Below are 54,050 nucleotides of genomic sequence, written 5' to 3'. Positions count from 1 at the left end.
CCGTCGACGGCCGCGGCCGCGATGAGCCGGTGGGCATCGAACGTGTTCGCCGTCACGCGGTCGGACGAGTACGGCAGCCCTTCTGCACGGGCGAGCTCCGCCACGCGGCCATCCATCTGCGCCGCCTGCTCCGGCGAGGCGCCGAACTTGCGCGACAGCATGTCGATCACGCGCTCGGGGTGCGAATGCGACGGATCGAGCTCGAACGCGTGCACCACCAGCTCGACGGGAGTGGGCCCGGTCTCGGCGGCGGCCCGCAGGCGCGCCTCACCCACGTAGCACCACGGGCAGACGATGTCGGCCCAGGTGTCGATGCGGAGGGCGGCGGGCGCAGCGGTGTCAGTCATGGCGGGAGCAACGTGCGCGTCGGTCGGGAGATTCCGGGTCACTCGCTGTACGCCTCGTCGGCCTCGCGGACACCCACGGCGGCATCCATGATCCGGTACGCGTTGGCGATCACGGTCAGCACGGGATTCACTCCCCCGTTCGTCACATGCACGGAGGCATCGACGACGCGCAGGTTGTCGTGGCCCCACACTCGGCCGAGCGGGTCCACCACGGACGTGCCGGGATCGTCGCCCATGCGGCACGTGCCCGCCTGGTGCTGTCCCACACTCGGGCCTCCGCCGGGCCTGCGCAGGCCCATCGGCACCACGGTGGTTGCTCCCGAGGAGCGCAGCCACTCCTCGGCCCGCTCCGTGAGGAACCGCTGAGCCCGCAGGTCCTCGGGATGCACCTCTCCCGAGAGCCTCGCCACCGGCATGCCTGCGTGGTCGGTGACTCGCGCATCCAGCGTGACGCGCGCATCGGCCGTCGTGACCTCGTGAACGGGTCCCACGACCCGCTGCATGCGCGGCGCCAGATCGCGCAGACCGCTCACCATGCCGGGGCCCGCGTGGGGAATCAGGCCTGCATCCTGCAGGTATCCCAGGGCCGATGCGGGGGTGGGCACGAAGTCGTTCGCGAGCATGCCGCCGCCGACCACGTCCGGATTCCCATGGCGGAAGTCGTTGGTCGCGATCGCAGGTCCCGGTCCGGTGCCGTCCTCGACCCGGTCGGCGAAGATGCCCAGAGCCCCCGCGTAGATATGGGCCTGGAGGTGCCGCCCCACCTGGTCGTGAGCATTGCCCACGCCCGTCGGCTCGAGGGAATGGGCACTCGCCAGCAGGAGGCGAGCGCTCTCCACTGCACCTGCGGCGAGCACGATCTGCTCCGCCTCGACGCTGGCGTCCCACCGCGCGGATGGGTCGGCGCTGCGGAGCGCCACTCCCGTGACGCGGCCGGTGCGGTCCGTCGTCAGCCGCACGGCCTGCGCGCCCACCAGGATGGAGAGTCGGCCCGTCCGCGCGGCGCGCTGCAGGGTGGTGTTCTGCGCGCCTGCCTTCGCTCCCACGGGGCACGCGAATCCCACGCACTGCGCGCACCGTACGCACGCCGCGCGACCCCGGTAGGGCTCCGAGTTGACGAGCAGCGGCACGGGCAGGGTCTCCCAGCCGAGCGCATCGGCCCCCTCCTTGAGGCGGTGCGCGCCGGGTGTGCGCGGCATCGGCGGCAGCGGGTACGGGCTCGATCGCACCCCCTCCGTCGCTGGGTCGCCCGGTGCCCCCGACACTCCCCACTCGAACTCCGCGTGGGCGTAGTAGCGCTCCATGTCCTGGTACGACACCGGCCAGTCGGCCAAGGCGCTGCCCTCCGGCACCCCGTACGTGGAGGCCATCCGGAAGTCGTCCGGCGAGAACCGCCACGCCTGGCCGCCGTAGACGCGCGTGCCGCCGCCCAGCGTCATCGCGTTGTTGCCCCACCGTGGGTCGGCGGAGGTCACCACGGTGCCGTCCCCGAGCACGCGGGGGTTGCCATGGATGGAGGGGCCGGTCAGCACGTCGAGGCCCGCATCGGCACGCGGGTTGCGCAGGTGGTCTCGCGCGAGCGCGTGAGTCGGGGGCGCGTGGCCTCGCTCGATCACGAGCACGCGCAGGCCGGCTTCGGCGTACTCCTGGGCGGCGACGGAGCCCCCCGCGCCCGAGCCGATGACGACCGCGTCGTAGCGGGACCGCAGCTCTGCGCGGCCCACGAGCGAGGCGATCACCTCGTCGGCGATGTCCGACCCTTCCGGCACCGACATCGGCGACGGTCGCCAGCCGAGTCCGCGCCAGGTGCGCGAGTCCGCCAGGTGCACGCGCGCGGCGAGGCGCGCGAACCATCGCACGTCGACGTCATCCTGGCGCGTGGCCGCGTGGCCTGCAGGGATGCGGGCCGCCATCGCGGCGAAGCGAGCGGTGCCGCCCGGGTGGTCGTCGGTGAGGATCGCGGCGAGACGAGCTGCCACCGGCGGGGCGGATACGGTGACATCCGCCTCCGGCACCACGGCAGCCACCCATGCGGCCAGCACGTCATCGTCGACATGGGTCATGCGGCCAGCCTACGGCCGCTTGATGACGCTTCTGTTTCGCCTCCGGACCGTCGGCGACGGCCCCGCCGCGTTCCCAATGTCAATAACTCTTGACATGGTGTCAGCGAAGGCTTACATTCACCGTGTCAAGAACTCTTAACATCGGAGATGGGCATGACCTTCGAGGAACGCAACACCATCGTGGGGCTCGCGCTGAGCATCATCGTCGTCGCCGCGTACTGGGCGATCGTGATCGTCCGCGCCGTGACCGACGACCTGCCGTTCACCGAGGTCGCCTGGCAGGGCCCGCTGCTCTGGACCATGATCGTCGGGGGCGGCCTCTACGCCGTCATCTACGGCGCCACCCGGTGGCGCGTGCGTGGCCAGCGCGTGACGGACGTGCGCGACGTCGAGATCCTCCGGCACGGCGAGGCCGCTGGCGCAGGCCTGACGGGCCTCGCAGTGCTGGCGGCGATCATCATGCTCACCCAGGGGGCGAGCGACTTCTGGGTCGCCCACGTGCTGTTCGTCGGGCCCTTCCTCGGCTCGCTCGCTGGCGCGGGCGTCGCGATCGCCGAGTACCGCGAGGGAGTCCGCGCATGAACGCACACGAGCTCCGCCAGCCCGAGGACGACGAGCGGGCGCCGATGACCATGGAGGAGCGCGCGGTCTGGGTCTACTTGGTGGTGTTCGTCGCCACCTCCGTCGCGTACTTCGCCGTGGTGGTTCCCCGCGCACTCAGCCAGCCCATCGACGAGGTGTCGTGGGTGGTGCCGATGCTGTGGGCCATCGGCATCTCCATCGGCGGCACCATCATCGGCTCGATCCTCGCCGCCGTCGGCAGCGCGATCGGCCTCGCCGCGCGCGGCCGCAACCCCGAGCTCGAACTGGGCTCGGACGAGCGGGACAAGCAGATCGAGCGCCTGGGCAACCGGGCCACCGCCACCGTCGTGTCCTTCGGCATGCTGGCCGTGCTCGTGCTCGCCATGATCGACGCGGACACCTTCTGGATCGGCAACGCCGCCTTCCTGTCGGGTTTCGTGGGCGCACTCGTCGAGGCGTTCGTGAAGATCCGCGCGTACCGGAGAGGCTTCTGATGGGCCGCTCTCCGAAACCCCCGAACACCAGGGTCACCAACTCCATCCGCGCGCTGCGGTTCACGCACGGGGAGCTGACGCAGGCCGAGCTGGCGGAGCGCATCGGCGTCACCCGTCAGACGGTCATCGCCATCGAGCAGGGGCGGTATTCGCCGTCCCTCGAGATGGCCTTCCAGATCGCGCGGGCCTTCTCCGTGCCGCTCGATGACGTCTTCCAGTATCCCGACGACCCCGACTAGACCACCTCTCACCCATCACGGTTCGGCTGCCGCAGGCACCCGACCTCTACTCAGCACACCCAAAAACTGCACCACTACCACTGGTCGCATCGTCCGTGCCGGCGCCGATGCGGTCATCAACCCGCCACACCCTTCTAAAGGAGAAGAACATGAACACATCGATCGGACTCACCGGGCGCATCGCCCGGGCGTCCGCGCGCCGGCCCTGGCTCACCATCGGCGCGTGGCTTGCCATCCTCATCACGGCCGCGATTCTCGCCGGCAGCGTCGGGAACTACGTCAGCCCCATCCAGGAGAACCTGGTCACCACCGAGGCCAACGAGGCGGAGGCGCTCGACGCCGAGCTTCGCCAGACGGTCGATGGCCAGGAGGTCTATTCCGAGACCGTCATCATCACGTCTGACTCGCACCGCTTCGGAGACCCCGCCTTCGACGCGGCGATCGCCGACGCTGCGGCAGCCGTGCAAGGCGTCGAGGGGGTGACGGCGGTCGCCTCGCCCACCGACGGCGCTCCCGTCGCACAGAACGGCGCCTCGGCGATGGTCACCTTCCACACCACGGCCGATGCCGAGGTGGTCACTGCGGCGGTCGATGCCGTCGCGGCGCTTGAGCACGAGGGCGTCGAGACCTTCGTCTATGGGCGCGAGTCGTCGAACCTGGCGTTCTCGGAGCTCGCCGCCGAGGAGCTCGCACGCAGCGAGGTGTTCGGCCTCATCGCCGCGCTCGTGATCCTGGTGGTGGTGTTCGGGGCGCTGGTGGCGGCCGGCCTGCCACTGCTGGTCGCGATCGTGTCGATCATCACCGCAACCGGGATGGGCGCCCTCGTAGCGCGCGTGCTCGACGCCAATGGCGTGCCGATGTCTGACTCGATGACCATCTTCATCGCGATGCTAGGCCTCGCGTTGGGCATCGACTATTCGCTGCTCACGGTTCAGCGCTTCCGAGAAGAGCTCGCGGGCGGCGCCACCGTGATGGACGCCATCACCACCACCGGCGCCACCGCCAACCGCGCGGTGCTGTTCTCGGGCGCCACCGTGGTGGTCTCCCTGGGCGGCCTGCTCGTCGTGCCGCTCAACACGTTCCTCGGCATCGGCGTGGGCGTCATGGCGGTGGCCTTCGCCTCGGTCGCGGCCACGCTGTTCCTGATGCCCGCAGTGCTGCGCCTGGTGGGTCACCGCGTGAACAAGGGGCGTGTGCCCACTGCCCACCCCGGGATGGCATCGGATCGTTGGCGGCGCCTCGCCACGCGCGTCGTGAAGCGTCCCGCATGGGCCGCCGCGGCGGGCGCAGGACTCCTGCTCGTGATCGCCTCGCCGGTGCTGGGCGTGAACTTCGCCAACCCTGGTCCGGACTCGCTCCCCGAGGATTTCGTCGCGCACCGCGCCAACGACGTGTACGTCGAGGACTTCGGTTGGACCGACACTCAGACCCTCGTGTCGATCGCCGGCGCGGGTGCCGCTCCGGCGCAGGTGGAGGCGCTCGCCAGCGCGATCGAGGAGGACCCGGCGTTCGAGGGCACCACCGTCGACTGGCGAGGCGACGTCGCATTCGTCGACACGCACGACCTGTTCGACGCGAGCGACGTGCAGGCGGAACAGGCCATCGAGCGCTTGCGCGAGACGCTGATTCCCGCCGCGCTCGCAGGCACGGGAGCCGAGGCGAGCGTGGGCGGCACGCGCGCCTATGCCATGGATGAGGGCGCTCTGCTCGCCTCCGCGGCGCCCTGGGCGGTCGCGATCATCCTGGGAGTCAGCTTCGTCCTGCTGCTGCTGATGTTCCGCTCCGTGGTGCTGCCCCTGAAGGCGATCGTGATGAACCTGCTCGGCACGCTCGCGACGTTCGGCGCCCTGGTCGCGGTCTACCAGTGGGGGTGGGGGAGCGTGCTCGGACTCCCGGACCTGGACGGGATCTCGCCCTACATGCCGGTGATGATCTTCGCGCTGGTGTTCGGGCTCTCCATGGACTACCACGTCTTCCTGCTGAGCCGTGTGAAGGAGCACTATGACGCGCACGGCGACACCAAGGCCGCCGTCATCGAAGGGGTGACGCGCACCGGTCCGCTCATCACCGGCGCGGCGCTCATCATGGTCGCGGTGTTCAGCGGCTTCGCGGCGGCCGGCATCCCTGAGCTGTCTCAATGGGGCTTCGGCCTCGCGCTCGGCGTGCTGATCGACGCGACCATCATCCGTGTGCTCCTGGTGCCCGCCGCCATGGTCTGGCTCGACAAGGCCAACTGGTACCTGCCCTCGTGGCTCGAGTGGCTCCCCAGGATCACCCACAAGCCGACCGAGGCGCCGTCCGCGACGCCGCCGGTCTCAGAGGACGACCGCGAGCCGGCACTCGTGTGAGTCCCCCGGGCGGGGGTCGCGTGTCCGCTCAGCGGCCCCCGCCCACCTCAACTTCTCACCTCGACCCCAGGACACCATCATGAAGATCTCGACCTCCACCAGGAGCGCCGTGCCTCGCACACCCGCCCTTCCCGCGGCCATGACCGCGATCGCCCACGATCGGTACGGCGAGGCCGACACGCTCGCCCCGGTCACGATCCCGATGCCGTCCCCCGGGCCCCGCGACGTGCTCATCCGCGTCGAGGCGGCGGCGCTCAATCCTGCAGACGTGTACCTGATGCGCGGGCGCCCGCGGGTGCTTCGGCTCGGGGTGGGCCTGCGCCGTCCCAAGGTCCCGGTGCGAGGGTCAGATGTGGCCGGCACTGTGGTCGCGGTCGGTGCCGAAGTCTCGCACTGGCGGGGCGGCGACCGAGTGTTCGGGGAGGCCCGCTCTGGCTCTCTCGCCGAGTACGCGCTTGCCCGCGCCGACCGCATCGCCCGCCTTCCCGGCGGTGTGGCAGCGACCGATGCCGCCGCGTCGGTGATGGCGGCGCTCGCGGCGCGAGATGGCCTCGCTGCGGCAGGGCTGGCGCCCGGGGCCGATGCGACAGGCAAGCGCGTGCTCATCATCGGGGCGTCAGGGGGGATCGGCTCGTTCGCGATCCAGCTCGCCAAGCACGCGGGCGCCCACGTCACCGCCGTGTGCTCGGGACGCAACGCCGATGCCGTCCGTGCCCTCGGCGCCGACGCGGTGGTCGACTACACCCGCGAGTCCGTCACCGACCTGCCCGCGTGGTTCGACGTGATCGTCGACAACGTCGGCGCGGTCCGCATGGACGACCTCCATGCGCTCACGTCACCCACGGGCGTGGTCCTCCCGAACAGCGGACTCCCGGGTCCTGACGGCGGCCCACTCATGCGCGTCGCGAGGGCGAACGTGCGCCGGCGGCTGCTGCGACGCCGCTTCCGCACGTTCCTCTCGCTGCCGTCGACGCCGGCGCTCGAGGAGATCGGCGCGGCGCTGCAGGACGGCACGCTGTCACCACTGATCGACGGCGTGCTCCCGCTCGAACGGGGATCCGAGGCCATGGCGCGCGTCGCGTCCGGCCACGCGCGCGGGAAGGTCGTGGTGACGATCACCTAGGTCCCCAGCCGACGTAAGTTGGTGACATGCCCCAGCCCGCCGCGCACGGCCGCACACCATGAGCCGCACCTTCGCGTCGCTGAAGTACGTCAACTACCGGCTGTGGTTCGCTGGCGCGCTCGTCTCCAATGTGGGCACGTGGATGCAGCGGGTCGCCCAGGACTGGCTCGTGCTGACCGTGCTCACCAACGATTCCGGCGTCGCCGTCGGAGTCGTGACGGCCCTCCAGTTCCTGCCCTTCCTGATCCTCGGCCCATGGGCCGGGGTGCTCGCCGACCGCATGAACCAGCGCGCGCTGCTCATCGCCACCCAGGGCGCCGCAGCGATGCTGGGTCTCGGCCTCGGCGCCCTGGTGCTGCTCGGACAGGCGGAGCTGTGGCACGTGTACGCCTTCGCCTTCGGACTCGGCATCGTCAGCGCGCTCGACGTCCCGGTGCGCCAGACCTTCGTCGCGTCGCTCGTGCCGCCCGACGGGCTCACCAACGCCGTGGGGCTCAACAGCGCATCCTTCAACGCGGCCCGCCTGATCGGGCCGGGCGTCGCGGGACTGACCGTCGCGTGGATCGGGATCGGCTGGGTGTTCGTGGTCAACGGGCTCACCTTCATCGCAACGATCGTGGCGCTGCTGCTCATGCGATCGTCCGAGCTCGTTCCGCTCGAGCGCGCCCCCCGCAGCCCGGGGCAGATCAGGGAGGGGATCCGCTACGTGCGGGGGCGGTCCGACGTGGTCGTGGTGATGATCGTCGTCTCGGTGGTCGCGGCGCTCGGCTTGAACTTCCAGATGACCAGCGCGCTGATGGCACGCATCGAATTCGATCGCGGCCCCGAGGATTACGGACTGATGGGCTCGGTGGTGGCGATCGGCTCGCTCGCCGGCGCCCTGCTCGCCGCGAGGCGGAGTCAGGTGAGGCTGCGGCTGATCTTCGGCTCGGCCTTCATGTTCGGCGTCGCCAGCGCTCTGATGGCACTCATGCCCTCGTACGAGCTCTACCTCGTGGCATCGGTCGCCGTCGGCTTCTTCGCCCTCACCATGCTGACCTCGGCGAATGCGGCCATTCAGACCAGCACGTCGACGCACATGCGGGGGCGGGTGATGGCGCTGTACTCGATGATCCTGCTGGGGTCCACACCGTTCGGCTCGCCCCTCGTGGGGTGGATCGGAGACGCGAACCCCCGGTGGGCGATCGGGGTGGGCGCGATCGCGGCGATCACGGTGGCGCTCGCTGCGACGGTGTGGTCGGTGCGCCACTGGAACCTCGAAGTCACCTACCACCGGCATCGGCCGTTGCTGGAGTTCACCTACCCCACCCAGACGAACCCCCGCGAGGATGCCGTGCTGCGACTGCGGGCTCAGCAGATCGAGGACGCCAGCGGACAGCCCTGACGCACCTCGGCAGACGCGCCTCGGGCCGCGACCGGTGAGGTCGCGGCCCGAGGGGTGTCAGGTCGAGAGGCGGTCAGCCGTCGATGTTGCGACGGTGCTCGTCGACGTGCTCTTCCTTGACCTCGCGGTGCGTGGTGTTGGCACGCTGGCGGTTCAACACGAGAGAAATGATGACGCCGATCACACCGGCGCCCATGAGGATGTACCCCACGAGCTCCAGGTCGACCGCGTCAACGCTCTCATTGAGCGCGAAAGCCATGATCGCGCCGAGCGCGATCAAGAAAATGCCGGATCCGATGGCCATTAGTACTGCACCTCCCGAGTGGGCGATGCCGCGCGCCGCATGGTGCGACGGGGACTCTCCCCGGGCGACATCTGCACCAGTGCCAACCTCTCCGGAACGAGGGCTATTCCCACGCCGCGTGAAGTTCGCTGATCTACCAGGGGTGATTCATTCCTGGTCGAAGGGCCAGAACTCGCGCAGCTCGATGGCGCCGGCGTACGCCATGGGGTGTTCCGAGGCGACCGTGATCGCCTCGTCCCACGAGCCGCATTCGAGCACGTCGAAGCCGCCGATCGCCTCATGGGTCTCGGCGAACGGCCCGTCCGTCACCACCAGTCCGCCGCGGCGCTGGCGCACCGTGCGGGCCTGGGTGGCCGGGCGCAGGCGCGACCCCATGAGGTTCACCCCCGCGCTCACATAACGGTCACCCCATTCATCGATGGGCGTGCCTTCGCCCTCAGGGGCATCCGCCCCGACTTCCTCCACCAGCACCAGCATCAGGAACTGCATGATTCCTCCTTGTGTGGCGCGCCCTCGTGGCATGCGCCCTCGTCTGAGACGACGAACCCGGGCCCCTCGATGCGACAACGTGACCTGCGCGGGTCATCGCTGCCCGCCGATTCCATCCGACTCGCTCTCGGCGGCGCACTGATCGACCAGTGCTTGGAGCGCTTCCTGGGTCGCACCCTCGGCTCGGTACTCGACGGTGATGGCCTCGCCGTCCACGTCATAGGAGGCGGTGAACACGAACGTCTTCTTGGACTCCGCCATCGCGTGAGCGTCGCAGCGGGAGGCGCGGATGGTGACCGGCACCGCGGTCCGCTCCTCCCTACTCTCGAGCGTCACCGGGAGCGAACCAGCGGCCGGCTCCAGGGTGAAGATCACGTTGCCCGACAGCGCCGTGAGCGTCGCCGCCGCGGCTGAGGCGCCCCGCTGGAGCACCACAGAGGTCTGCACCGCGTCGCCGCTGACGACGGGCTCCGTGGCGAAGGAGGGTGCGGCGGCGTCGGTGGCGATGCGCTGTCGGCACTCGGTCGCATTGATGTCCCGGAGCGCGCCTTCCTCGAGCGTGACCTCTCGCTCCGCGACGTCCGCGCCTTCGTACGCGCGCACCTCGACAGTCGCGATGGACGATCCGGAGCCGGCGGGGCACAGTGCTGGACCGAGCGGCACCCGGAGCCGGGCGAGCCACCCTGGCTCGAGCAGCACGTTGGTCGGGACGGTGCCCGACGGCCCGAAGTACGGCGAGTCCAGCGCCACTGACACCACGATGCCGCGCTCGTCGCCGGGAGTCTCGATCTGCACCTCGACCATGCGGTCGGCCTGCAGCGTGCGCGGGAAAGCCGTCCCGCCCACGGCAGCGACGGGGGGCGGCGACACTCCTGCACTGGGCGACGGTGAGGGAAGGGAAGGCTGGCCGGCGCAGGCCGCGAGCGCGACCGCGCACACGATCGCTGAGGTCGCCCACCGCACCCCCGACATGAGGACATTGTGCCCCGCACGGTGCCCCTCGCATCGGTCACGATCACGGGATCGCCGGATTGGTCGGCGCGTCGCGCAAGACCAGGGCCGATGCGCCACAATGGGCACCATGTCTGACACCTCCTCGCTTCCCAGGCCCGTGATCGAGAACGACCGCTGGCGCATCGGCTTCGCCCCCGAGATCGGCGGCTCGATCGCGTTCGGCGAGGCGCGCATCGGCAACGCCTGGCACGACGTGCTGCGGCCCACGCCCGAGGGGGCGGCAGGCCCGAATCACACCGCCTCGTACCCCCTGGTGCCGTGGTCCAACCGGATCCGCGACGGCGTGCTGCGGTGGGGCGACCGCTCCTTCCAGCTGCGCGTCAACTGGCCCGATGGCACCGCGATCCACGGCGCAGGCTGGGACTACCCGTGGACCGTGGCCGAGCACTCCTCCGACCGCGTGGTGCTCGAGTTCGCCTCCCGTGACGTCTACGGAGTGAACTGGCCGTGGACATTCACTGCGCGCTTCACGTATGCGCTCGAGGGCGACCGGTTCGTGTGGACCTACTCGGTCACCAACACCGACCACGAGACCTTTCCCGCCGGGTTCGGCCACCATCCGTACTTCCTGCGCTCGGTCGCGGGCTCGGCCGATGCTCGGCTTCAGGTCGAGGCGGACCGCGGCTACGACCTCGTGGCGTGCATGCCCGATGCGGGCGCGGGCGACATTCGCGCGGCGGCGGACTTCCGCGAGGCGCGCGAGCTCGGCTACCAGTTCGTCGACGACTGCCTGACCGGTCGCCGCGGGGAGCGCCTGGCGACCATCGAGTGGCCGGGCGCCGTGACCCTCGACGTCGAGGCCGACGCCCTGCTCGAGCACGCGGTGCTGTACATCCCCGAGCACGAGCCGTACTGGGCCTTCGAGCCCGTGTCGAATGCGAACGACGCCTTCACCCTGGACGCGAAGGGCATCGAGGGCACCGGGCTGTTCCTGGTCCAGCCTGGCGAGACGCGCAGCGCATCGTTCTCGCTCATCGCTCGGGACGCCTGACCCGCCCGCCCGCTCCACCGCATTTCCCGGCGGTGGAGTGCGCGGCTACTATGGGTGTCCTGCACCGCCGACGGCGGTGCGCGCGGGTGTAGTTCAATGGTAGAACTTCAGCTTCCCAAGCTGATAGCGCGGGTTCGATTCCCGTCACCCGCTCCATCTCTCTCCCTGTCCGGCACTCACGGACCCCTAGCGACCGCATCGGCCCCCTGTCCGGCACTCACGGACGTGCGGTGCCGGACAGGAAGCCGCGAGCGCCAATAGCCGACACTGAGTGCCGGACAGGGCCGTGCCCCCGTAGGCTCGTGTCCATGAGCGAAACAGGACTTGCCCAGGCCCAGGAGAAGATGCGCGCCGCTGGCGTGGACCAGGCGGCGATCGACGTCTTCAGCCACTACTACGGCGAACTCGAGGCGGGCGCGACCGGCCTGATTCGCGAGGACACCATAGAGCCGCTGCTCGAGCCCGACCGGCTCGACGCGGTCGACGTCGACGACGAGGCCGGTCGCGAGGCCTTGGCCAAGACGGCGATCATCAAGCTCAACGGCGGGCTCGGCACGTCGATGGGCATGGACCGCGCCAAGTCCCTCCTGCCGGTGCGCGACGGCAAGAGCTTCCTCGACCTCATCGCCAGCCAGGTGCGGCTCGCACGCGCGGCGACGGGAGCACGGCTGCCGCTGGTCCTGATGAACTCGTTCCGCACGCAGAGCGACTCGCTGCGCTCGCTCGGCGCGACCCCGGGGATCCAGGTCGACGGCCTGCCCTTGGACTTCCTGCAGAACCGCGAGCCCAAGCTGCGCGTCGACGACCTCACTCCCGTCGAGTGGCCAGCCGACCCCTCGCTCGAATGGTGCCCCCCGGGCCACGGCGACATCTACACCGCGCTGCTCTCGTCAGGAGTGCTCGAGCAGCTGCTAGACGAAGGCTTCCGCTACGCGAGCGCCTCGAACTCCGACAACCTCGGTGCCGTGCCGAGTGCACGGATCGCTGGCTGGTTCGCGCAGTCGGGCGCGCCGTACGCCGCGGAGCTGTGCCGCCGCACCGCCGCGGACCGCAAGGGCGGTCACCTCGCGATCCGCAAGGCCGACGGGCAGCTGATCCTGCGCGACACCGCCCAGACTGCGCCCGAGGAGATGGACTTCTTCACCGACGAGCACCGTCACCCGTACTTCCACACCAACAACCTGTGGTGGGACCTCGAGGCGCTGCACCGGGCGCTCACCGAGCGCGGAGCGGTGCTGGGGCTGCCGCTCATCCGCAACCGCAAGACCGTCGACCCCACGGACCCGACCTCACCCGAGGTGTATCAGGTCGAGTCCGCGATGGGGGCGGCGATCGAGGTGTTCGACGGGGCCACGGCGATCGTCGTGGGTCGGGACCGGTTCCTGCCGGTCAAGACCACCAACGACCTGTTGACGCTGCGCTCCGATGCCTACCGCCTCGCCGACGACGGCGCCCTGCGCCTCGACGTCGACGCGGCGCCGCTGGTCGACCTCGACCCGGCGTACTTCAAGACGATGGAGGCCTTCGACGCGCGCTTCCCGCACGGCGCGCCGTCCTTGAAGGACGCGACGTCGCTCACCGTGCGCGGTGACTGGACGTTCGGCGCCGATGTGGTGGTGCGGGGCGCCGCCACGCTCGCCGACGCCGGCGAGCCGTCGCGCGTTGCCGACGGGACCGTCCTCGAGGGCTGAGGCTCGCCCGCGCATCGGCCGGGCTGGGTATCGAGGGTCAGGCGGACGAGGGGCACGGGCCCGGCGCCATGCCTGCGGTCGCCGTGTAGGAGAAGGCGCTCACCTCGCCGCCCTCATAGGCGATCTCGAGGCACCACTCGGCCGGACCTGATCCGGCGATTCCCAGGTCGCGCGCCGTGGTGAGCTGGGCGGGGATCTCGTCACCGCCGACCACATACCCGTCGTCGGTCTGCGTGACCTCGGGCAGTTCGCCCGTCTGCACCGCAAGGGTGGCCGCGGCTGCCCCGACGGCGCTGACGTCCTGCTGTGCCTGGACGTCCACGTCCGCGGGATCGACCGGGGCCGCCACCAGGAACCACACACCGACCGCGGTGACGACGAGACCCACGTAGCCGAGGATCAGGCCGGCAATGGAGAAGCTGCGGTAGTTCGCCCTGCCGCGCTTGGCCGCCGTGAGGCCCAGGTGGCCGAGCACGATGGCCACCACGCTCAGCAGCAGCGCCCCGGTGATGAACGAGGTCACCCCCATCCAGGTGCGGTCGGTCGTCGGCGTGCGCTCTTCCGCCGGGTCTGGCCCGTCAGGCTCGTCGTCGTGGTCGCTCTCCCGCGAAGGCGGCGCGTCCGCGGTGACGGCGACGATATCGGGCTCAGGAGCGGGGACCTCGTGCATCACCTCCGTGGGCTGATCGTCCACGGGGTCGAGCAGCTGCGTCGCGTCCTCGTCGGGCTCGTCGGCCGATGCGCGGGTCGGGGGCGTCGCTACGGCGTCGGCTTCCTCGCCGGCCGATGCGCCGGTCGCGGGCGTCTCTGCTGAGGAGACCCCGGGCGTCTCGGAGTCGCCGTCCGGCGAGGCCGGAGTCGGCGCGCTCGTCACGGGACTCGCGGCCATGTACGGAGAGAGCCGTGTGGGCGGCTGGTCCGCAGGGGTGTTCTCCTGGGGCGGCTCGTCGCGGCCGTCGGACACCGGCATCGTGGGCTCCCTTGTGATGGACATCGCGTGTCCTCACAACGTACCCCGCAGGGACGCGCGTACCCGGGCAACGGCGCTGACGGCGCGTGATCGGGGTGTCGCGGGAGTGCGGCGCGGGACGGCGACGTTCACGTGACAGGGCGTGTCGCCGCTGTCCGCACGAGGTGCGCACCTACCGTGGACACCAGGACCGTTCGCGGCCCCGGCAAGGCGAAGGCCCCCCGAAGTAAGCGTTCGGGGGGCCTTGCCATGACCGGAGAGTTCTCGCGAGTTGGGGGTAACTCCCCAGCCGCGACGGCCGCGATTGACGATGCGGCAACACCTCCTCGAAAGGCGGTGACCTCTCGGTCGATGCGTCGGGCCGCCAGGCCCCTGTGCCGTCACCCACAGTTCTCGGAGACCACCCGAAGGCGATCCCGTCGACGTGAACCGACGTTGTCCGACGCATCCGTTACTTCAGCCCACCAAATGCCGATCTACCAGGGATAGCAGCCCGGTTGACCCGAACCGCACGCCCTGAATGCCGGCCCTCGAGGCGATCTTGCGACCTCCCGAGGCGGTGGAACCGAAGTTCCGATGGGACTAGTCGTACTCGCCTCGCCACCCCACTGCAACCGCTCGGAGGGACTTTTTTTCCTCCACCTTTTCCCCACAGCGTTATCCACCGGATCTAGGCGTCGTTCACTGGATGTTCACATGCCTGTGGACAAAATCTGTGGATAACTTCAGGTGTCGCGATCGCGCCTGGCGGTCTCCGCGAGCATGGCGTTGTAGGCACGCAGCTCGGCATCGTCATCACGATCGGCCTGACGGTCCTTGCGCCGCGCCTCGCGCGTGTCGGCCATGCGCCAGCCGAGGATCACGCCGATGGCGAGCAGCACGACGGGGAGCTCGCCGATGCCCCACGCGATCTGACCCCCGTATTGCTGATCAGTGATCGCATCGGGACCCCAGTCGCGACCCATCAGCCCGAACCATCGCGGTGCCAGCAGCACCGTGGAACTCATGAGCGCGACTCCGAAGAAGGCGTGGAATGCCATCGTCGCGAACAGCAGCACGATGCGCATCGGGTACGACGGGCGCTTGGGCACCGGGTCGATGCCCACCAGCGCATTGGCGAAGAGGTAGCCCGCGAGGGTGAAGTGGACGATCATCCACAGGTGCCCCACGTGGTTGCTCAACGCGAACTCGAACAGCGGCGTGTAGTAGAAGACCACGAGCGAGCCGGCGAAGTTCACCGCGGCGACGACGGGGTGCGACAAGACGCGCAGGAGCCGGGAGTCCACGACGCCGCGCAGCCACTCGCGGGGACCGCGCGAATGGTCGGTGCGCGCCGGCAGAGCCCGTAGGGCAAGGGTGACGGGGGCGCCCAGCGCGAGGGGGATCGGGGCCACCATCACGAGCAGCATGTGCTCGACCATGTGGCCCGAGAACGTCACCATGCCGTAGATGGTGGGCGCTCCCTGCGTGATCCAGGCGAGCACCGCGACGCCGGAGATGAAGGCGAACGTGCGGTACCAGGGCCAGCGGTCGCCACGGCGGCGCAATCGCGCGGCCCACCGCAGGTAGACGACTGCGGCCGTCCCCACCGCGAAGGCGGTCAGGATCTCGAGCCGCCACAGCAGCAGCCAGTTCAGAGCCGACGGCGCCGGCGGCAGCTCGTAGCCCGTGAGCGAGTACGCCGGCGTGGGATCCTCGAGGGCCTCGATCGGCACGGGAGGCGCACTGCCCGACAGCACCACCGCGACTCCCACCACTGCGACGAGCGCGCCCACGTCGACGGCCATCACCCGCCAGAACCGCTCGCGCACGTGGCGCTCGGTCAGGCGCGGCAGGCTCACCCTGCGGTGCCACGCCGCGAGCGCGACCGCGACCGACATCAGGAGCACCTTCAGGACGAGCAGCCGCCCATAGGTCGTCGTGACAAGGTCCGTCGGAGAACCCAGGCGAACCCAGGCGTTCGCGACGCCGGAGACGATGATCGCCACCGCCGCCCACAGCGCGATTCGCGACCCCCGCCCGACGGCGGCCTTCGCGCCGTCACCGAGCGGACGGCGCATGAGGAACAGCACGGCGATCACCCCGAGCCACACGGCCGATGCGGCGAGGTGAAGGAACATCGCGCTCACGGCGAGGTGGTGGTCCGCGGCGCCTGCGGCGTGGCCCGTCTGCGCCTGCCAGCCCAGCGCCCACACGATGGGCACCAGGGTCCACGCGGACGCCTGCGGACTGCGGACCACCGCGGCGAGCACGGACACGACGATAGCCGCGAGCGCCATCTGCAGGTAGGCCTGCCCCAGGTCGATGGTCGTGACGAACGACCACACCTCCTCGACGAACCGCTCCGGCGCGACGTCGTCGTTGCGGATCCGCGCATAGGCCGCGAAGACGTACGCGAGCGCCGATGCGGCCCACACCACGGACGACCAGCGCGCCACGGCGGCGGCGCGAGCAGTCGCAGGGTGGCTCGCGGGAAGCATGACGGCGAGGGCGATCAGCCCCCCGGCGGTCAGCGCCAGAGCGACGTCCCGCAGGCCACCGAGAATGGTGACGAGGGCATCGACGGGCATAACGGAATCGTACGCGCGAGCCCGGGGTCTCCTGCTCGGGCCCCGCGTCCTGGGCGGGCATACACTCCCACCATGACTCGCAAGAAGCGGCGCGACGCCGTCGAGAACCACGAGCGCCTCCTCGTCGCGGCCTTCGACATCCTCGCTGATCGGGGACCCGACCTCTCGGTCCGCGAGACGGCGCTGCGGTCGGGACTCGGCGTCGGCACCGCCTACCGTCATTTCGCGACCCACGAGGACCTCATCCGGGCGGTGTACGACCGTGCACTCACGCAGGTGGGCGCGGTCCTGATGCAGGAGACGGCCGCTGATTCGGCGTGGGGCGAGCTCTGCATGCGGCTCGAGTCCGTCACGCTCGCCATCGCGGACGTGCCAGCGGTGCGCACCGTCATGCGCCGCATGCACGAGATCGACCCCTCCTACTCACCGGCCAACGCCGCCGCCGTCGTGGTCGCGAGATTGATCAGGGCCGCCGAGGAGGAGGGCACGCTGCGCGCCGGCATCACCCCCGCGGACCTGGCCGTCACCGCCTTCGCGCTGGCCAGCCTCGTGGGACGTCCGACCGAGCTGGAGCGCGCAATGCTGCGTCGACACCTCGCGATCGTCCTCGACGGCCTCCGCGCCGACGGCCCTTCAGGTGAGCTCCCGCCGAGCCCCATGAGCATCGAGGAGTTCCACACCTTCGTGCACCGCGCCAACAGCCCCTCCCTGGACTATCGCCACGAGGGCGCGGGCGCCTAGACCCGCGACTTGCCCTGTGGGACAGTGGTCGCCATGAGAACCCTCCCCCGCGGGCTTGCGCTCGCTGTCGTGTCCGCGCTCGTCCTCACCGGATGCGTCCGAGTCGAGATGAACGTCACTCTCGACGAAGACGACACCGCCAGCGGCGACTTCATCTTCGCCATGTCCCAGGAGCTGCTGGAGATCGCTGGGGAGGAGAGCCTCGACGACATGCTGGGCGGCGAGGAGACGATCCCCGGCGGCGTCACCGAGCGCTACGAGTCAGAGGACGAGAACGGCGACGGCAGCCCCGACTTCGTGGGCACCCAGACTACGTTCTCGGGCCTCCCGCTGGAGGAGTTCGACGCGGCGGGCGACGGCCTGCGCATCTTCCGTGACGGCGACGACTACGTGGTCTCGGGCGCCGCTGACGACCTGACCGAGCAGGCCGGTGGCGAGGAGCTGCCCGAGACCGCCTCTGCCACGATGTCCGTCACATTCCCCGGCGCGGTATCAGAGCACAACGGCGAGCTCGACGGCACCACGGTGACGTGGGACCTGCTCGAGCACGGCGGAGAGCTCCAGGCCCGCGGCTCCGCGAGCGCCGACAGCGGCTTCCCCCTCTGGCTGATCCTGGCGATCGCCGCCCTCGTGGGCATCGGCGCCGGCATCGCCGGCGTGCTGATCGTGTCGAGCCGGCGCAAGCCGGTCGACGAGTCTCACGTCTCCTCCGAGGCATCGTTCGAGCCCGGAGCCGATGCTCCCGCCGGCGACCCCATCGACGCACCTCCGGTGGTCGCGCCCACGCCAGCGATGCCCGCCGCCGATCCTGCGGACCCCGAAGCGCCCGCCGAGCCCACCACCGCATCGGCCGTCCCGGAGACGACGGACGCTCCGGGTGCCTCCGCGGACGCCTCGCCCACCGACACTCCGCCTGCTGACGCACCCGCAGCGGACGGCGATGAAACCGACGGGGAGGCGCAGCGGCCGTGACCACGGTCCTGCGTTGGTCGGGCGCCGCGGCGATCGCGGCGCTCGCCCTCACGGGGTGCGTGCGCACCACCGTCGACACCACGATCGGGGCCGACGGCACGTTCTCGCAGCACTCCGTCGTGGCCTTCTCTGACGACGTGGCCGCGCAGATCGGCGACCAGGCCGGCATGGACGTCGGCGCCCTGTTCGATGACCTCGATGGCTCTCCCGAGCTCGCCGCGCTCGAGGAGCAGTACCCGGGCCAGGTGCTCGTCGAGCCCTACGACGACGGCGAGCTGGCGGGCGTGGAGCTCACGCTGACCGACCTCCCGCTCGACGAGTTCAACGCCGCCGCAGAGCAGACCGCCTCAGGCATCGGCGGGGCCGCCACCCTCACTGAGGCCGACGGCCAGTTCATCGTCGAGATGATGTCGCCCGACGATCTGGACCTGGACTCGCTCGGCGTCTCCGAGTCGCAGCTGGGACTGCTCGAGTCGAGCGTCGAGGTCGCGATCACCTACACGTTCCCCGGCATCGTCGAGGAGGCCACCGCCGGTGAGATCGAGGGGAACACGGTCACGTTGGGTCTCACGGATCTCGCGAGCGGCCAGGACATCCGCATCGTCGCGGGCGCGGACGATCAGTTCGACTGGGGCCCCGTGCTGCGGTGGGGCGGCATCGTGCTCGCCTTCATCCTCGTCGTGGGCGGCGCCGCCGCGCTGATCATCCAGGACCGCCGCAAGCACCGCCAGAGCGCGCTGCCGCCGCCTGCGACCACCGAGGACCCGCACGGGCCCGGCATGCTCGTCGACGGGCCCGTCGACGACACCCCCGCGGGCGACGACGGAGAGAACCGCCCGTCCACCTGACGTCGCGTGCGGTGAGAGCATATGGGGGTGCTCGCCCCGTATCGCACCATTCTCCAGCATCCCGGCGCGAAGGCGTTCGCCTTCGCCGGCCTGCTGTCGCGCCTGCCCATCTCGATGTTCAACATCTCGTTCATCCTGATGGTGCAGATCCAATACGACAGCTACGAGATGGCCGGCCGCGTCGCCGCGATCGGCATCGTCGTGTGGGCCCTGCAGACCGTGCCCACGTCCAGGCTCGTCGACCGCCTCGGCCAGCGCACCGTGATGCTGCCGCTGCTCGGGCTGCACGTCGTCGGCGTCACGCTGGGCATCTGGACCGCGATGAACAACGGCGCGGAATGGATCCTGTGGATCGCCGTCATCGTGGCGTCCCTGTCGGGCCCGCTCGGGTCATTGACGCGCGCCCGGTGGTCCAACATCCTCGAGACCGACGAGGACATCCACACGGCGTTCGCGCTCGAGGGCGTGCTCGACGAGGTGCTGTTCATCACCGGTCCGGCCCTCGCGACGATCTTGGCCACCACCGTGTGGGCACCCGCCGGCCTCGTCGTGTCGGCGGTCGGCACGGTCGTCGGCCTCACCATCCTGCTCTCGCAGCGCGCCACCGAGCCGCCGGCGCGTGGCAGAACCGGCGGTCGAGGTCTGGGGATGAAGCTCCCCGGCGCCGTCATCGGAGCCGCCTTCATCGCGCTCGGACTCGGGACCATGTTCGGCGCCTTCGACATCTCCACCGTTGGCTTCGCAGAGGAGCAGGGTCACAAGACCCTCTCGGGAGTCCTGCTGGGCATCGTGTCCGCCGGGTCGTTCGTGGGCGGCATCCTGTACGGGTCGCGCCACTGGAAGATGGCCCTTTGGAAGCGCACCGTGTGGGGGACCGTCGCTCTCGCCATCGGCTTCGGGCTGCTGACGCTGTCCACCGGCATGGTGATGTTCGCGCTGATCGGGTTCGTCGCGGGCGCGGCGATCGCACCCACCCTCACGAACGCGGACACCATCGTGCAGCGCGTCGTCAAGCGCGACCAGATCACCGAGGGCATGTCGTGGCTGCGCATCGGCATGGGAGTGGGCGTCGCCTTCGGCGCCTGGATCGCGGGCTACCTCGTCGACAACGTGGGAGCGCATGCCGGGCTGTACCTGGCGGCTGGCTCCGCCACGGCGATGGTGGGCATCGCGCTGCTCGCCTCACCGGTGATCAAGCGAGGCACCGACCGGCCGGACGCCCCTGACGCGCACTCGCCCGCTCTCAAGGACGAGGGCGAGTGGGTCGAGCAGCCGCCGATCCCGCCGAACCTCTGAGCCACTCGACGCCCGATGCGGCGGTCGGGGCAGTTGGTCAGGGCAGCGGTGGCGCTGGCATGAGGTCCGTCCAGTCGTCGGCGTTCGGCGGCTGGGTGCCCTGAGTCTTCACGTCCTCGGTGTAGCTGCCAAGGTCGTGGTTCGGAGTCTGCTCCGGATCCACGGGAACCTCCACGGCGTCGCTCGAGTCCAGGTCGACGGCCCATCCCGTGTCGGGAACGGACGTGTCGACGTTCCAGCACCTCACGACGACCTCGTCGCCGTCGGGCCCGTGCACCTGGCAACCCGTCGCCGAGTCGGGCGGCGTGAACCCCGTGCGGATGTAGGTGTCATCTCCCAAGTCGTGGTCGAAGATGACGTAGGTCGGTGCGGCCGCGCCCTGGCCACCGGCGTCGGCCACCATGGAGATGGCTCGTTCCGACTCGATGGACACCCAGCCAGAGCCCCCGATGGGCCCAGGCGAATGCTCGCTGTCGTCGCCGCGGGCGTGACGCGCCTGTGCGATGTCGAACAATGCGTCGTTCACCGAACTCGGCTTCCACTCGCCGGCGACCGGCTCGTACCAGACCGTGCCACCCATGTCCCCGAAGGGAGACACCGCTATCCACAAGCGCGTGCCGTCGGCGGCCACATCGCGAGGCAGCAGATCCGCGGATAGGCCTCCGCTCTCCACCGTGTCGCGCGGTCCTGCTCCGTCGGTGAAGTCCTCGGTGTCCACGTCGCCCGTCTCCAGGGCCACTTCGGCAACATCCCAGGACTCTCCCCAGCCCTGGAGATGCAGCCACGCCTGCCGGTGGTCAGCGTCCCAGTCGACGATCGTCGCGAAGGCATCGTGGCCGAGGTCAGCGATGCGGAATGCCGTCCCGTCTGGCGCGAGCAGGTAGAGCCACTGCACCCCTTCCAGGGCAGGACCCCCATCAGCACTCTCCGCCACCTCGACCGTCGAGTAGATCGCCGTCGACCATGAGTCATCGACCCAATCCCACAGCCACTCCGGTGCCTCGTAGGCGGTCGGCTCGCCCTCGTCCACCGGATCGGCCGGGGTCAGCGCGTCGAGCTCCGCAGGCGGCCATGTCTCCGTCGACACGGACGGTGACGGCGACGGTGTCGACGCCTGGGTGGCGCTTGGCGACGCCGTCGGCGTTGGCGTGGGCTCGGGTTGGCACGCTCCGAGCGCCAGCACTGCAGCGGTCGCGAGCGCGACGGCCGATACGGCGCGGAGGCGCAGCCCGGGTCTACCAGTCATGCACAGTCCCATCCGCGAGGCGATTCACGGGCAGGTAGGCAGGGTCGTAGGCGTGCTCGCGCGCGGCGTCGCGGTCGATCTCGACGCCCAGGCCCATTCTCTCGCCAGGGTGCAGGCGACCGTCCTCGAAGCGGAACGAGGTGCGGAACACCTCGAGCGTCGCCTCAGAGTGGCGCATGTGCTCCTGGATCCCGAAGTTGTGAAGCGCGAGGTCCAGGTGCAGGTGTGCGGCCTGGCCCACGGGCGAGACGTCAGTCGGGCCGTGGAATCCCGTCTTGATGCCGTAGATCGCGGCGAAGTCCGCCAACTTCTTGAGGTGGGTGATGCCCCCCGTGTGGGTGACGGCTGAGCGCACGTAGTCCACCAGGCGCTCGGTGATGAGCGTCTGGTAGTCGTGGATCGAGTTGAAGACCTCGCCGATGGCCAGCGGCACGGTGGTGTGGTCACGGACGTAGCGCAGCGCGGTGGGGTCCTCGGCGGGAGTGCAGTCCTCGAGCCAGAACAGGTCGTACGGCTCGAGCGAGCGCCCCAGTTGCGCCGCCTCACGAGGAGTGAGCCGGTGGTGCGCGTCGTGCAGCAGCGGCAGCTCGGCACCGAACTCGGAGCGCACGGCCTCGAACACGCTGGGCACGTGGCGCAGGTAGGCGCGAGTGTCCCACGTCTCCTCGACGGGCCTCGCACGACCCCCGGCGCCACGGCGTGCGGGCTCGTAGTCGTAGCGGTCGCCTTCCTCAGCACCGTCGCCGGCCGATGCGGCCACGCCGTAGACGCTGTCGAGGCCCGGTACGCCGGTCTGGACCCGGATCGCGCGGTACCCGAGGTCGAGGTGCTCGCGGATCGAGTCGAAGAGCTCTTCCGTGTCGCGGCCGGATGCGTGCGCGTAGGCGAGGGCGCCCGTCCGCGAGCGCCCGCCGAGCAGCTGGTACAGCGGCAGTTCCGCGACCTTGGCCTTGATGTCCCACAGCGCCATGTCGACGGCGGCGATGGCGGCCATCGTCACCGGACCGCGTCGCCAGTACGCGCCGCGATAGAGGTACTGCCAGGTGTCCTCGATGTCCATCGCGTCGCGGCCCTTGAGCAGCGGGATGACATGGTCAGCGAGGTACACCGCAACGGCGAGCTCGCGCCCGTTCAGGGTCGCGTCTCCCAGGCCCACCACGCCGTCGTCCGTGGTGATCTGCAGCGTGACGAAGTTGCGTCCAGGCGAGGTGACGATGACCTCGGCTGAGGCGATGGCAGTGGTGGGCATGGGCCGACTCTAGGACAGCCGGGTCACGGCGGACCAGCGTGGCTGCGGCCGATGCGAGGAACCCCACACGCCGGCCGTGCACCGCCCGCGGCTCAGCACCCGCAGTCCTCTCTCGCGACGCTTCTCGGCGAGCTCTCCCCGAACCCAATACGTCGCCGCTCTGTGTCGCCCGAACCGCCTTCATCGTCATACTCGATGCGTTCAATGGAACCCTCGCCCGCGAGGCTCACGCGAACACCATGGGAGTTGTTGTGACTAGCGGAGCTGTCAGGGTCCACGGGGTAGTGGAGCAGGGCGTAGACGCTATCGGATCCATCGAAGAACGCGTGCATGAGCTCTGCCTTGCGCGGAAGTCGATCGAACCTGTAGCTCGTCACCTCGTCCGCAGCAAGGTCGTAAGCAAAGAGAGTCATGGTGGTCGTGTCTTGGGAGAGTTCCTCCGATGGCCGCAGGAGCACACGATCACCGTCCGCCGTGGTGATTGGCCTCTCGGAACCAATGTAGAAGGAGGCTGCGTCCGCAGAGGGGAACTCGTCGACGACCGCGGAGGCCACCCAGCCGTCCTCGTCGGCACCGTCGCTCCAGCGGTTGTACTTGAACCCCGCCTCGGACTCGGCGCGCCACAGTTCGTCTCCTGAAGCGTTTGCCATGACGAACCGGTGGTCCCAGGCAGTTTCGCCGTACACCGCCATCGACAGATCATCGACCTCGCCCGATCTCAGGTCGACGGCGCCACCGAATCCTGCACGACCATGCTCGGCATCGTCCGCTGCCCACCAGATCATCGCGGTGTCGTGTCCTTCGCGCCAACTCACGACGCGCGCGTCGTCCCACGTGCGCTCTGGAAGCTCGGTCAACTCGAAGTACCGCTCCTCGGGGCTCACGAGGTACAACACCGCAGGGGGCTGCGTCCAGTCATCCGTGTAGAAGTTCATTTGGACCGAAGCGATCTCGAGGCTCCAACCCGACCCCGCTCGGTCCCACACCCACTCCTCCATCACGAGCGCCTCGGGATACGTGACATGCGCCTCTGCAGTGACCGCGGAGTTGCGGTCCGGCGCGAGCGGCGGGTAGCCGTCCTCCGGGATTCCATCGGCGCTGTCATCGAGCGGTGGACCGGCCAGCGGCGCCGATGCGGAGGCATCCGGCGTGGGCTCTGCCGTGGGCGAGCTCGACATGGTCGGGCTCGGCTCCGCCGACGGCGAGTGGCTCACCATCGGCTCGAGCCCGTCGGCTCCGTTGTCGCCCACCAAACCCCAGGCTCCTACGCCGACAGCACCCACCGCGACCATCGCAGCGGCGCCCGTCGCGAGCGCCCGCGTTCGGCGTCGGCGACGCGCTCCCTGGCGTACGCGGTGAATGGCGTCTGGGTCGGTCTGCGGTAGCGAGGCGCTCACGGCCTCATGTTCGCCGCGCAACATGCTCTCAAGCTCGTCCATCACGCGCTCCTCGTCCCGACGTGCACCGACGATGACACCGGGGCGTCAGCGTCACTGTTCGTGCCTAGTGCTGCGTTCAGTTTTCCGATGCCGTCGTGCACGTAGCGCTTGACTGAGCCCGCTGCGATGCCCAGTTCGGCAGCCGTCTCCTCGACCGAGTAGTGCTCCAAGAAGCGCAGCACCACGCAGGCGCGCTCGCGCGGCGTCAGCAGGTCGAGTGCCCTCTCAACATCAGTGCGGTGCTCGACGAGGAGGTCAGGTCCCGCGGAGGGATCAGCCTCGTGCGAGCCCACCTTCTGCACGGCCCTGCGTTCGGCGGCACGGCGCCGCTTTCCGTCGATGAAGCGCGAGGCGATCACTCGACGGGTATACGTTTCGGCGGCGACCAGCGACGGAAAGGTCCTCATGCGGCCGAACGTCGTGATCAGCGCATCTTGAACCAAGTCCTCGGCATGCGCGGTATCACCGGTCAGCATTCGCGCGTATGCCACCAGATGGCGGTGGCGCTGTGCCATGAGCTCATCGAGCATCGGCTCCCAGCGCTGCATCGTGATTCCCCCAGTCGTCGTCGGTCATGCGTAGAACGAACTCGGTGTCCTCGCGGTTGGGAACGACTTTCGCGGAACCCATCTGAGGCGACTGGGACCTTGGTCCCCGGACGTCCCCTTGCACGCGCCATAGTCTCAGGGTTGTCGTCAGGTAGCTGAAGAAGCTACCGACATCGACGTGGCGCAGGCGGCCATCCGGGGACTAGGCCGCCTGCGCCGCTACACGTCCGGGGTTCGGCGCCCCTCCTCCCTCCCCTGGGGCGCCGGGCCCGGATCATCCTTCGCTGAGGCACCGGTACCGTCGCTCCCATGGACGACTCGACCGAGGTGCTCGCGGGCGGCAACATGAGCGGACCCGTCGTGCGCATCGGCGATCGCGTGCATCGCACGGCCGGACCTCAAGCTCCCACCATCCACCGCGTGCTCGCTCACGTGCGCGCGCAGGGCGTGACCTGGGTGCCGCGCGTCCACGGCTTCGACGCGACCGGTCGCGAGGTGCTCGACTTCATCCCCGGCGCCGTGGTCCACGACCTGCCCGAGTGGCTGTGGGACGAGGCCGTGCTGGCCGCCGCCGCATCGGCCCTCCGCGAGTGGCACGATGCGACCGTCACGTATCCACGCAAGTCCGAGGACGTCTGGTGGCAGCCGGCTCGCGAGCCGCACGAGGTGATCTGCCACGCCGACTTTGCGCCCTACAACCACGTGTTCCGCGATGGCCGCTGGGTGGGCGCGATCGATTACGACCTGTGCTTCCCCGGGCCGCGAGTGTGGGACCTGGCATATACGGCGTACCGATACGTGCCGCTCACTCCGCATACGGCCGATGCGGTCCCTGACGGGGACTCGTGGGGTCGTTCTGAGTTCTCTCACGACGAGCAGCAGCGTCGGCTCGCCCGATTCCTTGAGGCCTACGGACCCATCGATGGCGATCTCGTCACGTGCGCTGCGGTCCTTGCAGCTCTGCCCGAGCGGCTGGACGCGATGGCGGACTGGTGCGACGGTCAGGAGAGCGCAGATCTGCGCCGCAACGGCGTGATGTACCGCACCCACGCGAGATGGATCGAGTCGGGAGCGCTCGCCGATAGCCTCGAACCATGACCTCCCGCATCGCCATCGTGACCACCGTCGAGATGCCCGTGCCCGACGCCGACGAGGAGCTGCTGCTCCCCCTGCTGCCCGAGGCCGAGCTCGTCGCGTGGGACGACCCCAACGTGGACTGGTCCCGCTACGACCTGACGCTGCTGCGCTCGACCTGGAACTACACCGAGCACCTTGAAGAGTTCCTGGCGTGGGCCGAGCGGGTGAGCCAGGTGTCGCGGCTCATGAACCCGGTCGAGACCATCCGCTGGAACACCGACAAGCGCTATCTCGACGATCTCGCGGCGCAGGGCTTCGCCACGGTCCCCACGGTCTTCGTCGCTCCCGGGCAGGCGGCCGATGCGCGGGCGCTGGAGGGCCATGTCGTCGTCAAGCCTTCGGTGGGCGCCGGGTCGAGCGGCGCGAAGATGTTTCGTGACGACCCCGCGGGCGCATCGGCCCACCTGGCCTCGTTGCACGACGATGGGCGCACCGCGATGATCCAGCCGTACCTGAGCGCCGTCGACACCGCGGGCGAGACGGCGCTGATCTATGTGGGCGGCGAGTTCTCGCACGCCGCGCGCAAGGCGGCCATCCTGTCGCGGGGGATGTCATGGTCGACCGGTCTCTACGCGGACGAGAAGGTGGTCGCGACGGAGGCCACCGAGGCGGAGCGTGCGCTCGCCGACCGCATCGTCGCCACGCTGCCGGACCTTGCCTACGCGCGCGTGGATCTGCTGCCCACTGACACCGGTCCGGTGGTGCTCGAACTGGAGCTCACCGAGCCCAGCCTGTTCCTCGCCCTGGGCGAGGGCGCCGCGGAGCGGGCGGCGACGTCCTTCCGGGCGCTCGCCTCCCACCCGTCCCTGTAGGACGGTCCTGTACACGCTTCGCGGTCGCCGGGCGTCCTGGAGGAAGGATTGTCACACCTTCGCATTAGCCTGATGCTTGGCTCTCCACGCGACCCCGGAGGTTTCCCACCGTGAGTGCACCGATCATCGAAGCGCGCGGACTGCGCAAGACGTACAAGGTCCGCGGCCGCGGGAAGGAATCGCCACGCACGGTGGAAGCCGTGAAGGGCGTGGACATCACCATCGACGCGGGTGAGATCGTCGGTTTCCTGGGCCCCAACGGCGCCGGCAAGACCACGACGCTGCGCATGCTCACTACCCTGCTGGATCCGAGTGGCGGCACGGCCACGGTCAACGGCCACGATCTCGCGAAGGACCCCGTCAGCGTGCGCCGCTCCATCGGCTACGTGGCCCAGATGGGAACGACCGATCCCAGCGCAGTCGCGGGCGAGGAGCTCGTGGACCAGGCTCGGCTGTACGGCATCGACCGCAAGGTGGCTGCCGATCGCGGCAAGGCGCTGCTCAGCGGTCTCGATCTGGACGGCATCTGGGAGCGCAAGTGCGGCACGCTCTCGGGCGGGCAGCGCCGTCGGCTCGACATCGCGATGGGGCTCATCCACGAGCCCCGGATCGTCTTCCTCGACGAGCCGTCGACCGGACTGGACCCGCAGTCGCGCGCGAACCTCTGGGACCACATCCGTCGGGTGCGCGATGACTTCGCGACGACCGTGTTCATCACGACGCACTACATGGACGAGGCCGATGCGCTGAGTGACCGGCTTCTCGTGATCGACCACGGCGAGATCGTCGGCAAAGGCACGGCGGAGGAGCTCAAGCGGTCAGTGGGAGGCGACCAGGTGCTGCTCACCTCCACGAGCGCCGATGCGGCGCACGCCCTGGCGAGTGCGGCCGCCGCCATTCTGGGCGACCATCCAACCGAGGTCGACGGTGACGTCGTGCGCCTCACGGTCCCCGATGGCGCATCGGCGCTGCCCCGGCTGCTGCGGGGGCTCGGAGACTCGCACGACGTGGAGGGAGTCGCCGTGCGGCGGCCCACCCTGGACGACGTGTTCCTGACGATGACCGGCCGGTCGCTGCGCGACGAGGAGGAGTGACATGACGATTGCTCGCGACACCTGGATCATCTTCTCGCGCGCCATGCGACTGAGCCTCCGTCAGCCCGTGTGGGTCGTGTTCGGACTGCTGCAGCCGATTCTGTATCTCGCTCTGTTCGGCCCGCTGCTCGAGACCATTGCCGACACCCGCGCCTTCGGTGAGGATGCCGACGCCTGGCAGATCTTCGTGCCGGGGCTGCTCGTGCAGTTGGGACTGTTCGGCGCGAGCTTCGTGGGCTTCGGGCTCATCTCGGAGTGGCGCTCCGGGGTGATCGAGCGCATGCGCGTCACACCTGCGTCACGGGCGTCGCTGCTGCTGGGCCGCGTCATGCGCGACGTCGTGGTGCTGCTGGTGCAGGGAACGATCCTGGTGCTGGTGGCGCTGCTGTTCGGGTTGCGCGCGCCGTGGTGGGCCCTGGTCGCGGGCGTGGGTACCGTCGCGCTCCTCGGCGCGTGCTTCGCGTCGCTCAGCTACGCCGTGGCCCTCACGCTGAAGTCCGAGGACTCGTTCGCTCCGCTGCTCAACGGAGTGGCGCTGCCGTTGCTGCTGCTGTCCGGCATCCTGCTGCCGATGTCGCTGGCACCCCGCTGGCTGCAACTGCTCTCCGACGCCAACCCCCTCAAGCACGTGGTGGAAGGCGTTCGTGCCATGTTCCGAGGCGAGCTCGGCGATCCAGCCGCGCTATGGGGCGTCGCTATCACCGTGGGCCTGGTGCTGGGCGGCATCGCCATCGGCACTCGGGTGTTCCGGCGCCAGAGCGCGTAGCGCGGAGTCCGGCGCCCCTGCGGGGACCCCGCCCTGCGTCACGGTTCCACCAGGCCCGCCTCGTAGGCGACGATCACCGCTTGCACGCGGTCGCGCACGCCGAGCTTGGCGAGGATCCGGCCCACGTGGGTCTTCACCGTGGCCTCGGCAACGAACAGGTCCGCCGCGATCTCAGCATTCGAGTGCCCAGTAGCGACAGCCTTCAGCACCTCGGTCTCCCGTGGCGACAGCGCGGCCAGTCTCGGGTCGCCCGTGGTCGCCGGTGCATCGGCCCTGGGCAGGCGGTCTGCGAACATCTCGAGCATGCGCCGCGTGACCCGCGGCGACATCACCGCATCGCCAGCTGCCACGGTGCGGATCGCATCCACGAGCTCGGCGGGCCGCGCGTCCTTCAGGAGGAAGCCGCTCGCGCCCGCACGGAGCGCGCCGAAGGCGTACTCGTCGAGGTCGAACGTGGTGAGCACCACGACTCGGGTGTCAGGGTGCTCGGCCACGATGAGGCGCGTCGCCTCGATGCCGTTCATCCCGGGCATGCGCACATCCATCAGCACCACATCGGGGCGCAGTGCCCGCACCTGTGCCACCGCCGTCGCGCCGTCTCCCGCCTCGCCCACGACGTCGAGGTCGTCCTCGCCGCCCAGCACCAGGGAGAAGCCCATGCGCACCAGGGCCTGATCGTCGACGAGGAGAACGCGCAGACGGGGGGACGTCATGGTGCCTCCTCCACGGGCAGCTCGGCGGTCACGCGCCAGCCGTGGCCAGAAGGCCCTGCCTCGACGGTGCCGCCCAGCAGCGCCACGCGTTCGCGCATCCCGATGAGTCCCATGCCGGCACCCTCGGACTCGGTGACCGGCTCGCGTGCCCCCTGATCGACCACGTCCACGATCCACCGGGTCGGCTCCTGCCGGATCACCACACTCACGCCGGCCGTCCCCGGCGCATGTCGCAACACGTTGGTGAGCGACTCCTGGATCACGCGATAGATGGCCAGGCGCACACCGGTGTTGTCCGGCAGATCAAGCCCGAGGCCCTCGGCTCGCACCTGCAGCCCCGCAGCCCGGAACCCATCGACGACCTCGCGGAGGTCCCTGCCCTCGCCCGCGGGACCCAGGGGAACGTCCCCCTCCGTCACCGCGCCAAGGACACGGCGCATGTCGCTCAGGGCCGCGCGACCCGTGCGGGAGAGCTCGTCCAGCGCGACCCGGGCCTGGTCGGGCTGCCGGTCGAGGGCCACCGACGCTCCGTCGGCGAGCCTCACCATCACGGACACGCTGTGCGCGACCACGTCGTGCACCTCACGCGCGATGCGGGCACGCTCCTCCGCCCGCGCCACCTGGGCCTGTCGATCACGGTCGCGCTCGAGTGCGGCGGCGCGTTCCACCAGGTCCGCCATGCGCTCGCGGCGCAGACGCACGCTGATCCCGAGGGCCACACCCACGAGCGCGAGCGTCGCGATCCCGAACGTGTTCGTGATCCGTTCGTCCACCAGCGCGATCGAGGTGCCGTCGCCTGTCACCAACTCCTCGAGCGAGTCGTCCTGCCAGAGCCAGACCACCACCGTCGCGGCAGCGACCGCCGCCGCTGCCGTCCACCATGTCTGCGTGGGCGGCCGGGCCACGGCCAGGGCATACAGCGCGAGCGCGATGCCGAGCTCCGTGCCGCCGAGTTGCCCCACTGACACCAGGGACGCTCCGGCCATGACCACGAACGCCGCGACGACCCACGTGGGGCGCGAGCGGCGCAGCAGGAGCGCGCCCGCGCCGGCCGCCGCCAACGAGGCGGCGACCGGCGCACTGAGCGGGTGATACGGGTCGGGGGCGGCGAGGACGACGTTGAGAACGTAGAACGCGGCTACGGCGGCATCCACCAGCCGCGGGTGATCGCGGAGGTAGCGGCGCACGACGCCGAGCCGACGTCCATCCGGCTCGACGACGAGCGCACCCGCTGCGGTCACAGCGACCTCCAGTTCCGTCGATCAGCTACGCGTCGCGGCGTCGCAGCGACACCATCGCCAGTGCGAGCAGCGTCACGGCCCACGCGACCAGCACACCGAAACCTGCCCACGGGGTCAGGCTCGGCCCGGTGTTCATGCTGTCGATCGCTGCCAGCGTATCGCTGTCGAACAGCATCTTGCTGCCCGCGGTCATCGGGAGGAACGGGCTTACCAGGTCGAACAGCCGCAGGGGAACCAATGCGATCACGTTCTCGACCACCAGGAGCAGCGCGATCACGAGCGTCAGGCCGCCTGCGGTGTGCCGCATGAGCGCGCCGATCGCGAGAGACAGCAGCGCGATGGCGACGAGGTACAACGGCAGCCCCACCAGCATCCTCACCATCTCGGAATCACCGAAGTCGAGCTCGAGGCCCAGGGTGGCGTGGAACGGCATGGTCGCGACGAAGGACCCCACCATGGAGACCATCGTCACCACCGCAATCGTCCCACCGAGAACGATGGCCTTGGCGACCAGCACCATCCACCGTCGAGGCACAGTCGCGAGAGTGGTGCGGATCGCACCGGTCGAGTACTCGCCTCCCATGGCCAGGACGCCGAGGGCGGCGACCGCGAGCTGAGCCAGCTGATACCCGGCACTCAGGTACTGCGCCACGTTGCCCTGGCCCGGGCCCGCGTCGACCATCTCGATCGTCGTTCCCCACGCGGCGAGCACGCTCACCGTGACGAGCAGCGCGACCATGGCGACCAGCGTCCACAGAGTGGAGCGCAGTCCTCGGAACTTGATCCACTCCGCGACTACAGTGCGACGCAGCGTCACCGGCCTCGCGGAAGTGTCCGGACCCCTCACAGGGGAGACGTTCTGTGTCAGGACTGTCGTGCTCATCGTGATCCACCTTCGTTCTGCGACGCCATGGCGCCGGTCTCGTGTGTGTCCATTGGCGCGGAGCGGAACTCCACGTCCTCGGCGGTGAGTTGCAGGTAGGCGTCCTCGAGCGAACCGCCGATCGCCGTGAGTTCGTGCAGGGCCACCCGTGCCTCGGCGGCCGCGTCGCCGATCTGTGAGGCCGAGAGCCCGGTGACCTCGAGGGAGTCGTGGCCAGTCGCGACCACCGTGGCCTGCCGCGAACGCAGCACGGCCTCGAGGTGATCCGCGTGGGGGCTCGCCACCCGGACCCGCTCTCCGTGCGCGGCCGCGATCAGGTCGGAGACTGGGGCGTCAGCGAGCACGCGACCGCGGCCCACCACGATCACGTGGTCAGCGGCGAGGGCCATCTCGCTCATCAGGTGCGAGGACAGGAACACCGTCCGGCCCTGATCGGCGAGCGACCGAGTCAGCCGGCGCACCCACAGCACGCCCTCGGGGTCGAGTCCGTTGACCGGCTCGTCCAGGATCAGCGTCTGCGGGTCGCCCAGCAGCGCCGCCGCGATGCCCAGCCGCTGGCCCATGCCGAGCGAGAATCCGCCGACCCGCTTGTCGGCCACGCTGGCGAGGCCGGCGATGTCGATCACCTCGTCCACGCGAGTACGGCTGATGCCGTGAGTGGCCGCCATCGCCGTCAGGTGATTGCGTGCCGTGCGTCCTGGGTGCACCGCCTTGGCGTCCAGCAGCACGCCGATCTCGCGCAGTGGTGCGCCGTGCTCGACGTAGCGTCGGCCGTTGACGGTCACATTGCCCTTGGTGGGCGCGTCCAGTCCCACCGTCATGCGCATGGTGGTGGACTTGCCCGCTCCGTTGGGCCCCAGGAAGCCGGTGACTCGGCCAGGCTCCACGGTGAACGACATGTCGTCCACCGCTGTCGTGGAGCCGTAACGCTTGGTCAGGCCTTGTGCCTCGATCATGATCTCTCCTTGTGCTCGGTTACTTTCGAGCGTAGGAAGATCACAGGCGCGCCACGATGGCCCCTGGGTGGATTCTCGAGACAGCGTGACGTACGACTTTCGGCGTACTGCTCACCCTGGTGGTGCAGGGCGCGGGGCGGCGCTACCGCTCGACCGGCGCCGCGTTGCCGTAGGGATCGAGCAGGTACTCCGCATCGCCGCACAGAGCGACGATGCGGTCGCCCTCGAAGGTGCCGGAGCGTGGGCCATCGACGGGTGCGCAGTCGTCGCGAGGCACCGCGACCACCACGGTGTCGTCGAACTCCTCGGTCGCGAGGTCGTGCACCACCCACATCTCGTCCGCGAGTCGCTGAGTATCGGGGTCGATGAACACTCCGTGGTACACGGCGCGCTCCGAGGCGGGGTCGAACCACGCGTCGACGCCGCGCTCGCGGGAGAACCCCTGCTGCGCCATCCGTCGGATCTGGTCGGTGATGAGGCTCGGCTCCCATTCGGTCCCGTCGCGCCAGAACACTCCGGTCGCGTAGCCGCTGGGGTCATATGAGACCCAGAGCTCCCGACCTTCGCCCACGTCCCCGCGGTACTCGACGTTCGCCACCCCGCCCTCGACGACGTTCGCAGAGCTCACCACCGAACCGGACCAGTCCTCCGTGCTGTCGAGGGAGATCAGGTCGTACTCGATCACCTGCTCGAAGTCGGACTTGCCGCCCCGCTTGATCCACGACACCTGGAGCTCGGGGTCCCAGTGCACCAGGTCCATATCGAAGTCCGTACGCAGGTCGGAGATCTTGAAACGGTCATCGGTGGGGCTCACCAGGTACAGCGCCTGGAAGTCGGACAGCCACGTGTAGTTGTCGCCCTCGCCCTCACGCACCACGGTGAGCGACCAGTCCTCGTCGACGAGCTCCCACACCCATCCTTCGAGGATCCTGGCGGGCGGCTCGAGCTCGTTCTCCGGGCTGGTCATGGGTGGCAGCTCGTATGCGGTGCCCTGCAGCCACTCGGGCCTGCCGTCGTCCTCGATAGCACTTTCTGCCTCGGGTGACGCCGTCGCGTCGGCGCTTGGATCCCCGATGAATCCGTACTCCCCCAGCAGCCAGTAGGCCCCGAACCCTGCGAGTCCCACCACCGCGATCGCGATCACCACTCCGACCGGGAAGCGCCCAGCATCGTTGCTCCTGCCACCCTTGCTCATGGGCTGATTGTAGGAAGCCCCGCGCACCCCTGGCCGGGGGCGCGCGGCCAGAACTGACTTGCGCGCGCATCGGCCGTTCGCCACAGTGTGGGGATGGCCATTCCCGCCCACACGCCTCAGCGCACCAATCCGCTCACCGATCTCACCCTCGCCTCCCTGCGTACGCGCACCTCGGCGAAGTGGCGGAGGTACAGCGCCGACGTGCTGCCGCTGTGGGTCGCGGAGATGGACGTGGCGCCCGCACCGCCGGTCCGCGAGGCTCTCGAACGCGCCGTGACGAGCGGCGACCTCGGGTACCCGGCGGGCACGGCATACACCGAGGCGCTGGCGGGATTCGCGGAGGAGCGCTGGGGCTGGTCGGTCTCCCCCGGCCACATGGCCACCGTCGCGGACGTGATCACCGGCTACGTGGACGTGATCTCCATGCTGACCGAGCCCGGCAGCGACGTCGTCGTGAACCCCCCGGTCTACCCCCCGTTCTTCTCCTATCTCAAAGCGGCCGGCCGGAACGTCATCGACGCCCCGCTCGGCGAGGACCTGCGACTCGACTTCTCGGCACTCGAGGACGCGTTCCGCCGGGCCACCTCGGGCGGCCGTCCCGCCGCGTACCTGCTGTGCAGCCCTCACAACCCCACGGGCGTCGCGCACACGCGCGACGAGCTCGAGCAGGTCGCGACGCTCGCCGACCGCTACGGCGTGCGGGTGGTGGCGGACGAGATCCACGCGCCCCTGGTCTACGCCGAGCACGACTTCGTGCCGTACCTGTCCGTCGCGGGCGGCGAGAACGGCTTCTCGCTGATGGCCGCGTCGAAGGCGTGGAACCTCGCCGGGATCCCGGCGGCCATCGTGATCGGCGGCCGCGCGGCGCAGGCCGAACTTGCCACGTACGCATCGTCCCCGCACCACGGGCCGACGCACCTGGGCACCATCGCGCAGACCGCCGCGTACCAGCACGGTGCGGCGTGGCTCGACGATCTGATGGCGGGGCTCGACTCCAACCGCCGGCTGCTGGGGACGCTCATCCACGAGCACCTCGCCGGTGCCGACTACCGGCTGCCGGAGGCCACGTACCTCACCTGGATCGACTGCCGGCCGCTCGAGCTCGACGAGGACCCGTCCGCCCACTTCCTCGAGCACGCACGAGTCGCCCTGAACTCAGGGCCGACGTTCGGCGCGGGTGGCGAGGGCCACGTGCGGCTCAACATCGCCACCCACCCCGACATCATCACGGAGGCCGTACGCCGCATGGGAGCGTCCACCCACCTCGGCTAGGACGGCCGATTCGGGCAGGGCCGATGCGCGGGCGTCAGCTCTCGAGCGCTCCCGGCGCCGGCTTGGTCCACACGAGCGTGTAGCGCCACAGCAGCTTCTGGGAGAAGACGCTGCCGGGCATCAGGCGTGCGGACTCGCGCTTGACGTCGATGTACGTGTGCGATGCCGGCCACGCGCACGGCGAGCCGTGATGCCAGTACCCACGAAACAGCCGCTGGGCCTTGTCCACCACCGAGGCCGCCATCTCGCGCGGGATGTCGCGCCACGTCGCCTTCGCGAGGCCCACGACGAGCACCGTGCCGCCGGGTGCGGTGAGCTCCTTGAGGCGCTCGAGTCCCGCCTCGAGGTCCTTGTCGTGCAGCGACGCGATCGCCGACACCACATCGAACGACTCCCGGGGCAGGTCGGCCTCGAACACGTCGGCCTCGAGGTACGTGATGCCAGTGGTGTCCTGGGCACGGGCACGCCGGATGCTCTCGGCGTCCTCGTCGATCCCGGTGACGTCCAGGCCACGCGCGGCGAGCGTGCGGGCGAACAGCCCCTCGCCGCACCCCACGTCCAGAGCGGTGCGTGCCGTCTCCGGAATCTCCTCGACCACCACCCGCTGGTAGTGGATGTTGAGGTTCCAGCGCTTGCCGTCGGGCTTGGGCTCGTCGTCGTCCATGGCGCCCATTGTGGCAGGGCCGGGGCTCAGGCCCCTGCGCCGTCCAGTCTCGCCACCTGCTCGGCAGTGAGCTCGACGTCCAGCGCTTCGATGCACTCCAGGTACTGGCCCCACGTTCGCGGACCGATGAGCGGCAGCACTCGCGGCGACGCCTGCGCGAGCATCCATGCGAGGGCGACCTGATTGCCCGTCGCGCCCGTGGCCGCGGCCACCTCGTCGAGCGCGGCGTACCGCGCCTCGGTGTCCGGGCCCGCGTAGTTGCCCATCGCCCAGAAGTCGTCGGCTCGCCGCGAACGGTCAGAGTAGACGCCCTTCAGGACCGGCGAGTAGGCGACGAGCTGGAGGTCGGCATGCGCCTCGAGGTAGTCGAGCTGCTCGTCGCTCACGATCGACCCGTGCCGGAGCCCCGCGCGTGGGCGCAGGTACGAGTGCTGCTGCTGGAGCGCCACCGGCTGCGGCCACCCGTGGGCGTCGCACAGGGCACGGATGATCGCCATCCGCCATGTGCGCACGTTCGACCATCCGTACGCGCCGATGCGGCCATCGGCGACGAACCCCGCGAGAGTCGAGAGCGTCTCCTCGAGAGGTGTCGAGCGATCGTCCACGTGGATGTAGTAGAGGTCGATGCTCGCCGTTCCGAGCCGCTCGAGCGAGGCCTCCAGGCTCTGCTCGAGAACGGCGGCCGATGCGCCGACGAAGTGCGAGCTCGCATAGGCCCAGTCGACCTCGCCGTCCTTCCATGCGTCGGCGTAGCCCTCGACCCGAGCCGTTCCCTTGGTGGCGAGGTGGACGCGGTCCCGCACGCCCGCATCGGCCATCCATCGACCGAGGACGGACTCGGAGTGCCCGCCCTCGTCTCCGGGTGCCTCCCACCAGCAGTAGCAGTCGGCGGTGTCGATCATCGCGAGTACGGGGGAACCGTCGGGCGACGTGAAGCGCGGCTGCACCTCCCCGAGGTAGTGATCGAGGATGCGGCGTGACTCATCCTCGGGGGTGCGGGTGCCCATCAGCATCGCGCCCAACGCGATGGGCACGAGGGTGCGGCCGGTGGTGGCCAGTGGGCGTCCGGTGCGAGTGGTGGTGAGTGCGGCGGTCATGACTCCTCCTGAGGTGCGGCGGCGGACATCCGTTGCCCGCTCGATCCCGACGCTAGGAATTCGAGCGCGCTCGAAGTCAAGCGTTCCGTCGTCCTCTTGACTTCGAGTGCACTCGAAGGCCTACCGTGGCTCCCGTGAGCGGGTACTCCATCGACCAGGCGGCGGCACAGACGGGCACGTCCAAGCACACGTTGCGCTACTACGAGCGCGAGGGGCTGCTGGCACCGGTGGCCAAGGCCCCCAACGGACACCGCCGCTACACGGACGACGACCTGGGCTGGGTGCGATTCCTGCAGCTGCTGCGCGCCACCGGCATGCCCATCCGGGAGATGAAGGAGTTCGTCGCGCTCACCCATGCAGGCGACCACACGATTGCGGATCGGGTCGCGGTGCTCGCGCACTATCGCGAGGCGCTCGTCGCCCGGATGGAGGCCGACCGCGATCATCTCGATCGGCTCGAGATGAAGCTCGACTACTACCGCGGGGTTCTGCAGGCCGCGGACGCCGAGCCCGAGGACATCACCCGTCGGGAGCGGGCCTCGGGTCAGCCTGCTCGCTCGTAGGCCGCCGAGAGCCACCCGGCGACTTCGTCGTCCACCTCGTCGACGGCGGTGAGGCTCGCTCGGTGCGTGCACATGCCGCTGGCCTCAGTCACGCGCTCTCCCGGCGGTGTCGCGTCGAGGTTGAGCCCCAGCTGCACGCGCGTCGCCGAGGGCGCCTGCACGAGTGCGAATTGCTTCGCACGCCGGAGGCTCACTCCGGTCTTCTGGACCACCACGTCGACATCGTCGCCGAGCGCGCTCGCCTGCGCGACCAACGCGTCGAGAATCGGCCTCAGCACCGCCTTGGCACCCGCGTACTGAAGCGTGAGGAGTGCGTCCGGCTCGGCAGGTCCGCCCGCGAGGTGGGTGCGCACCGCATGCGCGAGCGCGTTCGCATTGCCGTGAGTGAGTCCATGAGACGCCTTGAAGTGGGCGACGATCTCGCCATGCTTCTCCAGGCCCGCCGCGGCCACCTCGTCGGCGAACAGCTCGACGGATCGGCCGGTTGCGGCCTCGATGTTCGCGATCTGCGCGGACGCCTGCGCCTGTGGATCTCCCATGATCTCCTCCTGGTGCTGGACGCTGCTCGTACCCGTCGAGTTCACCCTATGGCGGTGGAGGTGACTTCGCCCGGCCTGGTCCGGAATCGCCCTGGCGGGGCCGCGCGCACCGGCCGGTGTTGCGGCACGCACGTCGAAAGTCATGGCGAGAGGCCGGTGCGGGCATACGCTGACGAGGTGACGACGATGCGCATGCCGGTCGCCGAGGTGGTGATCGACGAGGACCTGGTGACGGCGCTGCTCGCTGAGCAGCACCCGGACCTCACGGACCTCACTGTCGGCGCGCGCTCCGAAGGCTGGGACAACGTCACCTACCGACTCGGCCCCCAGCTGGCGGTGCGGCTGCCGCGCCGCGCGGTGGCCGCCGAGATCACGGCCACAGAACTGGACTGGCTCCCACGCATCGGCCACCACTGGGCGTTTCCTGCTCCAGTGCCGGTCCGCGTGGGCGAGCCCGGCTCCGACTATCCATGGCGCTGGAGCGTCGTGCCGTGGCTCTCGGGTCGGCGCGCCTTCGACGCCCCGCTATCGGACGCTGGCGCGCGTGACTTGGGGACCGCGCTCGCCCAGGTGCACCGACCTGTGCCGGACGACGCCCCGCTGAACCCCTACCGCTCGGGCACCCTCGAGGACGTCGCGGAGGTCTTCGACGCCCGGCTCCGGGGCCTGGAGGAGTCAGGCGAACTTGTGCTCGAGCACGCCGACGTCCTCCGCGCCATCTTCGAGGCGGCAGCAGACACGGCCGAACCGGCGCGCACCTGGAGCCACCTGGACATCCACGGGGCCAACGTCCTGACTCGCGACGGGCGGCTCGCCGGCCTGCTGGACTGGGGTGACGCCGGTGCGGCGGACCCGGCGACGGACCTCGGCCAGGCGTGCACGCTCGTCGGGTCGGTCCACGTCGAGGCGTTGCTGCAGGCGTACGGCACGGCAGACGGGCCGATGCGCGTGGGGGCGGGGAGTCCCGGTCGCCTGCGCGTCGCGGCGCGTGCGGTGGCCTACGCGGTGACGCTCGCGTCCATCGCCGATGATCCGTACCACTCCGCCGGGCTGCGCTCGCTCCGCGACTGGGTCGAGTCCGCGTCCGTCCGGGCCGCCTAGCCGACTCGGCTTCGCTACGCGCTCAGCCGGTCGCGCGCGCGATCCTTCGGGCGCGCCGAGCACCGTGCTGGAGCTTGCGGTTCAGTGCCACCGGAGACGTGGTGAGCAGATCCACCACCGACTGCTCGAGCGCCGCCTGGATCGCCGCGTCGCGCGCGCCGGGCGACAGGTCCTCTCCGTGGTCCCCCAACGCCTCCACCACGGGAGCGATCGAGATCCCGTCCTCCCACAGGTCGACCACGCGGGGGTCGACGTAGGATGCCCGGGCCACGGCAGGGGTGTTGCCCAAGTGGGCGGCCACCTCCCTCATCACGCCCGCGACCGCCTTTCTGCGCGCGGTCGGGCTCATCGCTGCGGCATCGCCGGCGTGAGCGAGCGCCTGCGCCGCGATCACGGTCCCGTGCCACGTGCGGAAGTCCTTGGCGGTCGCATCGGGCTGGACCACCATCTGCAGGTAGCCGTTGATGTCATCGCTCGTGATGTCGCGCCACGACACCGGCGTGCCGGCCTCACGCCATGCCAGGAGCTGGGGGTCGTCGTCGCCGCGTCGCTTGAGCGTCGAGATGGCCGCCTCTGCCTCCGCATCGCGCACCACCACGTGGCGCCGCTTTCCTGACTTGGCGATGTAGTCGAACTCCACGCCGTCCGACGTGACCCGCGCGTGCTCACGCAGGATCGTGGCGAGCCCGTACGAGCCGTTGTCCGCCGCATAACCCTCGCCGCCCACGCGGAACAGGCCGCGGTCAAGCAGCCGGAACGCGATCCCCAGGACGTGCTCGCGAGACATGTCGTCGCGGCTCGCGTCCGCATCGGCGACCGCCCTCGCCGCCGGCAGGCCCGCCGCGACGTCGAGCACCCTCTCGTGCTTGGCGCGATCCCGGCGCTCACGCCAGGCGGGGTGATACAGGTACTGGCGGCGCCCCGCCTCGTCGGTGCCGAGCGCCTGCAGGTGGCCATGGGGCCATGGGCAGATCCACACATCGGTCCACGCGGGCGGGATGGCGAACGCGCGGATGCGCTCGATGCCCTCGGCATCGGTGATGCGGTGGCCGCGCTCGTCTCGGTAGGTCCAGCCCTTGCCGGCGCGCCTTCGGGTGAGGCCCGGCTCGGAGGGGCGGGAGCGGCGGAGGCGCGGCATGTGTCGAGAGTAGGCGAATGGGCACCACGACCATCCAGGACGCTGTGCGCGACACGGACTGGGCAGGAGGACTATGCGGCACGCGAGCGGTCGTGGCGATGGGGATCGAGCTGGGCATCGAGCGGACGGTCGGGCCGTCAGGCTAGGGTCAGAGCATGGAGACGTTGAGATCCGAACGCCTCACGCTGCGGCCCATGACCATGGACGACGCTGAGGACCTCGCCGAGCGTCGATCCGACACGACCACGGCCCAGTACCAGGCGTGGCGCGCCCCTTATCCCGTCGAGAGGGCGCGCGAACTCATCGAGGACATCACCTCCAGGCCGGGCCCCAGGCCGGGGCACTGGTACCAGCTCGCCGTAGTCCGCACGCGCGACGACAAGGTGCTGGGAGACGTCGCGATCTGGCTGTCGGAGAACGGGCGCACCGCGGAGGTGGGCTTCACGCTTCACCCGTGGGCCCGGGGCCACTACTACGCCACCGAGGCGACCGCGCGCCTGGTGGACTATGCGGTGTTCGACCTGGGCGTGCACCGGGTCGAGGCGTCGACCCATCCCCACAACATCAGTTCGATCAAGGTTCTCGAGCGCATCGGGTTCATCCCCGAGGGCATTCGTCGCGAGCGCTACTGGGTCGAGGACGAGGTGTCGGACGACGCGATGTACGGCATCCTCGCGCGAGAGTGGAAGGCACGTCGCGCCCAGGACTGACCGCCGCGGGCGCCGACGCTAGAAGTCGCCAGGCGCCACCTGAAGACACGTGAGCCCCAGCTCGTCGCGCCACATGTCGACCACGTGATTGCGATCGTCCAGCACGCACAGCACGTCGAATCGCGGGACGATCTCGCGCTCGAAGATCTCTCTCTTGACCACGCCGTCGGAGCGCTCGTCAGCGTCAGGCCGGAGGTGGAGTCCCTCGTACGGCACGGGCAGATGGGTGCTGAGCCACCACTCGGTCTCGGCGCGCGACACCTCCTTTCGGCCGGAGATCACCACGATGGTGTGGCCAGCGAGGTGCAGCGCCCTCACCACCTCGAGCACGGGCTTGTTGGGAGTGTCCAGGTCGTATCCCGTGGTCGCGAACGGGTGGCGATCGCCCATGTGCGCGAGCGTGCCGTCGAGGTCGACCAGGACGGCCGAGGGCAGCGCGCCGTCGCTGCGGTCGCGTGGGGCGGAATCGCGGGCTGTCGTCATGCCACCATCCTGACGCATCGCTCCCCACGGGCGGAACGTGCGTGACTTAGGCTGACCCCATGTCCCCTACTGAACCGATCTACATCGCTGACGAGACGGTCCGGGCGCTCATCGATGAGCAGTTCCCGGAGCTCGCCGGGCGGGAGCTCGGGCGCCGCTACACGCTCGAGGATCAGTTCGCCATGAGGATCGGCGACGACTACGGCGCGATCTTCCCGCGGCTCCCGGGCAGGGACGAGCACTACGCGCGGGTCGTGGACCTCATCACCCCGCATGTGGACCGATGGACCTTCCCCTCCAGCCACCCCATCGCGACGGGCGTCCCTGGCCACGGCTTCCCCTACCACTGGACCCTGGTGCAGTGGATCTCGGCGTCGACCGCAGGGTTCGTCCCGCTGCATGCCGAGTCGGCGCGCCCGCTGGGCGAGGCGCTGCGCGAGGTGCACACCCCGAGCCCGGCCGATGCGCCGCTCAACCCGCGGACGGGGCTGGGTCTCCCTGAGCTCGAGGACCAGTTCTCGTCGCTGCTCGCCTTCGCATGCGACCGTGGAGCGCCCGAGAACCGCAGCATCGACGCCGATGCCGCCAGGGCCATCTACGAAGAGGGCGAGGCCGCGTCGCAGGACGTGTCGTTCACCTGGACCCACGGCCGGCTCGAGCCGCGCGCGATCCTGTCGGATCAGGGCGCTTTCGCAGGCATTCTGCTCTGGCACAACTTCGGCGCCGGGGACCCTGCCGCCGATCTCGGGTACGCCGCCAACCTGCTCTCCCGCGACATGCACCCTCACTTCTGGGCCGGCTACGGCGACGTCTCGGAGGCGACAGCCGCGCGCGCACGGGCGTTCCAGGTGTTCGCCGCGCTCCGACACATCCAGATCGACGACCCGTTCCTGATGCGCATGGCGTGGGAGCGGCTGATGGAGCTCGGGCTGGTGCACGAGGCCTGACGCCTTCCCCGGGCGTATGCCCGCTGACATAGTGGCCTCATGCGACGGCGAAGGCGCGGTTCCCTGCTCATGGCCGCAGTGGCCGCGGTCGCGGCGACGAGCGCGTGCTCCGAGGGTTCTGCCGATCCCTGGGACGAGCCGGCGGACTACACGTTTGAGGCGACCATCACCGTCTTCGGCCCGGCCCACGGCGAGTGGCGCGTCACCGTGCGCGATCACGAGGTCGTCGAGGTCGAGGGTCTGGATGAGTGGAGCGAGATCGACGAGTTCACCACCATCGAGTCCTTCGACACCCTCGCGGACTACATCACGCGGCACGACGAGGCGCGTGCGGAGGGCGCTCACAGCGTGGCGCTGAGGCAGTCCGCCGACGGAACCCCGACTCACTATTCGGTCGACTGGAGCGCCGACGCCGTCGACGATGAGTACGAGGCCTCGTTCACGGACGTCACGCCCACGGATGGCACAGCCGGCTCCGTGCCAGACTGAGCGCATGAACATCTACGAGACTCCGCTCCCGGGCATCGGTGTCCGGTACGAGTTCCAGGCCGAAGGCGGCGACCACGTAGGAGTGGTGGTCCGTCGCGACGGCAAGCGTGACATCGCGTTGTACGACCGCGAGGACCCCGATTCGTGCAAGGGCACGGTCGAGCTCTCCGAGGGCGACGCGTCCAAGGTCGCCGAGCTGCTGGGCGGCACCAACATCACAGCCCGCCTCGACACGCTCAGCCACATGGTGGAGGGCCTGTCCATCGAGTGGGTCACCATGCCTGCGGTGGGCGGGCTGACGGACAAGACCATCGGCGACGGCCGCATCCGCACGGAGACGTCCGCCTCGGTCGTCGCCGTGATCCGCGGCGACGACGGCATCCCCGGGCCCGAGCCGGACTTCACCCTGCGCGCCGGGGACACGGTCCTGGTCATGGGCGGCGCCGACGCTGTACGCAGCGCCACCTCGATCCTGACGGGATAGCGATGCTCGCCATCGCGCTGCCGCTGGAGGTGCTCCCGGAGCCGGAGACCAGCCACGCGGGCGCGGTGCTGATCGAGCTCGGAATCATCCTGCTGGTGCTGGCCGCGCTCGGACGCGTCGCCGCCCGGCTCGGAATCCCCTCGATCCCGTTGTACCTGCTCGCGGGTCTGGTCATGGGCGACGGCGGCTTCATCCCCGTCAGCGCCGGCGAGGAGTTCCTCGAGGTCGGCGCAGAGATCGGCGTGGTGCTCCTGCTGCTGCTCCTCGGGCTCGAGTACTCGCCTGAGGACCTGCGCAACGGGCTCAAGTCGAACTGGGCGGCCGGCCTGCTGGACGGCGTCGCGAACGCGGTGCCCGGCTTCGCCGTCGGCCTGATGCTGGGCTGGTCGCCCACCGCCGCGCTGCTGCTCGCCGGCGTCACCTACATCTCGTCGTCCGGCATCATCGCGCGCCTGCTGGACGACTTCGATCGCGTGGCGAACCGCGAGACTCCCGTGCTGCTGAGCCTGCTCGTCATGGAGGACATCGTGATGGCGGTGTTCCTGCCCATCGTCGCGGTGCTGCTGGTGGGCGCCTCTCTGGTCCAGGGCGCGATCGCCGCCGGCGTTGCGCTGGGGATCGTCGCGCTCGCCTTCGTGATCTCCATGCGCTTCTCGCACCACGTGTCGCGACTGGTGCACTCGCGCTCGCGTGAGCTGCTGCTGCTGGGCGTCCTCGGCCTGACGTTCCTGGTCGCCGGGCTCGCCGACGCGGTCCAGGTCTCGGCGGCGGTCGGCGCGTTCCTGCTTGGCCTCACGCTGTCAGGCCAGGTCGCGGACGATGTGCGCACCCTGCTGCCGCCGCTGCGCGACGTGTTCGGCGGCCTGTTCTTCGTCTTCTTCGGCCTGATGATCGACCCTCGAGATCTGATTCCGGTCCTGCTCCCCGCGCTCGCGCTCGCGCTCGTCACCGCCGTCACCAAGATCTACACGGGGATGTGGGCCGCCAAGCGCAACGGCATCGGGCCCAAGGGCCAGTGGCGCACGGGCCTGTCGCTCGTGCCGCGCGGAGAGTTCTCGATCGTCATCGCCGGCCTGGGAGTCGCGGCTGGAGCCGAGTCCCAACTGGGGCCCTTCACGGCCGCGTACGTGCTGATTCTCGCCGTGACGGGTTCGCTGCTCATGCGCTTCGCCAACAAGATCCCGCCCCCGGGGACGTGGTGGGGCGCAAGCACGTCACCGGCGCGTGCGCCGTCGCCTGGCGCCACCCCCTCGCGGGTGACCGGACGAGCACAGCGCGACGCGTCCACGTAGCGCTTGACGGGTTCTGCGCGCGGTTCGACAATGCTTGTCTGAGCCCCCCGGACGACACTGGCACTTCACAGAACGGTTCGACGCACAAGGACAGCCATGAACACCCTGACGTGGTTCGAGATCCCCGTGACAGACCTGGAGCGCGCGACCGCGTTCTACCGCTCCGTCCTGAAGGCGGAGTTCTCGCCCGAGGACGACGGCGAGGGCCATCGCAAGTCCATCTTCGAAACCGATTCGGGAGTGTCGGGCGCGCTGTCCCACGGCGCGGACTGGGTCCCGAGCGAGTCCGGAACGATGGTCTACTTCGATGCGAATCCCGACCTCGCTCCGGTGCTGGACCGCGTGACGCAGGCGGGAGGCGAGGTCGTCGAACCCAAGCAGGAGGTCGGCGGCGACCACGGGTACTGGGCGCGCTTCCGCGACACCGAGGGCAACATCGTCGGGCTCCTGTCGGAAGGCTGATCAGCCGCACGACGCCGGCCCCGCCACACGGCAGAATGTCCCCATGATCCGTGACGCCACCACTGCCGATGCCGCGGCCATCGCCGCGCTCTACAACCCCTACGTGCGCGAGACCGTCATCACCTTCGAGTACGAGGAGGTGTCCAGCGAAGACATGGCGTCGCGGATCGCGCGCGTGCAGGAGCTGGACTTGCCGTGGCTCGTGCTCGAGGACGAGGGCTCGATCATCGGCTTCGCCTACGCCGCTCAGTACCGTCCCCGCGCGGCCTACCGCCACTCCGTCGAGACCACCATCTACCTCGCCCACGGCGCCGGCGGGCGCGGACTCGGCCGCAAGCTCTACGATGCGCTCATCGCGCGACTGCGCACGGGCCACCCGCACTCTGCAATCTCGCTCATCGCCCTGCCCAACGACGCCTCGATCGCCCTGCACCTGGCGACAGGGTGGAGCGAGGTCGGGCAGCTGCGCGAGGTGGGACGCAAGTTCGACCGGTGGATCGACGTCGCCTACTACCAACTGGACGTGAGCTCGACCTAGACCACCCCCGTGCGGGCGCGAGCATCGGCGCTCCCTTTGGCTCTTGCGCGCCCGGGTGCCGTGGGTGACGATGGTGGCGTCGCCCAGGGAATGTCTCCCACGCAGGGCGGGCGGCCCCCGCCATGGCGGGGTTGACTATGGAAGAAGACAACAATGACAGTCCCCACCTCACGGCGGGGATCCGATGCGGGCTTCACGTTGCCTGAACTGCTGGTGGTCATCGTCATCGTCGCGATACTCGCCGCGATCGCCATTCCGCTGTACCTGGATCACACCAGGAAGGCGAATGACGCAGCGGCGCAGTCCGACGCGATGAACCTCGGCACGATGGTGCGCGCAGCGTACGACGAGGGGGGCAGCCCCACCGTCACGCTGAACGGGGACCGCAGGTACGTGATCGACGGCGAGGTGGCGTTCGGTGCCTCCCCCGGCGTCGAGTTCGTCACGTTCACCGGCGGCGACATCGAGTCGTGGTGCGTGCAGCTGCGTCACCCGGGCGGCGAGGCGGCGGCAAGTCCCGGCGTTCGCTTCGACGCTCAGAACGGCTACGTCGAACAGGCGGCCTGCCCGTAAGGATCCTCAACGGAACGCGACGAAGGCCCGGTCCCCTTGCGGGGGCCGGGCCTTCGTCGCTTCGCGTCCGAGTGGACGACGCGATGACCTACACGCCGCGGACGGCGCGCGTCGCCTCCAGCATGTGCGTCAGCGTCTCGGTGGTCTCTGCGTAGCCGCGGGTCTTGAGGCCGCAGTCCGGGTTGACCCACAGCTGCTTGCCGGGGATCGAGTCCTTCGCCAGCTGCAGCAGCTCCGTGACCTCCTGCGTCGACGGCACGCGCGGCGAGTGGATGTCCCACACGCCCGGCCCGATCTGGCGCTCGTAGCCGTGGCTGCGAATGGCAGGCAGGACCTCCATGCGCGAGCGCGCGGCCTCGATCGAGGTGACGTCGGCGTTCAGGCCGTCGATCGCGTCGATGATCTCGCCGAACTCGGAGTAGCACAGGTGCGTGTGCACCTGGGTGTCGTCCTTCGCTCCCGAGGTCGCCAGACGGAACGAGTTCACGGACCAGTCGAGGTACGCGGACTGCTCCGACTTCTTGAGCGGGAGGAGCTCGCGGAGGGCGGGCTCGTCGACCTGGATGATGCCGATGCCGGCAGCCTCCAGGTCAGCGATCTCCTGGCGCAGCGCCAGGCCCACCTGGTTGGCAGTGTCGCCCAGCGGCTGGTCGTCGCGCACGAACGACCACGCGAGGATCGTCACCGGTCCGGTCAGCATGCCCTTGACGGGCTTGTCCGACAGCGACTGCGCGTACTCGGCCCAGCGCACCGTCATGGGCGCCGAGCGTGCGACGTCGCCCCACAGGATCGACGGACGCGTGCAGCGCGAGCCGTACGACTGGACCCAGCCGTTCTTGGTGACGTCGAAGCCGTCGAGCAGCTCCGCGAAGTACTGCACCATGTCGTTGCGCTCGGCCTCGCCGTGCACCAGCACGTCGAGCCCGAGGTCCTCCTGGAGGCGCACGACGGAGGCGATCTCGTCCTTCATCGCCTGCTCGTAGTCGGCGTCGGACAGCTCGCCCTTGGCCCACGCGGCGCGTGCCTTGCGGATCTCGGGGGTCTGCGGGAACGAGCCGATGGTCGTCGTGGCCAGCTCCGGCAGGTGGAAGCGGTTCGCCTGGGCGGCCGCACGTGCCGAGTACGGCCCGCGCTCGAACCAGCCCGGGTCCACCTCGGCGAGCGCATCGCGCACATCGGCGCGGTTGGTGCCCGGGTGCTCGGCGCGCGCCTTCAGCGCGGCACGGGCCTCCCCGAGGGCGCCGGCGACGGCGTGCTCGCCCTGCTCGCGAGCGGCGGCAAGAGTGACGATCTCCGCCACCTTCTCGTCCGCGAATGCCAGCCAGCTGAGCAGCTCCTCGCCGAGGTGCTCCTCGCCCTGCAGGGTGTGCGGGACGTGGAACAGGCTGGTGCTGGAGGAGACGGTGACCGTCGCGCCGAGCGCAGCGACCGCATCCGCCTTCCGCAGCGCCTCGTCGAGATCGGTGCGCCAGATGTTGTGGCCATCCACGACGCCCGCGACGATGGTCGCGCCCGTCAGATCGACATCGGCCGGAACCGAGCCGCGCACGAGGTCGATGCCGATGGCGTCGACGCCCGCGTCCTTCAGGACGGGAAGCGCGTCGCCGAGCGAGTGGTACGGCGCAGCGACGAACAGCGCGGGGCGCTTCTCCAGCCCCACCAGGTTCGCGTACGCCTTGGCGGCGTTGGCGAGCACCTCGCTGCGGTCGGCAGCGATGTCGGCGACCAGGATCGGCTCGTCGATCTGCACCCACTCGGCGCCCGCTGCCGCGAGCTCGGCGAGGAGGTCGTCGTACGTGGCCAGCAGGTCGTCGAGACGCTCGATCGGCTCGAAGCCGGTGGGCGCGTCGTCGGAGGGCTTGGACAGGTACAGGAACGTCAGCGGGCCGGGGATCACCGGGCGCGTGACGAAGCCGGCCTCCTTGGCCTCGACGAACTCGTCGACCCACCGCAGCGAGGCGAGCTCGAACGTGGACTCGGGGCCGATCTCGGGCACCAGGTAGTGGTAGTTCGAGTCGAACCACTTGGTCATCTCGAGCGGGGCCTTGTCGCCCTCGCCGCGGGCGATCACCGAGTAGCCGGACAGGTCGAAGCCGCCGTGCTCGAGCTCGTAGTCCTTGAAGCGCGTGGGAACGACGCCGAAGGCCACCGACGCATCGAGCATGTGGTCGTAGAAGGAGAAGTTCGACGGAATCGACGAGTCGGCGCGGCCCAGGCCGAGCGCGGCAAGGCGCTCCAGGTTCGCGAGGCGGACCTCCTTGGCGACGGACTCGAGGTCCGCCTCGGTCGAGGCGCCCTTCCAGAACGACTCGAGGGCCCGCTTTAGCTCGCGCATTCGGCCGATGCGCGGGTAACCAAGGATCGTGCCGCCGGGGAAGGCGGGCGCAGGGGCAGATGCATTGGTGATGTCAGACATGGTTCCTCGTGGAGGTCTTGGTGCGCGGCGGGCTCGCCATTGCGCTTGGTCGACGCGTGCATTCAGCGCCGATGCGTTCGTGCGCGAGTCTAGCCGGTGCGAGCGTGCATGGCTATGCGGCGGTGAGACGCGGTGTCCGCATCGTGAGACGCGGCCCCGCGTGACGGGCGTCAGCCGCACCTCGCCAGGATGCGAGGATGGCAACCATGGAAGAAATCACCGACAAGCAGGTCACTCTCACACGCGAAGCGGAGGGCGTCTACCTGGCCAGGAACGCCGAGGGTGCCGAATACCGGTTCGGACACAACGTCGACGGCGCGCTCAGCTCCATCGAGCTGCTGATGGTCGCGATCGCCGGCTGCTCGGCCACCGATCTCGACATGATGACGTCGCGGCGCGCCGATCCGACCAAGTTTGATGTCACGGTCGACGCGCAGAAGGTCGCGGGCTCCTCGCCCGCGTTCCTGCGCAACATCGAGGTGCTCTTCGACGTCGCGTTCCCCGAGGGCGAGGACGGCGACAAGGCCCGCGCGCGCATCGGCGCCGCTCTGAAGGCCGCCGAAGAGAAGACGTGCACGGTGTCCCGCACCGTCAGCGCAGGCTCTCCCGTGACGCTGAAGACCGCAGACGGAGCCGCCTAACCCGATGCGCGCATCAGCCGCCGGTTGAGGCTAGTGGCCGATGTCGCGCAGCGGCAGCTGAGAGACCAGCTCCAGCGCGGCCTCGTGCTTGTTGAACGTGATGACGTGGATGCCGGGGGCGCCCGCATCGAGCAGGTCTCGCGACAGCCGCGCGGCGTGCGCGACGCCCGCCCTGCGGGCCGCGACATCGTCCTCGGCTGCCTCCAGGTCCGCGACCAGCGCCTCCGGAGTCGGCACTCCGGTGAGCTGGGCGGCCCGGTTCGCGCGGGTCACCGAGACCAGCGGCATCACCTCAGGGATGATCGGCAGGCCGATGCCGTCTGCGGCGGCGTCCGACACCAGCGCGCGGTAGTGGTCGACGTCGTAGAACACCTGGGTGATCGCGAAGTCGGCGCCGGCATCCTGCTTGGCGCGCAGCACATCCAGGCCCTGCTGGCGCCACTGCGGCATCGCGTGCTGGGCAGGGAACGCCGTGACGCCGATGCTGAGGTCGTCGACGCCGTGCGCGCGGGCGACCTCGCGCAGCAGGACCACGAGTTCGCTCGCGTAGAGCAGCCCGTCCGGGTGGGGATGCCAATCCTTCTGGCCCTGGGGAGGGTCGCCGCGCAGCGCGAGGAAGTCGCGCACGCCTTCGCCGAGGTAGGCCTCGATCACTGCCGTCAGATCCGCGCGCGACTGGTCCACGCACGTGAGGTGCGCGAGCGGGGGGATGGTGTGCGCCTCAGCCAGCCGCTGCACCACCGACCGCGAGGTGCCGCGCGTGGTGCCCGACGCGCCGTACGTGATCGACATGAAGTCCGGGTCCGTCGCGGCGAGCGTGGTCATCGTCGCCTCGAGCGTGGCCTCTGCCGTCGGGGTGCGCGGAGGGAACAGCTCGTAGCTGAGCGTCGGCGCGCGATGGCGGAGGAGATCTCGGATGGTCATGGCGCTGGCCACGATAGTGCGGCGGAGTGGCGCGGCGCCACTGCGTCGGCGTGGGGAGCGCGGGGCAGGTGCGCTGTGTCCGTGCTCCGGGCCTGCGCGCCGTCCCCTGGCCCGCTGTGACGCGCTCCGTCCACTCGACTCCCGGCCTGTCGGTGCGGGGCGGCCGCCGCTCCTCCACACTGGACCCATGATCACCGAGACGAACGACCTCACCCGTTGCTTCGGCAACGGCGACCCCTTGTACGAGCGGTATCACGACGAGGAATGGGGCCACGAGATCCACGGCGATGCCGACCTGTTCGAGCGCATGGTGCTCGAGGGGTTTCAGTCGGGGCTGTCGTGGCTGACCATCCTGCGCAAGCGGGAGTCGTTCCGAGCGGCCTTCTCTCAGTTCGCCCCTGAGGCGGTGGCGGAGTTCGATGACAGCGACGTCGAGAGGCTCATGGCCGATGCGGGGATCGTGCGCAATCGACGCAAGATCGAGGCGGCGATCACGAATGCGCGCGCGGTCGTGGCATTGCGCGCTGCTGGCCGCTCGCTCGACGAGGTGGTGTGGTCGCACCAGCCACCGCCGCGCTCCGGGGCGCCTGAGACCTGGGAGGACGTCCCCGCCTCCACCCCGGAGTCCGCGGCGCTCGCGAAGGAGCTGAAGTCGCTGGGCTTCGTCTTCGTCGGCCCCACCACGATGTACGCGCTCATGCAGGCATGTGGGCTCGTGGACGACCATGTGGCGGGGTGCGTCGCCGCGTCGAGGTGACGCGCGGGGCTGCTCGCTATCGCGCGAATGCGAGCCCGGCCGACCGCACGCCCACCAGCACCTCGCTGTCAGGCTGCCATCGCTGGTCGCCGAGCACGCGCGCCTGCACCGGCTCCTCGCATGCGGGCAGGTCCATGGTGACCACGGCGTCGTGCCCGAAGTAGGCGACATCACGGATCATGGCCCGCACGCCCGCGCCGGCGCCCCCGGCGACCTCACTGGCCACGCCCAGCGACAGCTGCTCCGGCCTGAGGACCAGGTCGACGGCGTCGCCGTCATGAGCCACGTGACCGTCGGCCAACGTGGCGGGCACCGCCCCCAGGGGACCGACCACTGCGCCGCCGTCCCAGATGCCCGGCAGCACCAGCGCGCCGCCCACGAACTGGGCGAGCCATCGGGACACCGGCTTCGCGTAGATCTCGGCCGGGCTGCCGGCCTGCACCAGCCGGCCCTCGTCCACCACGACCACCTGGTCCGCCATGGACAGCGCCTCGTCCTGATCGTGCGTCACCAGCACCGCGGTCGTCTGCGCGCGCCTCAGCACCTGCCGGACCTGGCCGCGCACCTCGGCACGCAGCGCTGCATCGAGCGCCGAGAACGGCTCGTCCAGCAGCACCACATCCGGCTCCGTGGCCAGTGCCCGCGCGAGAGCGACGCGGTGGCGCTGCCCGCCGGACAGCTCACCAGGCATGCGGGTGGCATAGTCGGCCATGCCGACCATCTCGAGCAGGTCGCGCGCGCCCTGGGCCCGGCGCGCCGCACGTGGCAGGCCGAACCCCACGTTCGCGAGCACGTCGAGGTGCGGGAACAGCGCGGCGTCCTGGGGAACCAGACCGATGCGCCGGCGCTCAGGCGCGACGTGCACGCGTGGTCCGGACAGGACTCGGCCATCGACCACGATCGCGCCCTCGATGGGCCTGTTCAGTCCGGCGATGACGCGCAGCAGTGTGGACTTGCCCGAACCCGACGGGCCCAGCACGGCGGTGAGGCTGCCGTGGGGCACGGTGAAGGACACACCTCGGAGCACGGGCACGGAGTCGTAGCCCGCGACGATCTTGCGCACCTGCAGCTCACTCACAGCGTCTCCTCGGGCCGACGTCTGCCGCCAGCGACTTCTCGCGTCAACAGCAAGGCTGGCACAGCGGCGACCAGGATCAGGACCAGTGCGTACGGCGCCGCCGCGGCATAGGCCGTTCCGGACGTGAGCCGCCAGAGGGACGTCGCCAGCGTCTCCGTGCCCGTGGGTCGCAGCAGGAGCGTCGCCGGCAGCTCCTTCATGGCGGTCAGGGCGACCAGCAGCACGCCGGCCCCGATGCCCGGCCACGCGATGCGCGCGGTCACGCGGGTCCACACCCTCGCCGGCGAGAGGCCCATCGTGCGGGCGGCGTCCTCGAGACCGGGCTCCACCTGACCGATGCTCGATCGCACGGCCCCCACCGCCTTGGGCAGGAACAGCACTCCGTAGGCGAATGCCAGCATCCAGATCGACTGGTACAGCATCGGCGCCGCGTTGAGCGAGAAGAACACGAGCGACAGTCCTACGACGATTCCCGGCAGGGCGAGCCCCAGGTAGCTGGCCGACTCGGTGACGGTGGCCAGCCGCGACCGGTACCGTGCCGCGAGAATGCCGATGGGCAGCGCGAGCGCCAGCGCCACGGCCGCTCCCGCCGCCGCCAGCCCGACGGTGGAGACCGCATCCGCCAGCAGGTCCTCGGCGCGCACCGCCGTGGACGTGTCGGTCCTCAGCACCAGATACTTCGCGAGCGCACCGAGCGGCACTCCGAGCGACAGCGCCGTCATAACCGCGAGGCCGCCGTGCGCCACCCACGCCCACCGGCCCAGCGCCACCGGGACTGGCGCGGTCCGCGCCGCAACGGTGGATCCCACCCGGGCCCGGGCACCGCGCAGGCGCCTCTCGGCCACGACGAGGGCGATGCCCATCGCCGCCAACACCAGGGACATCACCGCCGCGAGAGTGCGGTCGAAGAGGGACTCGTAGGCGACCTGGATGGCCCACGTGAAGGCTTGGTAGCGCATGAGGGCGACGGATCCGAAGTCGCTCAGCACGTACAGCGCGACGAGCAGCACCCCGGCCAGTGCCGCGGGGCGGATCTGTGGCCACGTGGCCTCGATGAACGCCTGCCAGCGGGTGCGGCCCAGGGTGCGCGCCACATCCTCACTCGCGGAGTTCGCCAGGCGCAGGGCGGCGATGGTCGGCAGCGTCACGAGCGGAACATTGCACAGGGTGAGGACGATGAACGCCCCCCAGAACCCGCGCACCTCAGTGGTGGCGATCCATCCGAATGCGGCGACGTAGGACGGCACCGCGAGCGACAGGGAGGTCACCACGAGCCAGATGCGGCGGCCGGACAGGTCCGTGCGCACCAGCAGCCACGCGATGGCCACCCCCAGCACCAGGCATGCCGCCGAGACGGCGAGCACCAGGCCCACGGTGTTGACCATGAGGGTGGCGATCCGCGGGCTCCACAGCGCCTCCACGACCTCGGAGCGCTCGGCCTGGGCGACCCTGACCACGAGGTAGATCAGCGGGATGGCGGCCAGCGCTGCCGCCACCACGGCGGAGGCCGCCAGCACCAGGCGCCCGCTGGGCGCGCGGAGACGACGACGGGGGGCCAGAGTCGCCTCTGATCCCCCCGTCGCCGCGTGCCGTGCGAGGCGCATGCATCTCCCTACAGGAGGCCGACACTCACGAGCAGGTCGGTGGTCTCACCCAAAGAGTCGAGGTCGGACAGGTCCAACTCCGGGTTCGTGAGCGTCTCGAGCGCTGGCAGCCCTTCGGGGGCCGCCACGCCGTCGATCAACGGATACTCGAAGGTGGTGTCCACAAAGTACTGCTGAGCGGACTCGGAGACCAAGTACTCGATGAATCGCAAGGCGTCCGCATCGTCTGCGGCACCGCTGAGGAGCCCTGCCCCGGTGACGTTCACGATGCCGCCGGCATCCCCCGCCTCGGGGAACGCCAGCTGGGCGCGCATGTTGTCGGCGCCGACCTCGGCCGCCATCCGGTACCAGTAGTAGTGGTTGATCAGGCCCAGCTGGATCTCGCCCGCGTTCGCGGCCTCCAGGATGGGCGTGTTCTTCGCGTAGATCTGGACGTCGTTGGCTTCCATGTCCTCGAGCCAGGCCTGGGCCACGTCCTCTCCCTCGAGCACGCGGAGGGCCGTCACGAAGGACTGGAAGGACGCGTTGGTGGG

56 protein-coding genes and 1 tRNA gene (2 of these 57 only partly in view) are annotated in these 54,050 nt (G+C 69.9%); 31 read left to right on the top strand and 26 right to left on the bottom strand.

Going from position 1 to position 54,050, the window contains the following annotated elements; translation table 11 throughout:
- Both QQX02_RS06885 and QQX02_RS06880 read right to left on the bottom strand, forming a co-directional pair.
- A protein-coding gene (locus QQX02_RS06885; RefSeq protein WP_301142089.1) for a DsbA family oxidoreductase crosses the window boundary here: on the bottom strand, positions 1-347 show its 5' portion. The gene continues 310 nt to the left of window position 1, outside the view; the window shows 347 of its 657 coding nt (coding positions 1-347); the start codon lies at positions 345-347; its stop codon lies beyond the left edge, outside the window.
- A gap of 38 nt (positions 348-385) precedes the next feature.
- Positions 386-2,410, bottom strand: coding sequence for a GMC family oxidoreductase (locus QQX02_RS06880; protein ID WP_301142088.1), 2,025 nt, complete (start codon positions 2,408-2,410; stop codon positions 386-388).
- 153 nt (positions 2,411-2,563) lie between these two features.
- Between QQX02_RS06880 and QQX02_RS06875 the strand changes: the two genes are divergently transcribed.
- The 6 genes from QQX02_RS06875 to QQX02_RS06850 all read left to right on the top strand — a co-directional run bounded on the left by QQX02_RS06875 (position 2,564) and on the right by QQX02_RS06850 (position 8,580).
- Positions 2,564-2,992: a hypothetical protein gene (locus QQX02_RS06875; protein ID WP_301142087.1), complete on the top strand. Its 429-nt coding sequence runs from the start codon at positions 2,564-2,566 to the stop codon at positions 2,990-2,992.
- Positions 2,989-3,486: a hypothetical protein gene (locus tag QQX02_RS06870; RefSeq protein ID WP_301142086.1), complete on the top strand. Its 498-nt coding sequence runs from the start codon at positions 2,989-2,991 to the stop codon at positions 3,484-3,486. The genes QQX02_RS06875 and QQX02_RS06870 overlap by 4 nt, the downstream gene beginning before the upstream one ends.
- A complete protein-coding gene (locus QQX02_RS06865; RefSeq protein ID WP_301142085.1) occupies positions 3,486-3,725 on the top strand; it encodes a helix-turn-helix transcriptional regulator in 240 nt (79 codons plus the stop codon). The genes QQX02_RS06870 and QQX02_RS06865 overlap by 1 nt, the downstream gene beginning before the upstream one ends.
- Positions 3,726-3,874: 149 nt before the next feature.
- Positions 3,875-6,073, top strand: coding sequence for an MMPL family transporter (locus tag QQX02_RS06860; protein ID WP_301142083.1), 2,199 nt, complete (start codon positions 3,875-3,877; stop codon positions 6,071-6,073).
- A 79-nt stretch (positions 6,074-6,152) separates the two neighbouring features.
- Positions 6,153-7,196, top strand: coding sequence for an NAD(P)-dependent alcohol dehydrogenase (locus QQX02_RS06855; RefSeq protein ID WP_301142082.1), 1,044 nt, complete (start codon positions 6,153-6,155; stop codon positions 7,194-7,196).
- Between the two features lie 58 nt (positions 7,197-7,254).
- Complete coding sequence (locus tag QQX02_RS06850) at positions 7,255-8,580, top strand: MFS transporter (protein WP_301142081.1); 1,326 nt, start codon at positions 7,255-7,257, stop codon at positions 8,578-8,580.
- 73 nt (positions 8,581-8,653) lie between these two features.
- Here the strand turns inward: QQX02_RS06850 and QQX02_RS06845 are convergent, their stop codons facing one another.
- The 3 genes from QQX02_RS06845 to QQX02_RS06835 all read right to left on the bottom strand — a co-directional run bounded on the left by QQX02_RS06845 (position 8,654) and on the right by QQX02_RS06835 (position 10,345).
- Positions 8,654-8,884, bottom strand: coding sequence for a DUF6458 family protein (locus tag QQX02_RS06845; protein ID WP_301142080.1), 231 nt, complete (start codon positions 8,882-8,884; stop codon positions 8,654-8,656).
- A 147-nt stretch (positions 8,885-9,031) separates the two neighbouring features.
- Positions 9,032-9,373, bottom strand: coding sequence for a YciI family protein (locus tag QQX02_RS06840; RefSeq protein ID WP_301142078.1), 342 nt, complete (start codon positions 9,371-9,373; stop codon positions 9,032-9,034).
- A gap of 93 nt (positions 9,374-9,466) precedes the next feature.
- Positions 9,467-10,345 (bottom strand): hypothetical protein, encoded by an 879-nt coding sequence (locus tag QQX02_RS06835; RefSeq protein ID WP_301142076.1) that lies wholly within the window; start codon positions 10,343-10,345, stop codon positions 9,467-9,469.
- A 109-nt stretch (positions 10,346-10,454) separates the two neighbouring features.
- Here QQX02_RS06835 and QQX02_RS06830 point away from each other — a divergent pair, with 109 nt between their 5' ends.
- The 3 genes from QQX02_RS06830 (at position 10,455) to QQX02_RS06820 (ending at position 13,069) form a co-directional block, all read left to right on the top strand.
- Positions 10,455-11,378, top strand: coding sequence for an aldose epimerase family protein (locus QQX02_RS06830; protein WP_301142075.1), 924 nt, complete (start codon positions 10,455-10,457; stop codon positions 11,376-11,378).
- An 82-nt stretch (positions 11,379-11,460) separates the two neighbouring features.
- Positions 11,461-11,534 (top strand) — tRNA-Gly (locus QQX02_RS06825).
- A gap of 152 nt (positions 11,535-11,686) precedes the next feature.
- Complete coding sequence (locus QQX02_RS06820) at positions 11,687-13,069, top strand: UTP--glucose-1-phosphate uridylyltransferase (RefSeq protein WP_301142074.1); 1,383 nt, start codon at positions 11,687-11,689, stop codon at positions 13,067-13,069.
- A gap of 37 nt (positions 13,070-13,106) precedes the next feature.
- On the opposite strand, the gene QQX02_RS06815 is transcribed toward QQX02_RS06820, so the two are convergent.
- Both QQX02_RS06815 and QQX02_RS06810 read right to left on the bottom strand, forming a co-directional pair.
- Positions 13,107-14,063, bottom strand: a complete 957-nt coding sequence (locus QQX02_RS06815; protein WP_301142073.1) for a hypothetical protein — start codon at positions 14,061-14,063, stop codon at positions 13,107-13,109.
- Between the two features lie 701 nt (positions 14,064-14,764).
- Positions 14,765-16,609: a bifunctional copper resistance protein CopD/cytochrome c oxidase assembly protein gene (locus tag QQX02_RS06810; protein WP_301142072.1), complete on the bottom strand. Its 1,845-nt coding sequence runs from the start codon at positions 16,607-16,609 to the stop codon at positions 14,765-14,767.
- A 72-nt stretch (positions 16,610-16,681) separates the two neighbouring features.
- On the opposite strand from QQX02_RS06810, the gene QQX02_RS06805 reads away from it, so the two are divergent.
- From QQX02_RS06805 to QQX02_RS06790, 4 genes are read left to right on the top strand one after another with little or no spacing between them, the layout of a single operon-like run.
- Positions 16,682-17,350 (top strand): TetR/AcrR family transcriptional regulator, encoded by a 669-nt coding sequence (locus tag QQX02_RS06805; protein WP_301142071.1) that lies wholly within the window; start codon positions 16,682-16,684, stop codon positions 17,348-17,350.
- Positions 17,351-17,383: 33 nt separating this feature from the next.
- Positions 17,384-18,322 carry an LppM family (lipo)protein gene (locus QQX02_RS06800; RefSeq protein WP_301142070.1) on the top strand — a complete coding sequence of 313 codons (939 nt, stop codon included), beginning with the start codon at positions 17,384-17,386 and terminating at the stop codon, positions 18,320-18,322.
- Complete coding sequence (locus QQX02_RS06795) at positions 18,319-19,170, top strand: LppM family (lipo)protein (RefSeq protein WP_301142069.1); 852 nt, start codon at positions 18,319-18,321, stop codon at positions 19,168-19,170. Before QQX02_RS06800 ends, QQX02_RS06795 begins: the two co-directional genes overlap by 4 nt.
- A 27-nt stretch (positions 19,171-19,197) precedes the next feature.
- Positions 19,198-20,466, top strand: coding sequence for an MFS transporter (locus tag QQX02_RS06790; protein WP_301142068.1), 1,269 nt, complete (start codon positions 19,198-19,200; stop codon positions 20,464-20,466).
- Positions 20,467-20,503: 37 nt separating this feature from the next.
- Here the strand turns inward: QQX02_RS06790 and QQX02_RS06785 are convergent, their stop codons facing one another.
- The 4 genes from QQX02_RS06785 to QQX02_RS06770 all read right to left on the bottom strand — a co-directional run bounded on the left by QQX02_RS06785 (position 20,504) and on the right by QQX02_RS06770 (position 24,948).
- Entirely contained in the window at positions 20,504-21,712 is a 1,209-nt protein-coding gene (locus QQX02_RS06785; RefSeq protein WP_301142066.1) for a hypothetical protein, read from the bottom strand.
- A complete protein-coding gene (manD, locus tag QQX02_RS06780) occupies positions 21,702-22,961 on the bottom strand; it encodes a D-mannonate dehydratase ManD (protein ID WP_301142065.1) in 1,260 nt (419 codons plus the stop codon). The genes QQX02_RS06785 and manD overlap by 11 nt, the downstream gene beginning before the upstream one ends.
- Before the next feature lie 92 nt (positions 22,962-23,053).
- Positions 23,054-24,211: a hypothetical protein gene (locus tag QQX02_RS06775; RefSeq protein WP_301142063.1), complete on the bottom strand. Its 1,158-nt coding sequence runs from the start codon at positions 24,209-24,211 to the stop codon at positions 23,054-23,056.
- A 188-nt stretch (positions 24,212-24,399) separates the two neighbouring features.
- Positions 24,400-24,948 carry an RNA polymerase sigma factor gene (locus tag QQX02_RS06770; protein WP_301142062.1) on the bottom strand — a complete coding sequence of 183 codons (549 nt, stop codon included), beginning with the start codon at positions 24,946-24,948 and terminating at the stop codon, positions 24,400-24,402.
- Between the two features lie 309 nt (positions 24,949-25,257).
- On the opposite strand from QQX02_RS06770, the gene QQX02_RS06765 reads away from it, so the two are divergent.
- The 4 genes from QQX02_RS06765 to QQX02_RS06750 all read left to right on the top strand — a co-directional run bounded on the left by QQX02_RS06765 (position 25,258) and on the right by QQX02_RS06750 (position 28,757).
- Positions 25,258-26,046, top strand: a complete 789-nt coding sequence (locus QQX02_RS06765; protein ID WP_301142060.1) for a phosphotransferase — start codon at positions 25,258-25,260, stop codon at positions 26,044-26,046.
- The gene (locus tag QQX02_RS06760; RefSeq protein WP_301142058.1) at positions 26,043-26,897 is read left to right on the top strand and encodes an ATP-grasp domain-containing protein; all 855 of its coding nucleotides are present in this window, start codon (positions 26,043-26,045) and stop codon (positions 26,895-26,897) included. The genes QQX02_RS06765 and QQX02_RS06760 overlap by 4 nt, the downstream gene beginning before the upstream one ends.
- Before the next feature lie 110 nt (positions 26,898-27,007).
- A complete protein-coding gene (locus QQX02_RS06755; RefSeq protein WP_301142056.1) occupies positions 27,008-27,991 on the top strand; it encodes an ATP-binding cassette domain-containing protein in 984 nt (327 codons plus the stop codon).
- 1 nt (position 27,992) lies between these two features.
- A complete protein-coding gene (locus tag QQX02_RS06750; RefSeq protein WP_301142054.1) occupies positions 27,993-28,757 on the top strand; it encodes an ABC transporter permease in 765 nt (254 codons plus the stop codon).
- A 38-nt stretch (positions 28,758-28,795) separates the two neighbouring features.
- Here QQX02_RS06750 and QQX02_RS06745 read toward each other — a convergent pair whose 3' ends face one another.
- From QQX02_RS06745 to QQX02_RS06725, 5 genes are all read right to left on the bottom strand, one after another.
- Entirely contained in the window at positions 28,796-29,470 is a 675-nt protein-coding gene (locus QQX02_RS06745) for a response regulator (RefSeq protein WP_301142053.1), read from the bottom strand.
- Positions 29,467-30,711, bottom strand: coding sequence for a sensor histidine kinase (locus QQX02_RS06740; RefSeq protein WP_301142052.1), 1,245 nt, complete (start codon positions 30,709-30,711; stop codon positions 29,467-29,469). Before QQX02_RS06740 ends, QQX02_RS06745 begins: the two co-directional genes overlap by 4 nt.
- A 25-nt stretch (positions 30,712-30,736) precedes the next feature.
- The gene (locus QQX02_RS06735) at positions 30,737-31,594 is read right to left on the bottom strand and encodes an ABC transporter permease (RefSeq protein WP_301142051.1); all 858 of its coding nucleotides are present in this window, start codon (positions 31,592-31,594) and stop codon (positions 30,737-30,739) included.
- Positions 31,591-32,550 carry an ABC transporter ATP-binding protein gene (locus QQX02_RS06730; protein WP_301142050.1) on the bottom strand — a complete coding sequence of 320 codons (960 nt, stop codon included), beginning with the start codon at positions 32,548-32,550 and terminating at the stop codon, positions 31,591-31,593. The genes QQX02_RS06735 and QQX02_RS06730 overlap by 4 nt, the downstream gene beginning before the upstream one ends.
- A 142-nt stretch (positions 32,551-32,692) precedes the next feature.
- Positions 32,693-33,745, bottom strand: coding sequence for a hypothetical protein (locus QQX02_RS06725; protein WP_301142048.1), 1,053 nt, complete (start codon positions 33,743-33,745; stop codon positions 32,693-32,695).
- A 93-nt stretch (positions 33,746-33,838) separates the two neighbouring features.
- Between QQX02_RS06725 and QQX02_RS06720 the strand changes: the two genes are divergently transcribed.
- Complete coding sequence (locus QQX02_RS06720) at positions 33,839-35,017, top strand: MalY/PatB family protein (protein ID WP_301142047.1); 1,179 nt, start codon at positions 33,839-33,841, stop codon at positions 35,015-35,017.
- A 34-nt stretch (positions 35,018-35,051) separates the two neighbouring features.
- On the opposite strand, the gene QQX02_RS06715 is transcribed toward QQX02_RS06720, so the two are convergent.
- Together QQX02_RS06715 and QQX02_RS06710 are read right to left on the bottom strand one after the other, a co-directional pair.
- Positions 35,052-35,681: a class I SAM-dependent methyltransferase gene (locus QQX02_RS06715; protein WP_301142046.1), complete on the bottom strand. Its 630-nt coding sequence runs from the start codon at positions 35,679-35,681 to the stop codon at positions 35,052-35,054.
- Between the two features lie 26 nt (positions 35,682-35,707).
- Complete coding sequence (locus QQX02_RS06710; RefSeq protein WP_301142045.1) at positions 35,708-36,778, bottom strand: aldo/keto reductase; 1,071 nt, start codon at positions 36,776-36,778, stop codon at positions 35,708-35,710.
- Between the two features lie 134 nt (positions 36,779-36,912).
- Between QQX02_RS06710 and QQX02_RS06705 the strand changes: the two genes are divergently transcribed.
- Positions 36,913-37,341, top strand: coding sequence for a MerR family transcriptional regulator (locus QQX02_RS06705; protein ID WP_301142044.1), 429 nt, complete (start codon positions 36,913-36,915; stop codon positions 37,339-37,341).
- On the opposite strand, the gene QQX02_RS06700 is transcribed toward QQX02_RS06705, so the two are convergent.
- Complete coding sequence (locus QQX02_RS06700; protein WP_301142043.1) at positions 37,323-37,880, bottom strand: DUF5655 domain-containing protein; 558 nt, start codon at positions 37,878-37,880, stop codon at positions 37,323-37,325. The two genes, QQX02_RS06705 and QQX02_RS06700, sit on opposite strands and share 19 nt — an antisense overlap.
- 186 nt (positions 37,881-38,066) lie before the next feature.
- Here QQX02_RS06700 and QQX02_RS06695 point away from each other — a divergent pair, with 186 nt between their 5' ends.
- Positions 38,067-38,981 carry a phosphotransferase gene (locus QQX02_RS06695; protein ID WP_301143676.1) on the top strand — a complete coding sequence of 305 codons (915 nt, stop codon included), beginning with the start codon at positions 38,067-38,069 and terminating at the stop codon, positions 38,979-38,981.
- Between the two features lie 22 nt (positions 38,982-39,003).
- Here QQX02_RS06695 and QQX02_RS06690 read toward each other — a convergent pair whose 3' ends face one another.
- A complete protein-coding gene (locus QQX02_RS06690) occupies positions 39,004-40,119 on the bottom strand; it encodes a DNA topoisomerase IB (protein ID WP_301142042.1) in 1,116 nt (371 codons plus the stop codon).
- Positions 40,120-40,136: 17 nt separating this feature from the next.
- Between QQX02_RS06690 and QQX02_RS06685 the strand changes: the two genes are divergently transcribed.
- Together QQX02_RS06685 and QQX02_RS06680 are read left to right on the top strand one after the other, a co-directional pair.
- A complete protein-coding gene (locus QQX02_RS06685; protein WP_301142041.1) occupies positions 40,137-40,265 on the top strand; it encodes a hypothetical protein in 129 nt (42 codons plus the stop codon).
- A 9-nt stretch (positions 40,266-40,274) separates the two neighbouring features.
- Complete coding sequence (locus QQX02_RS06680) at positions 40,275-40,829, top strand: GNAT family N-acetyltransferase (protein WP_301142040.1); 555 nt, start codon at positions 40,275-40,277, stop codon at positions 40,827-40,829.
- A gap of 18 nt (positions 40,830-40,847) precedes the next feature.
- Here QQX02_RS06680 and QQX02_RS06675 read toward each other — a convergent pair whose 3' ends face one another.
- The gene (locus tag QQX02_RS06675; protein ID WP_301142039.1) at positions 40,848-41,312 is read right to left on the bottom strand and encodes a phosphatase domain-containing protein; all 465 of its coding nucleotides are present in this window, start codon (positions 41,310-41,312) and stop codon (positions 40,848-40,850) included.
- Between the two features lie 59 nt (positions 41,313-41,371).
- On the opposite strand from QQX02_RS06675, the gene QQX02_RS06670 reads away from it, so the two are divergent.
- The 7 genes from QQX02_RS06670 to QQX02_RS06640 all read left to right on the top strand — a co-directional run bounded on the left by QQX02_RS06670 (position 41,372) and on the right by QQX02_RS06640 (position 46,097).
- Positions 41,372-42,259 (top strand): phosphotransferase, encoded by an 888-nt coding sequence (locus QQX02_RS06670; protein WP_301142038.1) that lies wholly within the window; start codon positions 41,372-41,374, stop codon positions 42,257-42,259.
- A 69-nt stretch (positions 42,260-42,328) separates the two neighbouring features.
- Positions 42,329-42,748, top strand: coding sequence for a DUF6174 domain-containing protein (locus QQX02_RS06665; protein ID WP_301142037.1), 420 nt, complete (start codon positions 42,329-42,331; stop codon positions 42,746-42,748).
- A 4-nt stretch (positions 42,749-42,752) separates the two neighbouring features.
- Positions 42,753-43,232, top strand: a complete 480-nt coding sequence (locus QQX02_RS06660) for a cation:proton antiporter regulatory subunit (protein ID WP_301142036.1) — start codon at positions 42,753-42,755, stop codon at positions 43,230-43,232.
- Between the two features lie 2 nt (positions 43,233-43,234).
- On the top strand, positions 43,235-44,524 hold the full coding sequence (locus tag QQX02_RS06655; RefSeq protein WP_301142035.1) for a cation:proton antiporter: 1,290 nt from the start codon (positions 43,235-43,237) through the stop codon (positions 44,522-44,524).
- Positions 44,525-44,620: 96 nt separating this feature from the next.
- Positions 44,621-44,986 carry a VOC family protein gene (locus tag QQX02_RS06650; protein WP_301142034.1) on the top strand — a complete coding sequence of 122 codons (366 nt, stop codon included), beginning with the start codon at positions 44,621-44,623 and terminating at the stop codon, positions 44,984-44,986.
- A gap of 43 nt (positions 44,987-45,029) precedes the next feature.
- Positions 45,030-45,524: a GNAT family N-acetyltransferase gene (locus QQX02_RS06645; protein WP_301142033.1), complete on the top strand. Its 495-nt coding sequence runs from the start codon at positions 45,030-45,032 to the stop codon at positions 45,522-45,524.
- A 153-nt stretch (positions 45,525-45,677) separates the two neighbouring features.
- A complete protein-coding gene (locus QQX02_RS06640; RefSeq protein WP_301142032.1) occupies positions 45,678-46,097 on the top strand; it encodes a prepilin-type N-terminal cleavage/methylation domain-containing protein in 420 nt (139 codons plus the stop codon).
- Positions 46,098-46,185: 88 nt separating this feature from the next.
- Here QQX02_RS06640 and metE read toward each other — a convergent pair whose 3' ends face one another.
- Complete coding sequence (metE, locus tag QQX02_RS06635) at positions 46,186-48,513, bottom strand: 5-methyltetrahydropteroyltriglutamate--homocysteine S-methyltransferase (protein WP_301142031.1); 2,328 nt, start codon at positions 48,511-48,513, stop codon at positions 46,186-46,188.
- A 206-nt stretch (positions 48,514-48,719) separates the two neighbouring features.
- On the opposite strand from metE, the gene QQX02_RS06630 reads away from it, so the two are divergent.
- A complete protein-coding gene (locus tag QQX02_RS06630; RefSeq protein ID WP_301142030.1) occupies positions 48,720-49,154 on the top strand; it encodes an OsmC family protein in 435 nt (144 codons plus the stop codon).
- Between the two features lie 30 nt (positions 49,155-49,184).
- On the opposite strand, the gene QQX02_RS06625 is transcribed toward QQX02_RS06630, so the two are convergent.
- A complete protein-coding gene (locus QQX02_RS06625) occupies positions 49,185-50,078 on the bottom strand; it encodes a methylenetetrahydrofolate reductase (RefSeq protein WP_301142029.1) in 894 nt (297 codons plus the stop codon).
- Positions 50,079-50,265: 187 nt separating this feature from the next.
- On the opposite strand from QQX02_RS06625, the gene QQX02_RS06620 reads away from it, so the two are divergent.
- Entirely contained in the window at positions 50,266-50,835 is a 570-nt protein-coding gene (locus tag QQX02_RS06620; protein ID WP_301142028.1) for a DNA-3-methyladenine glycosylase I, read from the top strand.
- A gap of 16 nt (positions 50,836-50,851) precedes the next feature.
- Here QQX02_RS06620 and QQX02_RS06615 read toward each other — a convergent pair whose 3' ends face one another.
- The 3 genes in view from QQX02_RS06615 to QQX02_RS06605 are tightly spaced (at most 8 nt apart) and all read right to left on the bottom strand, a layout consistent with a single transcriptional unit that may run on beyond the window.
- Positions 50,852-51,913 (bottom strand): ABC transporter ATP-binding protein, encoded by a 1,062-nt coding sequence (locus tag QQX02_RS06615; protein WP_301142027.1) that lies wholly within the window; start codon positions 51,911-51,913, stop codon positions 50,852-50,854.
- A complete protein-coding gene (locus QQX02_RS06610) occupies positions 51,910-53,517 on the bottom strand; it encodes an ABC transporter permease (RefSeq protein ID WP_301142026.1) in 1,608 nt (535 codons plus the stop codon). Before QQX02_RS06610 ends, QQX02_RS06615 begins: the two co-directional genes overlap by 4 nt.
- 8 nt (positions 53,518-53,525) lie before the next feature.
- Positions 53,526-54,050: the 3' end of an iron ABC transporter substrate-binding protein gene (locus QQX02_RS06605; protein WP_301142025.1), read on the bottom strand. The gene runs 537 nt beyond the window's last position; the window shows 525 of its 1,062 coding nt (coding positions 538-1,062); the start codon falls outside the window, past its right edge — the gene reads right to left on this strand; it ends in the stop codon at positions 53,526-53,528.

The organism is Demequina muriae (assembly GCF_030418295.1).
In the GTDB taxonomy this organism is placed as follows: Bacteria; Actinomycetota; Actinomycetes; order Actinomycetales; family Demequinaceae; genus Demequina; species Demequina muriae.
Note: the sequence above shows the minus strand (reverse complement) of the source record. Positions and strands in the feature narration are given on the sequence as shown.

What these genes read in the sequence shown, in the direction of transcription:
- QQX02_RS06710 (WP_301142045.1), bottom strand. Translation starts at nt 36,778, where the DNA reads ATGACCGCCGCACTCACCACCACTCGCACCGGACGCCCACTGGCCACC.
- QQX02_RS06750 (WP_301142054.1), top strand. Translation starts at nt 27,993, where the DNA reads ATGACGATTGCTCGCGACACCTGGATCATCTTCTCGCGCGCCATGCGA.
- QQX02_RS06725 (WP_301142048.1), bottom strand. Translation starts at nt 33,745, where the DNA reads ATGAGCAAGGGTGGCAGGAGCAACGATGCTGGGCGCTTCCCGGTCGGA.
- QQX02_RS06870 (WP_301142086.1), top strand. Translation starts at nt 2,989, where the DNA reads ATGAACGCACACGAGCTCCGCCAGCCCGAGGACGACGAGCGGGCGCCG.
- QQX02_RS06660 (WP_301142036.1), top strand. Translation starts at nt 42,753, where the DNA reads ATGAACATCTACGAGACTCCGCTCCCGGGCATCGGTGTCCGGTACGAG.
- QQX02_RS06645 (WP_301142033.1), top strand. Translation starts at nt 45,030, where the DNA reads ATGATCCGTGACGCCACCACTGCCGATGCCGCGGCCATCGCCGCGCTC.
- QQX02_RS06815 (WP_301142073.1), bottom strand. Translation starts at nt 14,063, where the DNA reads ATGTCCATCACAAGGGAGCCCACGATGCCGGTGTCCGACGGCCGCGAC.
- QQX02_RS06865 (WP_301142085.1), top strand. Translation starts at nt 3,486, where the DNA reads ATGGGCCGCTCTCCGAAACCCCCGAACACCAGGGTCACCAACTCCATC.
- QQX02_RS06665 (WP_301142037.1), top strand. Translation starts at nt 42,329, where the DNA reads ATGGCCGCAGTGGCCGCGGTCGCGGCGACGAGCGCGTGCTCCGAGGGT.
- QQX02_RS06820 (WP_301142074.1), top strand. Translation starts at nt 11,687, where the DNA reads ATGAGCGAAACAGGACTTGCCCAGGCCCAGGAGAAGATGCGCGCCGCT.
- metE (WP_301142031.1), bottom strand. Translation starts at nt 48,513, where the DNA reads ATGTCTGACATCACCAATGCATCTGCCCCTGCGCCCGCCTTCCCCGGC.
- QQX02_RS06610 (WP_301142026.1), bottom strand. Translation starts at nt 53,517, where the DNA reads ATGCGCCTCGCACGGCACGCGGCGACGGGGGGATCAGAGGCGACTCTG.
- QQX02_RS06855 (WP_301142082.1), top strand. Translation starts at nt 6,153, where the DNA reads ATGAAGATCTCGACCTCCACCAGGAGCGCCGTGCCTCGCACACCCGCC.
- QQX02_RS06670 (WP_301142038.1), top strand. Translation starts at nt 41,372, where the DNA reads ATGTCCCCTACTGAACCGATCTACATCGCTGACGAGACGGTCCGGGCG.
- QQX02_RS06695 (WP_301143676.1), top strand. Translation starts at nt 38,067, where the DNA reads ATGCGCATGCCGGTCGCCGAGGTGGTGATCGACGAGGACCTGGTGACG.
- QQX02_RS06700 (WP_301142043.1), bottom strand. Translation starts at nt 37,880, where the DNA reads ATGGGAGATCCACAGGCGCAGGCGTCCGCGCAGATCGCGAACATCGAG.
- QQX02_RS06800 (WP_301142070.1), top strand. Translation starts at nt 17,384, where the DNA reads ATGAGAACCCTCCCCCGCGGGCTTGCGCTCGCTGTCGTGTCCGCGCTC.
- QQX02_RS06630 (WP_301142030.1), top strand. Translation starts at nt 48,720, where the DNA reads ATGGAAGAAATCACCGACAAGCAGGTCACTCTCACACGCGAAGCGGAG.
- QQX02_RS06675 (WP_301142039.1), bottom strand. Translation starts at nt 41,312, where the DNA reads ATGACGACAGCCCGCGATTCCGCCCCACGCGACCGCAGCGACGGCGCG.
- QQX02_RS06720 (WP_301142047.1), top strand. Translation starts at nt 33,839, where the DNA reads ATGGCCATTCCCGCCCACACGCCTCAGCGCACCAATCCGCTCACCGAT.
- QQX02_RS06765 (WP_301142060.1), top strand. Translation starts at nt 25,258, where the DNA reads ATGGACGACTCGACCGAGGTGCTCGCGGGCGGCAACATGAGCGGACCC.
- QQX02_RS06875 (WP_301142087.1), top strand. Translation starts at nt 2,564, where the DNA reads ATGACCTTCGAGGAACGCAACACCATCGTGGGGCTCGCGCTGAGCATC.
- QQX02_RS06810 (WP_301142072.1), bottom strand. Translation starts at nt 16,609, where the DNA reads ATGCCCGTCGATGCCCTCGTCACCATTCTCGGTGGCCTGCGGGACGTC.
- QQX02_RS06845 (WP_301142080.1), bottom strand. Translation starts at nt 8,884, where the DNA reads ATGGCCATCGGATCCGGCATTTTCTTGATCGCGCTCGGCGCGATCATG.
- QQX02_RS06880 (WP_301142088.1), bottom strand. Translation starts at nt 2,410, where the DNA reads ATGACCCATGTCGACGATGACGTGCTGGCCGCATGGGTGGCTGCCGTG.
- QQX02_RS06680 (WP_301142040.1), top strand. Translation starts at nt 40,275, where the DNA reads ATGGAGACGTTGAGATCCGAACGCCTCACGCTGCGGCCCATGACCATG.
- QQX02_RS06730 (WP_301142050.1), bottom strand. Translation starts at nt 32,550, where the DNA reads ATGATCGAGGCACAAGGCCTGACCAAGCGTTACGGCTCCACGACAGCG.
- QQX02_RS06655 (WP_301142035.1), top strand. Translation starts at nt 43,235, where the DNA reads ATGCTCGCCATCGCGCTGCCGCTGGAGGTGCTCCCGGAGCCGGAGACC.
- QQX02_RS06785 (WP_301142066.1), bottom strand. Translation starts at nt 21,712, where the DNA reads ATGACTGGTAGACCCGGGCTGCGCCTCCGCGCCGTATCGGCCGTCGCG.
- QQX02_RS06715 (WP_301142046.1), bottom strand. Translation starts at nt 35,681, where the DNA reads ATGGACGACGACGAGCCCAAGCCCGACGGCAAGCGCTGGAACCTCAAC.
- QQX02_RS06760 (WP_301142058.1), top strand. Translation starts at nt 26,043, where the DNA reads ATGACCTCCCGCATCGCCATCGTGACCACCGTCGAGATGCCCGTGCCC.
- QQX02_RS06620 (WP_301142028.1), top strand. Translation starts at nt 50,266, where the DNA reads ATGATCACCGAGACGAACGACCTCACCCGTTGCTTCGGCAACGGCGAC.
- QQX02_RS06690 (WP_301142042.1), bottom strand. Translation starts at nt 40,119, where the DNA reads ATGCCGCGCCTCCGCCGCTCCCGCCCCTCCGAGCCGGGCCTCACCCGA.
- QQX02_RS06830 (WP_301142075.1), top strand. Translation starts at nt 10,455, where the DNA reads ATGTCTGACACCTCCTCGCTTCCCAGGCCCGTGATCGAGAACGACCGC.
- QQX02_RS06735 (WP_301142051.1), bottom strand. Translation starts at nt 31,594, where the DNA reads ATGAGCACGACAGTCCTGACACAGAACGTCTCCCCTGTGAGGGGTCCG.
- manD (WP_301142065.1), bottom strand. Translation starts at nt 22,961, where the DNA reads ATGCCCACCACTGCCATCGCCTCAGCCGAGGTCATCGTCACCTCGCCT.
- QQX02_RS06640 (WP_301142032.1), top strand. Translation starts at nt 45,678, where the DNA reads ATGACAGTCCCCACCTCACGGCGGGGATCCGATGCGGGCTTCACGTTG.
- QQX02_RS06860 (WP_301142083.1), top strand. Translation starts at nt 3,875, where the DNA reads ATGAACACATCGATCGGACTCACCGGGCGCATCGCCCGGGCGTCCGCG.
- QQX02_RS06770 (WP_301142062.1), bottom strand. Translation starts at nt 24,948, where the DNA reads ATGCAGCGCTGGGAGCCGATGCTCGATGAGCTCATGGCACAGCGCCAC.
- QQX02_RS06840 (WP_301142078.1), bottom strand. Translation starts at nt 9,373, where the DNA reads ATGCAGTTCCTGATGCTGGTGCTGGTGGAGGAAGTCGGGGCGGATGCC.
- QQX02_RS06835 (WP_301142076.1), bottom strand. Translation starts at nt 10,345, where the DNA reads ATGTCGGGGGTGCGGTGGGCGACCTCAGCGATCGTGTGCGCGGTCGCG.
- QQX02_RS06805 (WP_301142071.1), top strand. Translation starts at nt 16,682, where the DNA reads ATGACTCGCAAGAAGCGGCGCGACGCCGTCGAGAACCACGAGCGCCTC.
- QQX02_RS06850 (WP_301142081.1), top strand. Translation starts at nt 7,255, where the DNA reads ATGAGCCGCACCTTCGCGTCGCTGAAGTACGTCAACTACCGGCTGTGG.
- QQX02_RS06625 (WP_301142029.1), bottom strand. Translation starts at nt 50,078, where the DNA reads ATGACCATCCGAGATCTCCTCCGCCATCGCGCGCCGACGCTCAGCTAC.
- QQX02_RS06650 (WP_301142034.1), top strand. Translation starts at nt 44,621, where the DNA reads ATGAACACCCTGACGTGGTTCGAGATCCCCGTGACAGACCTGGAGCGC.
- QQX02_RS06685 (WP_301142041.1), top strand. Translation starts at nt 40,137, where the DNA reads ATGGGCACCACGACCATCCAGGACGCTGTGCGCGACACGGACTGGGCA.
- QQX02_RS06745 (WP_301142053.1), bottom strand. Translation starts at nt 29,470, where the DNA reads ATGACGTCCCCCCGTCTGCGCGTTCTCCTCGTCGACGATCAGGCCCTG.